The sequence below is a fragment of the Lachnospiraceae bacterium genome, from assembly GCA_025758065.1.
Lineage (GTDB): Bacteria > Bacillota > Clostridia > Lachnospirales > Lachnospiraceae > Enterocloster.
Genome location: CP107199.1, coordinates 1,006,029 through 1,063,699, shown reverse-complemented (window position 1 = coordinate 1,063,699; position 57,671 = coordinate 1,006,029). Strand labels below are relative to the sequence as shown.

Below are 57,671 nucleotides of genomic sequence, written 5' to 3'. Positions count from 1 at the left end.
TTGTATTTGGCTTGTTGGAGCTGATCCTGGATTATTAAAAAAATGTCCGATGATATTAGAACGAGTGAATAAAGTACGTGAATTTAGACTTAGTAGTACAAGAGCGAACACAAAAAAAGCGGCTGAGAATCCAACTTTATTTGCATCAATACTTGAACATAAAAATCAATATATTGCGATTCCCAAAGTTTCTTCTCAGAATCGTAGATATATTCCAATGGATTATTTAGATGGTGAAATTATTCCGGGAGACAAATTATTCACTATGCCCAATGCATCATTTTATGAATTTGGTGTATTGATGTCGAATGTTCACATGGCATGGATGCGAGCAGTGTGTGGAAGATTAAAAAGTGATTATAGTTATTCAAACACAATAGTGTATAACAATTTTCCGTGGCCTGTAGTAACGGAGAAGAATCGGGAACAAATTGAAAAATCGGCACAGGAAATTTTGAAAGCAAGAACATTATATCCTAGTAGTAATCTTGCGGCTTTATATGATCCTTTAACAATGCCAGCCGAGTTACGACGAGCACATACTGCAAATGATAAAGCTGTTATGGCTGCGTATGGCTTTAGTACAAAAATGACGGAAGCAGATTGTGTGGGAGAGTTGATGAAATTATACCAGAAAATGCAATGATAAAAGTTTATAGAGCTGTTTTTTGCTCAAAGTAAAATATTTGAAAACATAGAATATTCCAAATCCATAAAAGATGAATGAAAACCAATATGGGAATTTTACATGTGTTACAAAATTTGTAAAATTTTCATATTGGTTTTTTTGTAATCTGTAAAAATTATAAATTTGGATATCGAGTAAGGTTTCGGATTTTTGATTTTTATGTATTTTTCAATTTTGGATATGGCTCCGAAATTGGCAATTTTGCGGAAGTGTATCCACACTTCCTGTCCTTGCTATTTTATAATCACATGGTGATTTCACAGGGATATAGGGCTGTTTAGCCTATTTTTTCTCCCTGTGCTGTGACCGAAGAAATTCGAGGAACCAATTATATATTTATGCTGAATGTGAGGAACTAGGGAGCACAATCCTTAGCAAGATTCCAACATCCGGAAAATGCCATAATGCTAAAATAGCGATATGGTATTACCGGGGTGGATCTTGCTCTAATGTGTACAGTAATCTCGGCATAAATAGAAAGAATGGGTTTGGGGAATCCCCAGCAAGATATAAACCTGATGAAAGAATATTTGTCGGAAAGACAATATTGTTAAACACAGGTGGATCTTGCTCTGTATGTGTACCCCTCTATATAACGAAACGCTCAGAGGCTGTTTTACAGTGGGGGAAAAGAAAAAATATCAAAAAAATGATGATTAATGGTGAGCTTGTGATAGAATGAAAAAAAGAGAAAAGCATAAAGGATGTAGTTGTGGAGAAAATTTGTTATGATTAGAAAGTTGCTGAACGGAGATATCGATAGAGTTGCTGACATATGGTTAAAGACAAATCTGAAAGCACATTATTTTATTTCCAATCAATACTGGAAAAGTAATTATGAATTAGTAAAAGAAATGATGTCACAATACGAAGTTTATGTGTTTGAAGCAGATAAAATGATACAAGGATTTGTAGGACTAAATGATAAATATATAGAAGGTATTTTTGTCTCCGATGAAATGCAGTCATGTGGCATAGGTAAGCTTTTATTGGATTATATTAAGGATAAAAAAGTCAGCTTACGATTAAATGTATACCAGAAGAATGCCAGAGCAATTTCTTTTTATCAAAGAGAAGGGTTCATTATTCAATGTGAAGATTTGGATGAAGATACTGGTGAAAAAGAGTACACTATGCTATGGAAACGAAAATAAAAATCGGAAGTTGTAGTAAAGGAGGTTTACAATGGGGTTTTGGATTTTTATGTTGATTATGGATTTGCTTCTTCCATTTACGATGATTGGTTTTGGAAGATATTTTATGAAAAAGGCTCCAAAGGAAATAAATTCAGTATTTGGATATCGGACTTCGATGTCTATGAAGAACAAAGACACATGGGAATTTGCTCATAAATATTGTGGTAAAGTCTGGTATGTCTGTGGAATGGTTATGTTGCCGATAACAGTAATATTCATGCTTTTAGTGATTGGAAAAAATGAAGATTGTGTTGGGAGTATAGGAGGAATTATCTGTGGTGTTCAACTTATTCCTTTAATTGGGTCTATTCTCCCAACAGAAATAGCATTAAAAAAGAATTTTGATAAGAATGGAACAAGACGATAAATGCCAATTTTTGAAACTGAGAAATCGGGATTGACCGAGTTCTTTGAGTGAGATACACTTCTTGGACGAAGGGAAGGAAGAAGAAAAAAGTACTTTAGAGGTATTATGGAATGAGTAATAAATTGGTTGAGCACAAAGAATCAAAAGAAATATTAACTGGAAATCAAAAGAAAATTTTGTTTTGGATTTGTTTCATTATTTTAAGTATAGCTTTCATTACAGTCTGGATAAATATACTTTTGACATCTAAAGCATTTAATACACAAATGGAAGAGATGGTACTGGGAGAAGATGATGGTGTATAAATAAAGTTGACAGCCTATTCTCAAGGATTTCATAGTATAATCAAGAGAATAAGGAGGTGCCCAACTATGGCACGAAGTCAACGTAAGTACGATCATGAATACAAAGTGCAGGCAGTTAAGCTTGCAAAAGAAATCGGTGGTGCGAAAGCCGCTAAAGAATTAGGAATTCCTGAAGGGACTATCCATACCTGGCTTAAAGCCGTAAGAACCGGACAACTGGATATTGGAGAAGGTGCCCATACTCCAGAATCTGCCATGAGCCTTGCGGAGGAATTAACCATGCTTCGAAAACGCGTGAAAGATCAGGATAAAGAAATTCGTCGTCTGAAAGAAGAAAACGAGTTTCTGGAAGAAGCCAGCGCTTTTTTCGCAGCGAGCCGTCGGAAGTCTCTAAGACCGAAAGAATGAAATTCATTGCGATTAAGACTGACGATGGCACCATCAAGGGAAAACTGGCTTTTTACTGTCGTATGTTACATGTGAGCCGCCAGGGATTTTATAAATATCTGTCCGTAAAAGACCGTCCGTGGAAATACCAGACGCTTGCAGATACCATGCTTGAAATCCATGCTGAGGATGTCTGCAACGACACCTATGGACGTGTACGTATGTTCCAGGCATTAACTCTTAAACGACCTGATGGCATTCCTATCCCCAGTGAGCGTACCGTTTATAGAGTCATGGAAAAAATCGGTCTCAGTCATCGTCCTAAGCGTAATCCGAAAGGAATTACGAAAGCAGACCGTGAGGCTCGTAAATCGGATGATCTTCTTAAGAGAAATTTCACATCAGAAAAGCCTCTTGAAAAATGCGTGACAGATATCACCGAAATCAAAGCAAAAGATGGAAAACTCTATGTTTCGGCAATCTTCGATTGTTTTGATTCAGCAGTACTGGGGCTGGCAATGGAAACCACGATGAAGGCAACGCTTTGCCAGCATACGGTAGAAAACGCTTTTATCGCATATCCTGAAATTCAAGGAGCAGTGCTTCACTCCGATCGAGGTAGCCAATATACCAGTGAGCTTTACCGCAGCACCCTGAGAAAATATGAAATCATCCAAAGTATGAACAGTGCCGGTGGTCGATGCCATGACAATGCCCGTTGTGAAAGCATGTGGGCGCGTCTAAAGACAGAATTATTGTATGACCGATACAACAGTGAAAACCTGACTGTGTCCGAACTGAAGTCTCTAATCTGGAGATACTTTATCAGTTATTGGAACAATCGGAGGATTTGCACCACCAATGGTGGTCTTCCTCCCATGCTCAAGCGACAGAGATACTATGATTCTCTGCGTATAGCAGCATAGTCCATGATGTCCTTGAGAAAAATGTGTCAACCAATCTTGACAACATCAAGATTACTATATGGAGGATATTGTGATTACAGGTAAAAGGGCTGAAGATGCCTCGGCTGATACGATATCTCAGAATTATTTCTTCTACTACAACAATGGAAAAGTGAATGATTATCACAAGCGAATGCAAGTACCGGGATTTGTATATTCGGAATATAATGTAGGAGATTCCATAGCTGCATATACCACAGACCATGTTAGTTATTCTTATTACAAGTATGGGATTCTTCCGGATACAGAGTATACAAACAATGAATTAATGAAAGTGGCTGGCGTATTGCTTGGAATAGGAATATTTTTATTGGCTTTGTTTGGGGTATTAAGTAAGAAAATGAATTACAAGAAGTAACCAACTTCCCGTTTATTGGGAAGGCGCAGAGAACGAAAAATCGGTATTTAAAGAGGTGTTGAGTATGAAAAGGTGGTTATCTATTTTAGCAGTATTGGGCTGTATAGTAGCGTTGTCTGGATGTAAAAATGAAAATGGAGCAGAACAAGCATATTTTAATGCAAAAGTTTTGGAAGTAAATAAAGAATATGTTGATGTTAGGTGTATAGAAGCATTTAATAGTGGGATTTCTGTTGATGAGGAATTTTCTGTTACAAAAGATGTAGTATCAGCAGGAGGAGCACCAGAATTGAATGTAGATGATAATATCCGTGTTGTATTTAATGGTGATGTAATGGAAAGTGATCCATTGCAGATAGGAACGGTTTATGCAATCTATCTTTTAGATGAAAATGGAGAAGTGATTCCAAACAACTAACAACTTCCAGTTTTTGAAACTGAGAAATCGAAATTTGATGAATTAAACTAGATGGCAATTGATGGAGTAACAAGTTGTATGAGAATTCGAGAAGTTAACAAAAATAAAAAGCAGTTTATATCATTATTGTTATTAGCTGATGAACAGGAGAGCATGGTTGATCGCTATCTTGAAAAAGGAACTATGTATGTGCTTGAAGACAATGATGTAAAAGCTGAATGTGTTGTCACCGATGAAGGTAATGGAATACTTGAAATCAAGAATATCGCAGTCAATCCGGAACATCAGGGAAAGGGCTATGGCAAAGCATTAATTGATTTTCTTGCCAATAAATATGCGGATGAATATTCTGTTTTGCAAGTTGGAACAGGTGACAGTCCATTGACGATACCATTTTATGAAAAATGTGGATTTGTTCGTTCTCACAAGATTCCCAATTTCTTTACCGATAATTATGACCACCCAATTTATGAGGACGGTGTGCAGCTAATAGATATGGTATATTTGCAAAGACATATATAATTTCAAGTTTGTCGGTGCAAATATAATGAATAGAAGTGCCCATTACATTTTTTGGTGATGGGTATTTTTGTGGAAGCCACTTTTATTTATTTTTGAATAAAAGAATTTTTAATCCGCAGCCGATAGAAGCAGATGGCTATAAAAAGCTTTTGGTAACTATGAGTGAAAAAACAGAAAGCTGCGAAAATTTATTATGAGCTAATAGGAAAATTTGATATTTTGTGATATTGAGGGTATGGGGAATCGTAATCTCCATTAAGTACGTCAGAGAATCATAATCCAGAAATGGAATTTTGAGTTACTCTAGGCGATACTTGCTTTAGAAAATGATTAGCCATAATGAGTTGGAACGTGGGAGGAGGAAGTGTAAAAAAAAGAGAGAGCCGTAAGTAACTCTCTCTGTGATAAAATCAAAAAGTTATAGTATCAGTGGTTCGGTAAGATTACAAAAATCCTTAACAGGAATATTTTCTTTAAGTGGTAAAGCTGTCTCTAAAAAGGTTTCGTCTGCAAATCTTTCGAGTTCAGAATCAAAATGTATAATTGAAGCATTTGTATTTAATTGATATGGCGGAATTGTAACAAAATAATCATAATCTTCGTAAGAAGGAGTGGCGCAAGAAACTTTGATTTTTCCGTCCAATTTCAATTTTGCAAATTCGCCATAAATGGCAGTTAAGGCTTTTTTCCTTTCTTCATCAGAAGTAATTCTATCTACATATCTAATATACCAATAATCTATATTTCCCTCTTTTAATTCAATTAAATAATCGTATGATTTGGGCGTTCCAGATTTTATTGTCCATTCAACTTTATGCAGACTTGTCATCATGGAAAGTCCACGCATTAAGGTAGAAAAAAACTTTTCATGCACCTGAACAGTAGAGAAATCCAGAGAAAATCCATTGTCTGCAATTATCTTTTTTCGTTCCCGTATTTTCTTAGAAGAATATCCCGTTGCATCATATAATTCTTGGATAAGTTCTGGATCATCAATGGCTTTTGCAATTTTATCAATAGTGCTTTTATATGGTCTTCCAGATCGGGCACCGTTGAGCATTCGTGAAATGGTTGCATTATTTAAGCCTGTTTGTTCAGATAATTCTTTTTGTGTTTTTTTCTGTAAAATGATTTGAAGTATATTGATGAATCTTTCCTGATCGTAAACGCTGTCAGGATTTATTAGTGTGCCTGAATTTGATATAAATTCGTTCATGCAAATCTCCTCTTGACTTCTTTGACTTTATATAAATTGACTTCTTGTATTTTATCTTATCAATTATATCCCTAAAAATCAATTTAAAACATAAAGAAATCAAAAAATGCTTTATTGATATTCTTGCAAAAGTCAAAGAAATCAAAAACGTAATTGACATTTTGACTTCTTTGTGTATAATGTAGAATTAAGAAGTCAAAGAAGTCAAATAAATCAAAACGAAAGGAAGGAGGGCTGTGGATTGAAATATAGGGTTGTTTCGATTTTGAAAGATAATAGACCACGTTTTTTGATTATTTCTGATATTGAAGAAATTGAAATTCTTCCATCAAAGTATTTGAAGCATCTGGATCAGATTAATGCTTCTCCGAATACTGTAAAATCCGCAGCCTTCGCACTTTCATATTATTACAATTATCTGCAGGAGCAAACGATAGGATTGGATGAGATTACATTGCTATCCTATTCAGAGCAGAATAAACATTTTATTGATTTCTTGTATTGGGTTAAGAGTGGAAAGCATACTGAGCATAATACACAAACGAGCAATAAGACCTGCAATATGTATCTTGGTGCAGTTTTCAGATACTACCAGTTTTTGGCACTGGAAGATGTTTTGCCAATGCTTAAAGTCTTACGAGTAAAAAAAGTATCGTATTTTGACAGTATGGGAGTAAATCATCAAAATGCAGTGAATTCGTTTAAAGGTTTCTTCAAAGAAGAAGAAGAACCTAATCTGGAAGAAATAACATCCGAAGAAATACAGGAGCTGATAAATGCCTGTACGAATGATAGAGATCGATTGCTGATAGCAATGATGGCAGAAACCGGTCTTAGATTAGGGGAAATTCTGGGAATCCATTATACCGAAGATATTGATTTTGAAAGAAGGACGGTTCGGGTAAGGTATCGTGAATCCAATACCAACTTGGCAAGAGCAAAAAATGCAGAATATAGAATGGCTTTGTTAAGTAATACAACTTTTGAGTTCTTGGTTAAGTACATTTCTGATAATCGAAAAAGTCTGATGAACTCGGAGTATCTATTTACAAAATTGACTGGAAAAAACAAAGGAGAGCCATTAGATGCGGATTCTGTGTATAGCATGTTGAAAAGACTATCCAAAAAAACGGATATCAATTCCCATCCGCATCAGCTCCGACACTATTTTGCGGAGGAAAGAAGAAAAGAAGGATGGGATTTGAATGACATTCGTTTTGCCCTGGGGCATAAGAAAGTTGAAACTACCATTAAATACTTGGGTGAAAATAATGAACGATTGATAGAAGCAACAGATCAATACTACTCAAATAATGAAGATTTATACCAAATTGCAGATTTTCTGTAAAAGGAAGGAGGGATTACCTTGGCAGTATTAAAAATTGTTCCGAAGTTATATCAGGAAAAAATATCTGAGAAATTAAAGGAAGAAATATCTTTAGTTACGAATGGAGAAGCAAAATACTATAACCGGTTATATAAATTTTTTCAGTATACAGATATACAGTGTACTGCAGATATTAACTATGAAACGAGAAAAATGTATATGGAGTCTCTTGAAAAAGAGGATATTTCAGAAAAATATAAAGTGGAATTAATGAGCTTATTTGATCGTTTAAAAATAGAAAATATGCCGGATGTCTATTCACAAGGAAATCCTTTCTCTGTAGAACAGGAGTTTTTTAAGCAAGACAAATTGTTTTTGCTGTATGTCCCCAATAAGAAGAAAGCACAATCTTTCCGTCAGGTGGTCGATAAGAATGATTTGTTATGGGACTTAACGAGGATACATTCATCACAGTTGGTGCGACAGACAAAAATATTGCTGTGTGAAATTCTGAATATGGATAAGGTACAAAGACATCGAAGATATTTTTTAGAACCATTAAAAGCACTTGTACGGTTTTGCGATAAGTACGGAATAGATGATATTGAAGAAATGGAACAGGCAGATGAAAACAGATTTTATCTGTATTTAAACAAGGAGTCAGAAATTATAAAAAAACAGGCTTCTAAGATTGTTGAGTTTGCGAGAAGAACGTTATTTCTAACAGATTCAGAGATAAATTGGCAAGCATGTATCTGGTATATGGATAGGTTTCAGTTTGATAAATCAAGAATCAATGCCAGTTCACCTGTTAAAAGTCTTTCATTTATTAATATTTACGAAAAAGAAAATCGTTGGTATTTACAATTATACGCAAAATATTTAGTTGGGATATCTGATCTGTCTTTATCAAATATCCGAAATACAATAAGTTTTATTTCACAATTTTTAAAATATCTGGATGGACAGAGTAAGAAAGTAACTGAACTGGAGATACAAGATATAGCGGATTATGTATCTATTTTGGATGTGTCCGATATTAAATATTCCACGTTTAACCGATATATAACTCATATACATACATTTCTACAGTTTTTGAAAATGAAAAATATTGAAGTGTTGAAGTTTTATCCGGAACGATTTTTAAAAAAAGGTTTTCCAGAACACAACGAAAGAAGTGTTCCAGAAAAAACAATTGCTCATCTGATTAAGGAGTTGCCGGCATTCCCAGAGCATTTACAGTTGATGTATTTGATTTTGTTTTGCACAGGAATTAGGAAAAGCGAGGTTTGTACAATAAAATCGGGAGCCTTTTATTCACAAGGCAATGAGAATTGGATGCGCATATATCAAAGCAAAATGCGGAGGGAAAAAGTCATTCCTGTTCCGAGTTTATTGGTTGGACTGGTGAACGATTATGAAAAAAAGTACGGAATAAAAAATGGGGAGTATTTATTCAAAAATAAAAAAGGTGGTGCATTTAATGGACAGACATTTTCAAATCAGATGATTCGGGAGTGTAAGGCTCGTGGGATTGCCTGTGGAGATTATATCTTTAGAGCACACGATTACAGACATAACCTTGCAACTTCAATGTACGGAAATGGAGTTTCTATACAAGGGGTACGAGATTATCTGGGACATTCAAGTGAGAATATGACAAAACAGTACATTGATTTCATGCCGGAACGTATTGTATCGGCTGAAGATAAATATTTTTCAAGAAATCAGTCATTTAAATTGAAAGGAGTAGAAGATGATGAAAGGTAATATTAATTTGATTTCTTATGACTGTTATCAACAAGCTACAGAAAAACAGTTGGCTGGGCTGAAATGGAAGGAAAACAGGGTGTACTACATATCAGAGATTCGTAATGAAAAGATACAGGATGAGATTTATGGGTATATCGATGATAGATGTAGACGTTTATCATTATCAACAGCCGTAAATGATATTTACAGATTTGATCTGTTGAAAGAATTTCTGAATGAGAAGTGTACAAGCTGTAGCAGCATTACTGATAAAAAATGGGAAGAACTGGAGAGAAGCTATAAAGCATTTTTATATAAAAAAGGATTGGCGCTGTACGTTAGAAGAAATAGACCGGATAGGCGGAATGTTGAGCAACAAAATAGCGCTCAGGTTTCTTTTCTGAAAATGTATTATGAGTATGTTGTGAAGTGTAAAACAGCAGATATTCCAGAAAATGAAAAAGATGTATGGGATATGAGAAAGCTGGATATTGTGCCAAGGAGTAATCCGATTCGTGGAAGATATAGATTAGATTTTCGTGAGATTAGGCAGAGAGAATTTAAAGAGATAATAAAGAGAATATTGTATAGCCACTGCCAGACAAAAGCAATGGGTAGTATAAAAGGCGAATTGTGTGGATTCCGTCGGTTTGCTAGATTTATGTATGATCGGTTTCCAGAAGTAAAGCATTTTACAGAAATTAGCAGGGATATGATAGAAGATTATCTGGTTTATATAAAAACGGATACCGGTCTTACATCAGTCAGTTACACAACAGAACTGTCGGTTTTGGATAATCTGCTGGATGAAATTGGGCGGGAACTGGAAATAGAAAATTTATGCAATCTTTTTCTGTCCAGTGATTGCAGAGCATATGACAACGCTTTGCCAGAAGCGTATTCAGATGCAGAAATCAGGAGATTTAATAGTGCATTAACAAAATTAAAGCCCCAGTTAGGAAGATGTCTAATAATACATCAGATGCTCGGTACAAGAATAGAGGATACGTTGACTTTGCGAAGGGATTGCTTATCTGAGAAATCTGGGCATTATTTTATAACTATTCTCCAGCATAAAACAAGGAAATACAAAAGACCAGTCAGCGATCAGCTGGCAGAAGTGATTAGAAAAGCAATAGAAGTTTCAGAAAAGGACCATCCAGATTCAGAATATATTTTTCTGCAAGATAATGGGAAATTATATACAGATTCAATGCTGAAATATCATGTAAATATCATGATTTATGAAAATGATATCAGGGATGATAATGGAAATTATTTTGAGTTTCGTACACATCGTTTTAGACACACTTTTGGAGTAAAACTTACAGAAATGAAATTAGATGATGATAGCATTGCAAGGCTGTTGGGGCATAAGGATACACGAACCATACCACATTATCGGCGGTTAAGAAACGAAGCATTAGCGGAGGATACAAAGGCTGTACGAGATGAAATGAATGAATTATTAGCACAATACAGGAGGGAAAAGGAAAATGCAGAAACACGATAAAATGGTAGCACTGGCAAAAGAAAAAAGTGCGGAAATGACGGAAACAGCAATAACAGCTATTGAAACAATGTATAGAAAAAATATAAAAATTTCAGTTGCTGAACTTACAAAATTAACAGGACTTTCCAGAGGTTTTTTCTATAATAATCCGAATGTGAAACAGGTCATGATGGAATTGAAGGAAAAACAACAGGGAATGATATTGCGAAATCCTAAAAGCGATGCTATTGCAAAAGCACAGGAAGCACGGATTAAGAGTTTAGAACAGAAATTATCCGATAGTGTTCCGAAAAACGAATATGAGAATCTACAGAAAAAATATGAAGAATTACAAGTGAAATATAGTCAAATGAAAAAGGGAACACTGTTGAAGATGTACGACCAATTATAGGAAGAAAAGGAGAATATTTTATGCAGAACGAAATTTATGATGAGAAAAATGGACTTACTTATATGTTATGTGGTGATTATTATTTGCCAGAATTGGCACTTACAGATATCGAACCAACTTATGGGAAATATGGGATGCTTCGTAAAAGCTATTTACAGGAACATAGAAAGGCAAAATATCAAATATTGTTGTTACAAGGAAAACTTGTCGAGCATTTGAATCAGATTGATGCAGAAGCAAGGGATAGAGAAGAACAATTAGTAAAACAGATGATGGAGAAAGAAGGAATTACAGAGAAATTAAAAAGGCAGGACAACATGGAATGGACAAGGAGGATGAATACCCTTTGTCATGATGCAGAAGAGATGATTTTGACGGAAATGATATACACGAAAGGATAATGAACTGTATTGGATAGCAAGAATTTTGCAGCCCGGATAGCAAAAAAGTGGAAGTCCGGATGGCAAGATTCTTGCTGTCCGGAAAGATAAAAAAGGGAGGGATTAAAAATGTTGGTTAAGTGCATAATAAAAGTGTTTTTATATTTAATTCTTGCAGTAATGACATTGATTCACTGGTTATTAAAAATTCCGATGATATTGGGAAATATTTTGCTTTACTTTTTATCAATTATATTTATTCTGACAGGTGTTTTGAGTTATGGATTTGCATTGGAATCTGTAAGAGAATGTGGTCGAATGATAATAATTGGGATGGCATTTGGTGCAATACCAGACTTTGTCCCAGTTTTGGGAAAAAGTTTAGAGACATTGGTTGCAAAACTGTTGAGTATGACAAATGAATGAGAAAGTCGATATGAAAGAGGGCTGTGAAAGGTTCTCTTTTCTTTTTGCAACTGTGAAATGGCAAGATAATAACGTTATATACATTGTGTATTAAGTACAGATATTGTATTTCTGCATGATGGGAACATAGGGAGTCCATATAAAGAGCCTGAATACAGGACATCCGGGTTCCTTGTCTACAGGCCATGGGAACAGTCCGCAGGACATGCTTTCAAGGTTAGAGACTATGGTACTTATGGGAGCAGACCTGCCATTGGATGCCATCCGCAGCCAGATCGCATCGGCACTGGATATTATGGTCCATCTGGGGAGGTTAAAGGACGGGAGCAGAAAAGTGCTGTCTATTGTGGAGATAGGGGGATATGAAAATGGAAAGGTGGGACAGGAAGTTCTTTTTTTCTATGACAGAAAAGAAAAAAGGCTTAAAAAATGCGGGGAACTTAAAGCAAGGGATAAACTGGCAGACGTATGCGGATAAGAAATATCTGCCGGGAATTAAAAAACAAAATGGGACAAACAGGGCCAGACCGCCTGATTACAGGAAATACCGGCTTTCCTCTAAAGAATGGCTGCGGTTTACAATATTTGGTGTTATAGCAGATAGTCTTTGCGCCTATACCTTTTACCGAAGTATAGCAGCATTTTTTCTGTTCCTTCCTGCAGCGTTTTATTATCCTTTTTATAAAAAGAAGGATCTGCAAAAAGAGAAGATCCGCCAGCTGACTCTTCAGTTTAAAGAAGGGATACTGGTATTATCCTCATTTTTAAGTGCCGGATATTCCCTGGAAAATAGCTTTTTCATGAGTGTAAAGGAACTGGAAGTGCTGTACGGTCCAAAGGGGATGATAACAGAAGAATTTGCAGATATTGCAGCAGGGATCCGGATGAACCGGCCGGTGGAACTCCTTTTGGCAGATATGGGAAGGCGCAGCGGGATACAGGATATAGACCAGTTTGCCCAGGTTTTTGCAGCTGCAAAAAGAAGCGGCGGGGAACTGACAGATATTATCAGTCAGACAGCTGGTATTATCCGGGATAAAATACAGGTCCAGGAAGAGATACATACTATGACAGCAGCCAGAGTATTTGAGCAGAAGATCATGAATGGCATTCCCTTTGGCATCATCCTCTATATAGACCTTACATCTCCGGGCTTTTTCCAGACCATGTATCATACATGGCTTGGCCGGATCTGTATGACGGTCTGCCTGGGGGTGTATGTGGGTGCTGTGTATCTTGCAAAAAGGATCCTGGATATTCCCATATAGAAAGATTCTGAAGGTATATAAAATGGGACAGAGGGAAAATGTGGAAAAAGATAAAAGTTTGGAGAAAACAACTGCTCTGTGTTGGCACCGGCATGTTTCTTGGTGCTGCTGCCTGGATCCTTCAGGAAAGGGATCCTGTGATAAAGGAAGGAAATGTACTTGAACGTCCGGCAGCAGATGAAAGCTATCAGGAACAGGAGCTGTATGTAAGGGGACTGGTGGAAAAAGGCGGGGATATTCCTTTTGACCTGCGGATCTATCCAAAACATTATACAAAAGAAGAAGCTTATAACTTATATAAAGAAATACTGGATCAGATCCCTGAAATGATACGTGGAGAGAATATTTCTATTAACGAGGTACAGCATGATCTGGAGCTTATGACCCAGTGGCCCAGGTACGGTATTTCCTTAAGCTGGCAGTCATCAGAGCCGGAAATATTAGAAAATGACGGGACACTGCATACAGAAAAACTGGAAAAAAATGGTTATTCGCAGCAGATCTGCCTGACAGTAAGGATGAGTGATGGAAGCTGGCCAGAGGAATATGACCTATTTGTGACTGTAACCCCACCATTGTATACAGAGAAGGAGCAATTGATCAAAGACTTTGCTGACCGGCTTCTTCAGGAAGAAGAGTTACAGCAGGAGCAGCAGGTATTTACACTTCCTTCTGAATATGAAGGGAGAAGCATTTCTTATCATGTGCCCAGGCGGCCTGTTTTTATACAGATGAGTTTTTTAGGTGCTGCGGCAGCAGTTTTACTTTGCCTAAAAGAAAAGAATGAAATTAAAAAGACAGAGGAAGACAGGAAAAACCAGCTTTTAATGGATCATTCAGAAATGCTTTCAAGGCTGATCATCTTTTTAGGAGCAGGAATGAGCATACGTACTGCCTGGGATAAGATCGCAGAGGATTATAAAAGGGCAGTAAATGAAGGGCGCAGTGAAATGCATTATGTATATGAAGAAATGTATATTACAGGCAGTCAGCTAAAAAGCGGGATCTCAGAGGCAAAAGCCTTTGCAGAGTTTGGCACCAGATGCGGTCTGCAGCAGTACATGAAGCTTTCTGGGCTTTTAGAACAGAACCGGAAAAATGGTTCGAAAAATTTACGGGAAACATTAAGGCTGGAAATGGCAGAGGCATTTGAACAGCGCAAGCATCAGGCCCGGCGTATGGGCGAAAAAGCAGGGACAAAACTGCTGGTACCATTGTTTTTGCTTCTGGGAGTGGTCATGGTAATGATCATGCTCCCGGCATGGACTGCATTTGGATGATACTCTCCCGGAATATTGCTGTGCTTGATCCAGCCACAAAGGCAAGTGTACTGTATCATTCACTTTCAGCAAAATGACGCAGAATGAATTTTCAATCTGCAAGGCGGAGGAATGAGGCGATGCGGTGGCATCGTCGATTGACGACAACACAGCAGATGGAAATTCAGGCAAGTCATTATGCGAAATGTGAATGATACAGTACACTAGTGCATGGAAGACTGTGAGAGGACATGGAAGATAAAATGGAGGATATAGGAATGAGAAAAGAAAATAATAGCTGTATTTTAAAGGAATTTGCGGCAGATGAGATGGGTGTGGGGGTTATAGAATTAGTATTGATCCTGGTTGTTTTGATAGGATTGACAATTGTGTTCAAAAAACAGATCAATACTTTGCTTGAAAATATCTTTAAGCAGATCAATACAAAAACTAAGGAAGTTTATTAATACAGAAATGTTTTCACATGGAAATCATTTACATAAGGACAAAAAAGGAGAAGTGACGGTATTCCTTGCAATGATCCTGGTAATGTTGATGACACTCCTTCTGGTCATGGCAGAATCAGCCCGGACAGCGGGAGAACGGCTGTATCTGCGCATGGCGGTGGATTCTTCCATGGACTCCCTTATGGCCCAGTACCACAGAAAATTGTGGCAGAAGTACCGGATCCTGGGGCTGGAAGCGGACAGCAAAGAGCTTTTGGAGGAAGAATTAAAAGCTTTTTTAGATCCATATATGCAGGCAGAAAACTGGTATCCTCTGAAAACAGAAGAGGCAGTTGTAAAAGATATGGCAGCTCTTACAGAAGGGAAGGGAAGCTGTATGGAGCGGGAGATACTGGAATATATGAAATATGGCCTGGTGGGCGTATTATGGGATGCCATGACGGAAGGAGAAGCAAAAGAAGCTTTAGAAGGGATAAAAAATGCATCTGGTGTCAATCACGTATCCGGTCTTTATGAAGAACATTGCAAAGAAGCAGTTGCCTTAGAAAAAGCCCTTGAAAAGCTGAATGGAAAGCTGGAGCAGCAGAAAATGGACTGGGAGGCGGGAATCAGCTGCCTGAAATCTCTGGATGGAAGGGGCATGGTAAAAAAATGCCGGTCTGTGATCAAAAGCCTGCAGGCAGTACCTGCTCTGGTGGAAGCTTACGAAAAGCAGGCTGACCGTCTGGAACGGGCATTAAGTGAAAGCAGGGAAAACTTTGAGACAGAAGAAGATCTTGAAGGTAATTCCAGGCAGCTGTTAAACGAACAGATCCGGTCTTATGAAACCTATATTTCCCAGGATGGAGAGCGAAGAGGGCAGATCCGAAGTCTTACAGAAAGAAGCCGGGAAAATATTTCCTTTATGGAAGGTCTTATAAAAGAAGCTGAAGATGTGATCCGCTATATTGATGACTGGGAGCCTTCTGATGAAGAGGATGAACTGGACGAAGAAGAACTGTGGGAGCCGGTGATCCGTCATATGACGGGATATCCGGTACTGGCTTTAGATGTCTCTTTTGGAGTAAAGGACAAAGAAAAAGAAGGCTGGCTGGAGCGGATCAGATCCCTGACCGGAAAGGGTATTTTAAAGCTGGTGTTGCCAGAAGACAGTAAGATTTCTGGCGGAAAGCCAGATCTGTCCCAGGCACCTTCTACGCTTTCAGGACGGGGAACAGAGCATTTTACCGGTGTCTCAGGTCTTGTGGACCGTTTGATGGTGGCTGAATACGGAGTCCGCTATTTTCCTCATTTTCAAAAGAAAATGGAGAATGGGGCTATTTATGAGATGGAATACGTCTTATATGGAAAAAAGACAGATAAGGAAAATCTGGAAGCATCGGTTTTAAGGCTGGTTACTGTAAGACAGGGGTTAAATCTGATCCATATCTTATCAGATGGGCAAAAACGACAGGAAGCAGAGGCTCTTGCAGCATCTATTACAGGAGGTATGGGACTTCTTCCGCTTACAGCAGTGGTAACGTTCTTTGTGATGGGGATGTGGGCACTGGCAGAAGCATTTGTAGATGTGCGCTGCCTGCTTAATGGAGGAAAAGTACCTCTTGTGAAGGCGGTCTCAGACTGGCAGTTAAGTCTGGAAGGCGTTTTGAAAATAGGAGCAGAAGGAAAACTGCCTGATCTTGGGGAGAATATCACTGTTTGGGGTAATGAAACTGCAGATGAAAGCAGATCCGGCAGTAAAAAAGGACTGGATCTGACAGGCTACCTCAGGATGTTTTTATTTGTCAGTTATGGAAGTGAGCCTCTTTTCCGGATGATGGATATGATGCAGATGAACATAAGAAAAGAACAGCCGGATTTCCTGCTGGAAAAGTGTGTCTGTATGGTGGATGCAGAAGCCGGATTTTGTGGAAAACCAGTATTTTTTTCATCTGGACCGTGGAAAACTTTAAGAAAAACCCGATTTTCAGTTAGTGGAAATTATTTTACTAAGCCTTGAAAGGAGGCCTGTGATGATGCTCTTTTTTCGGAATTGTATTCAATCCAAATCTCTAACACGACACTCCAATCCCAGATATTTAAAAAAAATTTGTGCACCTCTCCAAGTACAAATCTGCAAAATTCAAATTTATCTTAAGAAAAAAGAATCCGGAAAAAGAGCATTATCATGGGTCTCCTTCAAAGGAAGCCTTACCCTGGAGGCAGCTCTTTGCTTTCCGCTAATGGTATTTTTCTGTGTAACGCTGCTTATGCCTATGGTGTTAATGGACCGGCAGAGGCAGATCCAGGCGGTGGCAGAGGCTGTGGGAGAAGAAATCAGCCGGTATGCTTATGCAGCCTATTTATATGAAAACGAAAAAAAGGAAGAAATAGATGCCGGCCGGTCAGAGGAAGGGGCAGACAGCGTACTCATTGAAAAGGCTACAGCCATCTATGCGGCAGCTGCGGTAAAAGGAAAGATACCGGAAAAATGGGTACGGGATCTGGATTTTTACGGAACACGGATAACAGAAGATGAAAAGATACAGATTGTAATGCATTATAAGATGCCATTGCCATTTTCAGTGTTTGGGATAAACAGCGTATCTGTAGAAAACATATGTAGCCGAAGATTGTGGACAGGAGCAGATGGGAACAGAAACAGGAAAAATACATTGAATGGGGAAAAAGAAGAGATCATGGTGTATATAGGAAGATCCTCTACCAGATATCACAGACAGAGAAACTGTCATTATCTGTTTCATGATTTAAAAAAGGTATCAGCAGAGGATGTAACCGGGCTTCGCAGTCAGGAAGGAAAGAAATATAAGCCTTGTGCATCCTGTAAAAACAGAGGAACAGACGCATATGTTTATGTGCTTCCTTATGGGGAAAGCTATCATGCCAGAGAGGACTGCACCTCTCTCAGCGCTTATGTACAGGAAGTGCCCTTAAGCCAGGTGAAATATATGGGTGGATGTTCGTATTGCAGCCAATAGAGGTAATTTTGGCATGTTCCCACAAAATAAGTCGTAAAGGCAGATACAGGAAAGCTTCTGAAAGGATATTGACGGAAAAAGGAGAAGAAAAAGTGGATGTTACTTTGTATATAAAAGCAGGTTTTCGCATAGGATTTTTATTATTTTTACTATCTGCTGCCTGGCAGGATCTGAGAAAGAAAAGCATCCGGGCATCTACTTTTTACATCTGGGGAATGATGGGACTGATGTTTCGGGGTATACAGATCCTTTACAGACTGCAGCAGATGGTTTGCGAAGAAACAGGAAAAAGCGGGGAAGAGATATTCTGGTCTATGGCAGTCCTGGTTTTGGAACTGTTCCTTGATCTGTTTCCGGGACTGCTTCTTTTAGGAATATCTGTAGTCACCGAAGAAGCCATGGGAAAAGGAGATGGCTGGTTTTTTCTGGTTTCAGGCCTGTTTTTAGGATTTTGGAAAAATGTATTTTTACTTACAGGAGGCCTGTTCTTGTGTTTTCCGGTAGCAGTATGGCTGATGATAGGCAGGTGGGGAAAAAATACCGGAATAAAGCTGCCGTTGCTGCCATTTATGTTTCCGGTGGGACTGGGGGTGCTGTTTTTGTGAGAAAACAGGGAAGTATTACAGTAGAAGCAGCCTGTGTTATGGCGGTTGTTTTATTTTCCCTGGCAGCGCTTATAGAAAATGCCGGACGGATCCATGATGAGACAATATCAGCTATGGTACTTCATGAGGCAGTGGAAAAATGCCGCCACGAAAGGGAAATAAGTGTCCGGGATGTGGAGCTGTTTTTCAAAGAACATAAGGGGCTGCGGCTGCGATTTACAGATTTTGGTATTTCCATAAAGGAAAAGGGGGAAAAGAGAACAGGAATAGCTATGGGTGGAAATTGGAGTAAACAGATAGAAATGACTGCATTCCGGCCGGAAGCCTTCCTGAGAAAAGTGACTCTTATAGCCGGGGGAGACAAATGAAAATTGAATATATGCGTGAAATGAAGCGCAGCTATATGACGGTAAAAATGGAAGACTGGGAAATAGCAGAAAGCTATGAAAGGGGAATGCTGTCCAGAAACCAGATTCCCGGTCTTTTAAAAATGAAGATCAAATATACAGATGGAATTCCCTGGTATTGTTATGATATCACTTCCCGTCAGCCTGTCAGCCGGTTATTTGAAAGTCAGCCAGCAGATGAAAAACAGGTAAGAAGCTTTTTTTGCCAGTTGTATGAAACACTGGACCGGATGGAGGCCTATCTTTTAGGGGATGGAGGGATCCTTTTAGACCCGGATCTGGTCTATGTGGATCCGGAGGGATTTAAAACCGGTTTTTGTGTGATACCAGGGAGAAAAGAGGACTTTAACAGTCAGCTTTCTTTATTTATCCAGTATCTTATGAAGCATATTGATCACAAAGACAGGGAATGTGTAGTCCTTACTTATGGGCTTTACCAGACCTGTATGAAGGAAAATTACAGTCTGGAGGATATGATGAGGATACTGGCAGAAAAAATGCCGGAGAAACGATCAGATCTGGTACAGGAAGAAGAAACAGTAAGAAATTTCAGAATAACAAAAGGAGAGGAAACTGACCGGAATTTCAGGGATTTCAGGGAAAACAGTAAAGATATCCGGGAATGGAAGGGGAAAGAGGAAACAGAGGAACAGGAAAAGCTGGAAATATCAGGATCGTATCAGAAAAGCAGTGTCCGGAGATTGGTTAAAAAGCTGTTTTTCCTGCTGGTATTCCTGGTTACAGTCATAGGAGGAACCTGGTTTTTATATGGAGCAGAAATTCTGGCACAGTTTTGGATCTACGAGGTTTCTGTAGGAGGTATACTGGCAATTATCCTTATCCTGAGCCATTTTATTCTTGAAAAAGTGGGAAAAAATGGAAAACTTAAGGCTGAAGAAGTGGAAACAGAAGATCCATGGAGAGTTTTTTACGAAGACCCGGAAGAGCAGACTGCGGCTTATGATATTTGCGATAATAAAGACCCGGAAGAGCGGATATGCCCAGCACAAGTATCTGGACTAAAGGCACAGGTCAGAGCAGAAAATATAAAAGAAGCAGAAGAATTTCAGACCATGCTCCTTACGCCGAAAGAGAAGCCGGACCATATACTTGTGTCTGCGAAGCCTGAAAACGGAGATATCCCTGTTGGATATGTGCCTTTTGTAATAGGAAAACATACAGGATTGGCAGATCATATACTGGATAAGCCTACAGTGAGCCGTTTTCATGTGCGGATCATGGAAAAAGGAGGGGATTATTTTCTTACAGATCTGAATTCTACAAATGGGACAAAAGTCAATGGAAAACTGCTGGCGGCCAATGAGGAGATCATGTTAAAAGAAGGAGATGAAGTGCAGATTGCAGAAGAAAAGTATTTCTGGAAATAGAAACCGGCATAATGCGGCAGGAGGTGACAAAAACAGACACGGCGAGGGGACGGTTTCTTGGAGATATTGCAGAAATACGCTTAACAATGGAAAAAAATTATGCTAGTATTATAAACAAGAAAAGCGCTTATCGGCACAGAAGAGGAGGAATTAGAAATGGCAGAAGACAATTGTATTTTTTGTAAGATTGCAAGGGGGTTGATTCCTTCAACGACCGTATATGAAGACGAGGACTTCCGTGTGATCCTGGATCTGGGACCGGCATCAAAGGGACATTCATTGATCCTGCCTAAAAAGCACTTTGCTAATGTATGCGAGCTGGATAAAGAAACAGCGGCAAAGGTGCTTCCACTGGGAGCGAAGATAGGAGCTGCTATGAAAAAAGGATTAGGCTGCGCTGGATTTAATCTGGTTCAGAATAATGGGGAAGCAGCAGGACAGACTGTAATGCATTTTCATATGCATGTGATCCCCCGTTATGAAGGCGGTCCAAAGGAAATCGCCAATTGGACACCAGGTTCAGCAACGGCAGAAGAATTGACGGAAGCAGCAGAGAAGATCAAAGGTTGTCTGTAGTCATTTATGATCAAACGGATGGATGAAGAGGCAAAAGCTCGTTTTGAGGAAATGTATCTGACCTATCAGGATACGTTAAGACGTCTGGCTTATGCTTATGATATACCAGTGGATGATATTGACGATATCATTCAGGATACATTTGTTTCCTATGCAAGATATGATTATTCCCTGGACCAGCCGGAAATGGGAAAGAAGCTCTTGCTTGGCAAAATCCTGAAAAACCGCTGTATGGATTATCACAGACAGAAAAAGAGACGGATCTGTGAAAATCTGGAAGGAGAAGAATTTGCTGCAGAAGAATACAGAATGCAGGCAGGCCAGCCCGGGCTGGTAGATATTTTCTCTGGAAAAGAGCGGTGTAAAGCGATTTTGGATGAGGTAGACCGGATGCCGGAAAAATGGCAGAAGGTTGCCGAGTTGAAATTAATAGAAGGACGGCCGACCAGTGAAGTATGTGATCAGCTTTCTATTTCAGAAAAAGCCTGTTATTCACGGGTCAGCCGTATCAGAAAGTACATAGAATCTCTTTTGAAACGGGAAGACTGGCCATAAGATTGGACAAGTCCTCATATTAAAAAAGAAATTTTGTTACTGGTCATGGAGTACATGACCAGTGATGAAGCTGGTTTAAGAATGGGAAACGCAGGATTCGATCAGACCGGTAATGGTTTCTACCGCATTGCTGAGACTGCTTTTTTCCATAGTGTTTATATAAGCTTCCCTGTTTTTATAAAGATCAAAAACAGCAGTGCTTAAAGTTTCATCGGAAAGGTCTTCTTCCTTTAAGACTTTGCTGAAGCCCTGACGTGCAAAAGAATCTGCATTTAAGATCTGGTCTCCGCGGCTGGCAGCAGCAGAAAGCGGGATCAGAAGATTCGGTTTGCGAAGAGCCAGGAGTTCGCAGATGGAGTTAGCTCCGGCACGGGAAATGACCACATCAGCAGCTGCAAACAGATGCTTTAAAGGTGCATCTACGTATTCATACTGTACATATCCTTCGGTACTGATCAGGCTTTCATCCAGATTGCCTTTTCCGCAGATATGTATTACCTGGAATGTGTTTAAAAGCTGTGGAAGGATCTTTCGCACTGCAGTATTTACAGCCACAGATCCAAGGCTTCCGCCGATGATCAGAAGGACAGGCCTGTTTTCGTCTAAATGAGCGTAGGACAGACCAGCACTGCGGTCTCCTTCTAAAAGCTCTGCACGGATCGGAGAACCTGTGAGGACAGCCTTGTCTTTAGGGAGATATTTAAGAGTCTCCGGGAAGTTGCAGCATACCTTAGCGGCAGATGGAATGCAGATCTTGTTTGCAAGACCAGGAGTCATATCTGATTCATGGATGATAACAGGGATCTTATAATGTTTTGCAGCCAGTACAACTGGTACAGCAACGAAACCGCCCTTGGAGAATACAACATCTGGTTTATAATGCTTCATAAGGTGAAGTGCCTCAAAATAGCCCTTTGCAACACGGAACGGATCAGAAAAATTCTTCAGATCAAAGTATCGGCGCAGTTTACCGGAAGAGATGCCGTCATAAGGAATACCGGCTCCTTCGATCAGCTTGCGTTCAATACCCTGATAAGAACCGATATAACGGATTTCATAACCTGCCTTCTTTAAAGAAGGGAGAAGTGCAAGATTGGGAGTAACATGACCGGCAGTACCGCCGCCGGTTAAAATGATTTTTTTCATAAAAACCTCCTGAAGGAAAAACGTCTACTAATATAGTAAGCATTAACTGTGAAAAGTCAACCCTAAACCGAGAGGGAACTTTAGGGTATCTGGCAATTGAGGTGTAAAGTGGGAAAAGCAGGAAAACTGGACTTAGAAATGAAGGAAATTTTAAGAAGTTTTGAACAGGCAGAGAAAGACACCAGCAGTCTGCCCTTAAATCCGCCTCCAGCTGATGAATTTGACCGCATCTGGACTAGGATCCAGGCAGAACGGGAACTGATCCCAGATCCTAGTCCAACCGTAAAACCCCGCAGACGCTGCATAAATAAGATATTTGCAGTTGGTGTAGCAGCAGCGGTGCTGACAGTTGGCGGATGTTTTGTAGCAATGGGAACGAAATCTTATTTTTATCGGGATGGGAGAATGGTGAAGCAGGGAATCGTTTATAATAATGATTCGAAGGTTATCACTGTGCGTGATGAGGAAGAGGCATATGAGAAAATATCTGAAGAATTGGGAGTGAAGACGCTGAGATTAGGGTATATACCGGAAAAAATGTATTTACAAGATGTAATGTTGGGAAATGGGTATGGGAAACTGCAGTATGAATATGCTGGAAATAAAATATTTTTTGTTCAGGCAAAAAACAAGGTTGAGGCATCAACTGTGCATTCTTCAGACGCGAAAGAAATTTATAATATATGGAATCCAGGATTACGTATAGATATAGAAGTTTGTCAGGAAAAAGGAAAAACAGAACTACAAATGAAAGAAGCTCAATTTGCGTATAATGGTGTATATTATCATCTCTTAGGTAAAATGAGTCAGGAAGAGTTTGATGAAATGGTGAGAAAAATTCATTTTTAAATAGTATGGAGGTTATATGAGAAAAATAGCACGCTTAGTGATTGGAGTTCTGGCAGCAGTTAATGTATGTATGACAACAGCTTTTGCAGCAGTACCTGCAGCAAGTTATTATACATCGGTAGATCAAGAATCGGTTTTGTGCGCAAAAGGGGTGAAATTTAGTACAGGAACAGAAAAAAATGTTGCAAGAAGAGGGGATTTCTTTCTGTCAGCAGATGTCACTATAAGAAACGAAGGAAATGGAAATATTGGTGCGGCAGCGCATGCATATTTGAACAAACCAGCAACGGAATTGTATGTTAGCCTTTATCTGGATCGGTATGATGAAAGCTTAAAGAAATGGAAACAGGTGGATTATGTAGACTTTGTGTATACATTAGAGGAATATCCAGATGGAATTGAAGATCCTGCAATTGATGTTACTTTTACTAATCAAAAGCGTGGTTATTACTATCGTATCCGTGGTGCTTTTACAGCAGGTGATGAAGAGAAAGTGGAGGGATTTGGTCCAACCACTGATGGCATCTGGATTGATTAAGAATCCCGAATTAGTTTAAATGGAGACTTAAAATCCTAAACCGATTATAAATCGAATTTAAAAGCAATCTTTCCCACAGCAGCTTCCGAACAGAAGCTGCTGTTTTGTCTATTTTCATCTATTTTTCTCACCATACCATAACAATCGTTGAAACATTTCAATTGTGCATTTCTCAAAAAGTGTCAGTGGAAGTCTGGCGGGATATCATGTATAATAAATGGATATGAGCATATGCTCACTGCCATAAAGGTGGATAATGCATTTAAAAACATTGAGAAATATTGAGGAGAAGACAAATGCGTGACTACTTAAACAGACTGAGAATGCAGTTTCAGCGCTTTATGATAGGAAGATACGGAATGGACCAGTTTGGACGTTTCCTTTCAAGTCTTCTTTTAGCACTGATCATTTTTAATTTCCTGATCCCGGCGGCTTTGCCTTCCAGGATCCTGTGGGCACTGGAATGGATCGTACTCGTTATCCTGTATGCAAGAATGTTTTCTAAAAACATTAATAAGCGTTACCAGGAAAATGAAGCCTTTTTAAGACGGCAGTTTTATGTATCTGAATGGTGGAAAAAATGGAAATTCCGCTTTCAGGAGAGCAGAAAGTACCATATTTACCGCTGTCCAAACTGTAAACAGAAGGTGCGTGTCCCCAGGGGAAGAGGACGGATCAGCATCCACTGCCCGAAATGCGGAACCGATTTTATCAAAAAAAGCTGACAAAACAGGGAATAAATTCTTTTACACAGGCCGGCTGCGTTGCAGCCGGTCTTTTTCTGCCCTTTTTCCGCGTCTTTTTCAGTGTACAATGATTCTGATTTACTTAAATTTTACAAAAGCTATACCATACCTTGCTTTCAGCTATTGTAAAACTTTTGTATACTCCACAATGTAAGAACAAGAAAACAACATATTAAAAAATATAAGTACCGCAAAATAAATGCAAACATAAAAATAAAAACGGTACAAAAAAGTGGAGGAAAAGATAATTATGAAAAAAAATGGCATGAAAGTAATGGCAGTGATCGGTTCAGCAGTAATGGCAGCAGGAATGCTTGCGGGATGTGGAAATTCCGGTGCAGCAGCTACCACAGCAGCGACCGCAACCACAGAAAAGCAGACAACTGAAGCAAAGGCAGAAGAAACAACCAAAGAAGCAGCTACAGAAGCAAAGAGTGCAGATGCAGATTTAAGCGGTTCTATCAGCATGGTAGGTTCCACTTCTATGGAGAAGTTCGCAAATGCATTAAGCGAAGCATTTATGGAGAAATATCCAAAGGTAACTGTAACCGCTGAGTTCGTAGGTTCCGGTGCTGGTATCGAGGCAGTAAGCAATGGTACAGCAGATATCGGTAACTCTTCCAGAAACTTAAAGGATGAAGAAAAGGCAAAAGGTGTTGCAGAAAATATCGTAGCGATCGATGGTATCGCAGTTGTAGTTGACCCGGCTAACACAGTAGAAGATCTGACCAAGGATCAGCTGACCAGCATTTATGACGGTTCTGTAACCAACTGGAAAGATGTAGGCGGAAATGATGCTCCTATCGTAGTAGTAGGACGTGAGGCAGGTTCCGGTACAAGAGGAGCTTTCGAGGAGCTGTTAAAGCTGGAAGATGCATGCAAGTACAGCAATGAATTAGACAGCACTGGCGCTGTAATGGCAAAGGTAGCATCTACCCCGGGTTCCATTGGATATGTTTCTCTGGACGTATTAGATGATACTGTAAAGGCTGTAAAATTAGACGGCGCTGAGTCAACAGAAGAGAATATCAAGGCAGGAAAATACTTCTTAAGCCGTCCATTCGTAATGGCTACCAAGGGCGAGATCAGCGAGCAGAGCGACCTTGTAAAAGCACTGTTTGACTTCATCTACTCTGATGAAGGTTCTGAGCTTGTAAAATCTGTAGGTCTGATCACAGCTGATAAATAATGAAGAGTTGTATGAAATGAAAGGAGACTGTCTGCAATGACTCAGGAAACATTTTCCGTCCGTTCCCATCATGGCAGCAAGTCCACAGTTGAAAAAGCTGCAGAAGTGATCTTCACCGCATGCGGCTTTTTCGCTGTCCTGGCTGTTGCTTCCATTACATTATATATGATATTCAGTGGTACACCGGCGCTGTTTAAAGTAGGTATTCTGGATATCCTTTTTGGTACCTTATGGCAGCCGGCTGCTGCTGCACCAAGTTTCGGTATCCTGTATGTTATCCTTACTTCTATAGTGGGAACTTTTCTGGCGATCCTCATTGGTGTGCCGGTTGGTGTGATGACAGCTGTTTTTCTGGCAGAAGTAGCGCCGAAAAAGCTGGCAAATGTGGTCCGTCCGGCAGTAGAGCTGTTAGCAGGTATCCCGTCCGTTATCTACGGTCTGCTAGGTATCCTGATTTTAAATCCACTGATGTATAAAATAGAATTGGCTGTATTTAAAGGTTCTTCCACTCATCAGTATACCGGTGGTGCAAACCTGATCTCTGCAGTTTTAGTGCTGGCGCTTATGATCCTTCCAACAGTCATCAATATCAGCGAATCTGCTTTAAGAGCGGTTCCGTTACATTTAAAAAGTGCTTCTCTGGCATTAGGTGCTACGAAGATCCAGACTATTTTCCAGGTGATCCTTCCGGCAGCAAAATCCGGTATTATCACAGCTGTTGTCCTGGGAACAGGAAGAGCCATCGGTGAGGCAATGGCTATTACGCTGGTATCAGGAAGCTCTGTAAACTTCCCGCTTCCATTTAACTCTGTCCGTTTCCTGACCACTGCAATTGTAGCAGAAATGGGATATGCATCCGGACTGCACAGAGAAGTATTATTTACCATCGGTCTTGTATTATTTGCATTTATCATGATTATCAATGTTAGTTTAAACGGCATTCTGAAGAAGGGAGAGAAAACAAAATGACAGGTGAAGCTGCGATCCGCATTCATGAAGATTCCATTATCAAGGAAAGCATCTATGGAAAACGTGTCCGGAGCACCGATGTGATCTTAACAGGTATTATCTACGGATGTGCCAGTATCTCCATGCTCCTTCTCATCGGAATTTTAGGTTACACCTTTGTAAGAGGTGTCCCACATGTGACCTGGGCTTTTTTAAGCACTGTTTCCAGCACCACAAAAGGAACCTTCGGTATTCTTGGAAATATAATCAATACCCTTTATATCGTAGTGATCACGCTGCTGATCGCCACCCCTATTGGTGTAGGTTCTGCGGTTTACTTAAATGAGTACGCAAAACCAGGCAAGATCGTCCGCCTGATCGTATTTACCACAGAAACACTTTCCGGTATCCCCTCTATTATATTTGGTCTTTTCGGAATGGTATTTTTCGGAAACACACTGGGACTGGGCTATTCTATTCTCACCGGTTCCCTGACACTGACCTTAATGATCCTTCCGCTGATCACAAGAACTACCCAGGAAGCTTTAAAGACAGTTCCTGACAGCTATCGACACGGTGCACTGGGAATCGGCGCTACAAAATGGTACATGATCCGCACCATCCTTCTTCCAAGCGCTATGCCTGGTATCCTTACAGGTGTTATCCTTGCCATCGGACGTATTGTAGGTGAGTCTGCAGCACTGCTGTTTACTGCAGGAAGCGGCTATTACCTGCCAAAGAACTTCCTGGGAAAAGTGCTTGAATCCGGCGGTACACTGACTATCCAGCTGTATCTGTTTATGCAGAAGGCAAAATATAATGAAGCTTTCGGCGTAGCAGTTGTGCTTCTGGTGATCGTACTGGTTATTAATGCCCTGGCAAAATATCTTTCACACCGTTTTAATGTAGAAACACGTTAGGAGAAAATAGAATGGAAAATAAAGTAAAGATCTCCACACAGGACCTGAATCTGTATTATGGAGAAAATCATGCATTGAAGAATATCAATCTGGATCTTTATGAAAATAAGATCACCGCATTTATAGGACCATCCGGATGTGGAAAATCTACCTATTTGAAGACATTAAACCGTATGAATGACCTGGTTTCTAATGTAAAGATCGACGGAACCGTGCTTCTTGACGGAGAGGACATTTATGATCCCCAGGTAGATACTACTCTTCTTAGGAAAAAGGTGGGAATGGTATTCCAGCAGCCCAACCCATTTCCAATGAGCATTTATGACAATGTAGCTTACGGGCCAAGGATCCACGGCATCAAGAATAAAGCACAGTTAGATGAGATTGTAGAGCGCAGCTTAAAGGGCGCAGCTTTATGGGATGAGGTTTCTGACCGTTTAAAGAAGTCTGCACTGGGACTTTCCGGTGGACAGCAGCAGCGTCTGTGCATTGCAAGAGCACTGGCAGTAGAGCCGGAAGTTCTGTTAATGGATGAACCTACATCTGCGTTGGATCCTATTTCTACCTTAAAGATCGAGGATCTGATGGATGATCTGAAGAGCAAATATACAGTTGCCATTGTTACCCACAACATGCAGCAGGCAACCCGTATTGCAGATTATACAGCATTTTTCCTGGTAGGCGAGGTAGTAGAGTATGCTACAACAGACGAACTGTTTACCATGCCAAAGGATAAGAGAACGGAAGATTATATCACAGGACGTTTTGGTTGATATAGTATATGATCCGGTGTGGATCGTGAAAATGTAAAGTTGTAAAAATGTTGGAAAAACAACAGGAAGGGGAATGCCGGGATGCGCATTACTTATGAACATGAATTAGAGGAATTGAATAAATGCCTGCGGGATATGGCCATGATGGTGGAAAAAGCCATTGAACAGACTTTCGTGGCATTTGAAGACCAGAATTATACCATGGCAGAGGACGTTATTAAAGGAGACCGGAATGTAAATGACATGGAACGTGCCATTGAGTCCCGCTGTCTGTCCCTGATCCTTCGCCAGCAGCCGGTAGCAAAGGACCTGCGCCAGATATCTACAGCCCTTAAGGTTGTAACGGATCTGGAGCGTATTGGAGATCATGCGTCAGATATTGCAGAGCTGATCTTAAGGATAAAAAGTGACCATGCCTATCACATTGTACAGCATCTTCCAGCTATGGCAGCTTCAGCCCAGAAAATGGTCCATGACGCGGTAGAAGCATTTATTAAGCAGGATGTGGAAGAGGCAGAGGAGATCATCCGCAGAGATGATGAGGTAGATGCATTGTTCAATCAGGTAAAAACTGATGTGGTGGAATTATTAAAGTCTTCTCCTTCTCATGCAGATCAGGGGATCGACCTGCTGATGATCGCCAAGTATTTAGAGCGTATTGGGGATCATGCAGTAAATGTATGCGAATGGACCCAGTTTTGCAAGACCGGTGCACTGAAAAATGTGCGTATTATGTAAAATAACTTATAAGTATAGGTGTAAAAAGTATAAATGTAAATGCAGCTGTCTGGAAAGAACAGGCAAATATGAAAAATCGAAGATATAAATCCGAAAGAGTCCGCATGTCGGGCTCTTTGTTTTGCATGTTTTTGCGTGACATATAAAACTTAAATGCGTTATTATGCGTGTGTAGCGGGAAAATATGGCAAACTGATGCGGATATTTGCTTGACATGTGTAGGCCATGCGCTATAATACAAGTATAAAAATTCAGTGGGAAGCAGAATGAGAAGCTGTTTCCAGGGGAAATTTAAGAGGAGGATTATTTCATGAAGTTTTTTATCGACACAGCAAATGTAGATGATATCCGCAAGGCAAATGATATGGGAATTATCTGTGGTGTTACCACAAATCCATCTCTGATCGCAAAAGAAGGCCGTGACTTTAACGAAGTGATCAAAGAGATCGCATCCATTGTTGACGGACCTATCAGTGGTGAAGTTAAGGCAACTACTGTAACTGCAGAAGGAATGATCGCAGAAGGACGTGAGATCGCTAAGATCCATCCAAACATGGTTGTTAAGATCCCTATGACTGTTGAAGGCTTAAAGGCAGTAAAGGTTCTTCACGCAGAAGGCGTTAAGACTAATGTAACGCTGATCTTCTCCGCAGCTCAGGCTCTGTTAGCTGCAAGAGCAGGTGCTACATATGTATCCCCGTTCTTAGGACGTCTGGATGATATTTCCATGCCAGGTATTGATCTGATCTATGACATCACTGAAATCTTCCAGATGCACAACATCGAAACTGAGATCATCGCAGCAAGCGTTCGTAATCCAATCCATGTGATCGACTGCGCAAAGGCTGGTGCTGATATTGCAACTGTTCCATATAAGGTATTAGAGCAGATGACCAAGCATCCTTTAACTGACCAGGGAATTGCCAAGTTCCAGGCTGATTATAAGGCTGTATTTGGGGAATAAGTATAGAGGAAAAAGCTGTGCCGGTATGTGTACGATCAACATTTGCAGATTGAATGACCATCTAGATGCAGTTTTTTACTTGGAAAGAGTGAGTAAGAAAAGAGCCGCCCAACACGGGCGGCTTAAACTATTTTTATAGAAGATCCGGTCTACAGAAAATCCAGTCCCCTGTTTTTATACCGGGATGCCATCTCCTGCGGCACATGTCCATCTGTGATCAGTGTTGTAAAATCCTCGATCCCGCACACCTGATACCGGGAAACGGTGTTCAGCTTAGCCGGGTTTACCAGTGCAATAACACGGCTGGAGGAGCGGATCAGCTGGCGTTTGATGCTGACCTCTTCTGGATAGGGAATGGTCATGCCGTATTCCGGATGAATAGCATAGACTCCCATAAAGCACAGGTCCGGGTGGTATCCGGCAGCCTGGGCGGCGGCAACCTCCCCTACTGTGGTCATGGAATCTTTTAATAGATTGCCGCCTAAGATAATGACCCGTATCTGCTCCTTCAGGGAACATACATGGGCGATGCTGTAGCTGTTGGTAAGGACTGTAAGCTTTAAATTGTCAGGTATATTTTTGGCAAACTGGAGATTGGTGCTGCTGCCATCAATGGCAACTAACTGGTCAGACTCCAGAAATTCCAGCGCCCTTATGGAAAGCTGCTGCTTTAAGGCAACATCTGCCGTTTCCCGGTCAAAGAAGTTAATGACCGGCTTTTCTAAAGGAATGGCACCACCGAATACACGTTTTAACTGTCCTTTCTGATCCAGGTCTAAAAGGTCACGGCGTATAGTATCTTCAGAAACCTTTAATTCTCCTGCCAGATGGCTTACTACTACCTTTCCGGAGGTATGAAGCTTATTTAAGATCCAGTTCTGTCGTTCTTCTTTTAACATGATAACGTCCTTTCATAACCTACTTTAAAAACCCAACAGGCATACGATAACCGGCAGGAATACAGCAGGAAGCAGATTTGTGATCTTGATCTTTGTTCCAATGGTCAGATTTAAACCAAGGGCAAAAATAAGGATAGAACCGATACAGGAAAGGCGTCCGATCATCAGGTCGGTAAGATATGGCTTTACCAGGCCCGCAAGAAGAGTGATGCCTCCCTGGTAAATACCAATGGGAAACATGGAAAATGCCACTCCAATACCCATGGATGCGGCAAAAACAACGGAAAGCACACCGTCCATAACGGCTTTTGTAAAGAGTATGGTGTAATCATGGTTTAAACTGTCTTCAATAGAACCAACGATCGCCATGGCACCGATGCAGAAAACAAGGGAGGTGCTTACAAAGGCTTCTGTAAAGTTGGAAGTGGAAGCGCCCCTTGGAAGTTTGGATTTGACCCAGTCTCCCAGATTTTCCATTTTCTGTTCCAGATCCAGCCACTCTCCGATGGCTGCGCCTACGGCCATGCAGATGACTACGACTAATGTGTCCTTGGTCTCAAAGGTAGTTCCCGATACATTCATCAGACCCTTGATAGCCCCTGTAATGCCTACAAAGATCAAACAAAGGCCAACTGCGCTGGAAATAGTAGTCTGCAGCCGCTTTGGAATACCATTTTTTAATAAAAGTCCCAGGCCGCTTCCTATAAGTATGGCAGCCATATTTACAAGTGTACCTAAGCCAGTCATATGTAAAACCTCACAATATCTCAATGTGTTTTGAAAATAACAAGGACATATTACCATATTTTCGGGGAGATGGGAATAAAGATTTAAGGGAAAAGAGGAGTCTATACAGCGGTCGGACTGGCAGAAAATACAGGAAAAATGGCGGTTTGGGAAGATGCCTGGGGTTTACAGTGTCCGTCAGAGCAAGTATAATAATAGTGATTGCGCACCATAGATGAAAGTCAGTTGTTACGTGCCGCTGGCACTCCCACAACTGCCGCCAGTATTCGTAATCCGGGCTGTCGCCCTGCTTACTCATACCGGCTTGGTTGCCAAATGTCTATGGTTCCTTGCGTGCAAGCACGCAGTCCCCATAGCCGCTTGGCAACACTTTCATAGTAAATAATTTAAAGAAGCGAGGATATAAACATGAAAAAGCTGGAAGAATATGTAAGAAGCATCCCGGATTTCCCGGAACCTGGCATTATTTTCAGGGATGTAACCACCATCCTTCAGGATGCAGACGGCCTGCACCTGGCAGTGGACAGCATCCGCAACATGTTAAAGGATGTAGATTATGATGTAGTAGTAGGCCCTGAATCCAGAGGATTTATTTTTGGTGTGCCGGTTGCCTATGCAGAGCACAAGGGTTTTGTACCGGTCCGTAAAAAGGGCAAACTGCCATGTGAGACTGTTTCAGTAAAATATGCCCTGGAATACGGCACCGCAGAGATCGAGATGCACAAGGATTCTATTACTCCGGGACAGAAGGTGGTTATTATCGATGACCTGATCGCTACCGGCGGTACTACAGAAGCGATCATTAAGCTGATCGAAGGCCTTGGCGGCAAAGTAGTAAAGATCTGCTTTGTAATGGAATTAGCAGGCCTTAAGGGAAGAGCGCTTTTAAAAGGGTATGATGTAGATTCTGCCATTATTTATGACGGAAAGTAATTGGTGCGCTGCACCTTGCTTTTTTATTTAAAAAAAATTATAATGATAACTAATTATTCGTAAAAAGGTGGCCACATATATGGGAAAAGAGGGAACAAAAGAAAAACTGGATATAGAGCTTGAGGCTCCGGCGGACTTTACCAGTCCGGAAGTATTGTACCAGGATCTGGTAAAGACAATCCATAAATATCATCCTTCCGATGATATTTCCATGATCGAAAAGGCATATAAGATCGCAGCACAAGCCCATAAGGATCAGAAGAGAAAGTCCGGAGAGCCTTATATCATCCATCCTTTATGTGTGGCTATTATTCTGGCTGATCTGGAGATGGACAAGGAGACCATTGCAGCAGGACTTTTACATGACGTAGTAGAAGATACGGTCATGACACTGGATGAGCTGACTAAAGAGTTTGGACCAGAGGTTTCTTTTCTGGTAGACGGCGTTACAAAGCTGACCCAGTTAAACTGGGATAAGGATAAAGTGGAGATCCAGGCAGAGAACCTGCGAAAGATGTTCCTTGCTATGGCAAAGGATATCCGGGTCATCATCGTTAAGCTGGCAGACCGTCTTCACAATATGCGTACCGGTCAGTACTGGAAGCCGGAAAAGCAGAAGGAAAAAGCAAGAGAGACCATGGAGATTTATGCTCCTATTGCAGACCGTCTGGGTATTTCCAAGATCAAGATCGAATTAGATGACTTATCACTTAAATTTTTAAAGCCGGAAGTCTACTATGACCTGGTAGAAAAGGTAGATCTGCGTAAAGATGCCAGGGAAGCTTTTGTCCAGTCTATTGTAGATGAAGTAAAGGCACATTTAGACGAAGCAGGTATTGAAGCTACTGTAGGCGGCAGAGTAAAGCATTTTTTCAGTATTTATAAGAAAATGTTAAAGCAGAACAAGACTCTGGACCAGATCTATGATCTTTTTGCTGTTCGTATTATGGTAGATACGGTAAAGGACTGTTATGCGGCACTTGGCGTGATCCATGAAATGTACAAGCCGATCCCAGGTCGTTTTAAAGACTATATCGCTATGCCGAAGCAGAACATGTACCAGTCCCTGCATACAACTCTGATCGGCAGCACCGGACAGCCATTTGAGATCCAGATCCGTACTTATGAGATGCACCGCACCGCTGAGTATGGTATTGCTGCTCACTGGAAATACAAAGAGAGCGGAAGCGGACAGGTTGCCGCAGGAAAAGAAGAAGAAAAATTAAGCTGGCTGCGCCAGATCCTGGAATGGCAGCGTGATACAGATGATTCCAAAGAGTTTTTAAGCATGGTAAAGGGCGATCTTGATCTGTTCTCTGACAGCGTTTACTGCTTCACCCCATCTGGTGATGTAAAAACTCTTCCAAGCGGCTCCACACCTATTGATTTTGCTTATTCCATACACAGTGCAGTGGGAAATAAGATGGTTGGAGCAAGAGTCAACGGAAAACTGGTTCCTATTGAATATCAGATCCAGAATGGCGACCGTATTGAGATCATCACCTCCCAGAATTCCAAGGGGCCAAGCCGAGACTGGCTGAAAGTGGTACACAGCACACAGGCTAAAAATAAGATCAATCAGTGGTTCAAGACCCAGATGAAAGAGGACAATATCATCCGCGGCCGTGACGCCATTGACCGTTATTGTAAAGCAAAAGGCATTAATCTGTCGGAACTTTCCAAACCGGAATTTATGGAAAAGGTAATGAAACGTTATGCCTTTAAGGATTGGGATTCTGTTTTGGCATCTATTGGACATGGCGGCCTGAAAGAAGGCCAGGTCATCAACAAGATGTTAGAAGAACGGGAGAAGAAGCTAAAACGGGAGATCACGGATACAGAGGTTTTAGACGGCATTGCTGATACTGACGGAAGAAGCGGTGAAGCTACAGTCCGTAAAAATAAGAGTGGGATCGTGGTCAAAGGACTTCATGATCTGGCAGTGCGTTTCTCCAGATGCTGTAATCCGGTACCTGGTGATGAAATCGTTGGTTTTGTTACCAGAGGAAGAGGTGTTTCCATTCATCGTACAGATTGTATCAATGTGATCAACTTGCCGGAAGATGAAAGAGGAAGACTGATCGATGCAGAATGGCAGGTAGAGGAAAATTCTTCCAGCACAGAGCAGTATTCCACAGAGATCCAGATTTTTGCAAACAACCGGATCGGTCTTTTTGCAGATATTTCCAAGGTATTTACAGAAAAGCAGATCGATATCACTTCCATGAACGTGCGCACCAGCAAGCAGGGCCGTGCGACGATCATTATGACTTTTGATATCCATGGAACAGAGGAACTGAACCGTATTACAGATAAGATCCGCCAGATCGACGGTGTTCTGGATATCCAGAGAACCACCGGTTGATAAATTTGTGCCTGTAACTGTTTGCGACAGCAGACGGTTTGTATAATAAAAGGAGAATTATGAGCAATAACTTCAGGATAAAGACTATGGTGCTTGGAATGGTAAGCACAAACTGTTATCTGGTCTACAATAACGATACAAAAGAAGGCGTAGTGGTAGATCCGGCAGATAACGGAGCCTATATTTTAAATAAATGCAGCGAACTGGGGGTAACACCGGTGGCAGTGCTTTTGACACATGGGCATTTTGACCATATTATCGGAGTGCCTGAGGTAAAACGGGCGTTCCACCTTCCTGTCTATGCTTCTGAAACAGAAGATGCCATGCTGGCAGATACGTCTTTGAACCTGTCCTGTCATCTGCCGGGAAAACAGACCAGTTTCCATGCAGATGTACTGGTCCGTGATGGGGACGAATTAGAACTTTTAGGATATAAATGGAAGGTGATTGCTACTCCCGGACACACATCTGGTTCTGTCAGCTATTATATTCCCCAGGAGGGAGTCCTTCTTTCCGGCGATACGCTGTTTTATGAGTCTTACGGCCGTACAGACCTGGCAACAGGAAGCAGCAGTGATATAACAGATTCACTTTTAAACAAATTATTTGTGCTTCCGGAAGATACCATGGTTTATCCGGGACATGGTGATCCAACTACCATTGGTTATGAAAAAGAACACAATCCTATTCCGTATTACAGATAGAAAGCAGGAAAAAAATGATCGGATTATTAATACAGGATAATGCGTATGAACAGGACATCAGAGAACTTCTGATGTCTTTTTATCCGGGTGAGACTTATGCCCATGAAGTAAAAGAGAACATTGATTTTTATGTGCAGACCAGATTAAAAGATGGGGAAGCTGTCATTGGGATCTGGGAAAAACTGGAAAAGGGGGAAGAAAGCGCTGGCGCAGCTGTTAATGCAGCTGGTGTTGAAGCAAAAGATAGCGCAGTAGCTGTTGAAAAGCAGGCGGATTCAAACATGTTCGCCCCAGAAGGACTGGAAGGCTGGACACTGACCGCCCATTTTGCAGGAAAAGCAGACTTATCAGACCACTCCGCTACCAAAAATGTGATAAAAAAATTATTCTACCAGATGCTTGTAGGACGCACCGGCCATGAACTTCCATGGGGATCTCTTACGGGGATCCGTCCTACCAAGATCGCGTTGAGCCGTCTGGAAGATGGCTGGAAAGAAGACGATATCCGCAGGTTCATGAAGGAAACTTATATGACCAGCGATGAAAAGATCAATCTGAGTGTTGAGATCGCAGCAAGAGAAAAGCACCTGATGGAACCGATTAATTATGATAGTGGCTACAGTCTGTATGTAGGTATCCCGTTCTGCCCTACTACCTGCCTGTATTGTTCCTTTACCTCTTATCCTATCAGCAAGTGGAAAGGCCGTACGGGACTGTATCTGGAAGCTTTATTTAAAGAACTGGAATATACAGCGGAAAAGATGAAGGAAAGACCTCTTGACACCATTTATTTTGGCGGCGGTACACCTACTTCACTGCCGGCAGAGGACATTGATGCTATTTTATGCAAATTAGAGCAGCTGTTTGATACAAAAAATGTTCTGGAATTTACTGTAGAAGCAGGCCGTCCGGACAGCATTACAGAAGAAAAGTTAAAGGTTTTAGCTTCCCATGGCATCAGCCGTATCTCCATTAATCCCCAGACCATGAACCAGAAGACCTTAGACCTGATCGGACGCCGTCATACAGTGGAAAATGTAAAAGAAAAATTCCATATGGCAAGAGCGCTGGGATTTGACAACATCAACATGGACCTGATCATGGGACTTCCAGGAGAAGATCTGGATGATGTAAAACATACTTTAGAAGAGATCGAAGCCTTAAAGCCGGATTCACTTACCGTTCATTCTCTTGCGATCAAACGTGCTGCAAGACTTAATATGTTTAAAGAAGAATATGCAGACTTAAAGATCAGCAACACACCGGAAATGATCGCCTTAAGTGAAGCCTGTGCCCGCAGAATGGGCATGGAACCGTACTATCTCTACCGCCAGAAAAACATGGCAGGCAACTTTGAAAACGTAGGTTATTCCCTTCCGGGAAAGGCATGTCTGTACAATATTTTGATCATGGAGGAGTTAGCAACAATCGTCGCCTGCGGCGCCGGAACTACCACAAAAGTGGTGTTCCCGTCTGAAAACCGCAGAGAGCGCTGCGAGAATGTAAAGGAAGTAGAACAGTATATCAGCCGGATCGATGAGATGATCGGGCGGAAAGAGAAGATTCTTTACTAAAATGCTTGCAAAATCAGGAAAGTTCATTACAATAAAAAAGGAATAGTATAGTATATAGAAAGTACTAGTATATCGTTTTCAAAATAACTATACCACTCACTTGTCTGGGAATCTGATCGCACAGTTCTAAAAGCTTCAGCGTAGCCTGCTACGCCTGCATTTTTAGACCTGCATACTCAAATCCGCATCCTATGTGATTAGTACAGTTATTTACGAAATGATGTACTAGTAGAATTAAAATGTACTTAAAAGATTAGGGAGAAAAATATGGCATTAACAAAGAAGCCGGTTACCGGCATGAAAGATATCACTCCTGCAGAGATGCAGATCCGCGAATATGTTATGAACCAGATCCGCGAGACCTACAAGGGCTTCGGCTTTTCTCAGATCGAGACTCCTTGTGTAGAGCATATTGAAAACCTGACCAGCAAGCAGGGCGGTGACAATGAGAAGCTGATCTTTAAGATCTTAAAGAGAGGTGACAAGCTGAATTTAGAGACTGCAAAGGAAGAAAATGATCTGGCAGACAGCGGTCTGCGTTATGACCTGACATTGCCGTTGTCCCGTTATTACGCAAATAACGCAGCAAACCTTCCAAGTCCTTTTAAGGCATTACAGATGGGAAGCGTATGGAGAGCAGACCGTCCTCAGAAGGGCCGTTTCCGCCAGTTTACCCAGTGCGATATTGATATTTTAGGCGATCCTACCAGTCTGGCAGAGATCGAACTGATCTTAGCTACCACCACTGCATTAAGCAAGATCTGCCCGGACAATGCATTTACTGTAAGAATCAACGACAGAGGTATCCTCTTTGGCATGGCACGTTACTGCGGTTTTGCAGAAGAGGCTATGGACAGTGTTCTGATCACACTGGATAAAATGGACAAGATCGGTTTTGAGGGTGTTGAGAAAGAACTTCTGGAAAATGGAAATGCTCCTGAAAGTGTAAGCCGCTATATGGAGATCCTTCGTACCGTTACCAGAGATGCAGATGGTGTTAAGAAATTAGGTGAGACCTTAAAGGATGTTATAGATCCGGCTGTATGCCAGGGACTGGTACACATTATGGAGACTGTAAAAGATGTAGCAGAGGCTGATTTTGGTCTGGAATTTGACCCGACTCTGGTACGTGGAATGTCCTACTACACAGGAACCATTTTCGAGGTTTCCATGGAGGGATTCGGCGGTTCTGTAGCAGGCGGCGGAAGATATGACAAGATGATCGGCAAGTTTACCGGTATGGAGACACCTGCATGTGGATTCTCCATTGGTTTTGAACGTATCGTTACCATCCTCTTAGACAATGGCTTTACTGTTCCAGGGGCTGGACAGAAGAAGGCATTCCTCTTTGAAAAGGGAATTGACTCTGCTTCTTTAGCTGCAGTGATCCGTGAAGCAATGGAAGAGAGAAAGAATGGCGTTCAGGTTCTGGTAGCCCAGATGAACAAAAACAAGAAGTTCCAGAAGGAACAGCTTGGAAAAGAAGGCTATCAGGAGTTTAAGGAATTTTATAAAGAAAGCCTGAAACATTAATCATACTTATTAAACAGAAAGCTTATGAAGTAATAGTTATAGAAGGAGAAAAATCATGGCAGAATCAATGGTAGGACTGAAGCGGTCCCACAGATGTACAGAATTAACGTCTGCCCAGATCGGCGAGAAAGTAACCGTCATGGGCTGGGTCCAGAAGAGCAGAAACAAAGGCGGAATTATTTTCGTTGACTTAAGAGACCGTTCTGGTATCCTTCAGATCATTTTCGAGGAAAATGACTGTGGAACTGAAAACTTTGAGAAAGCTGAGAAATTAAGAAGTGAATTTGTTATTGCAGTAGAAGGCCGTATAGAAGCACGTTCCGGCGCTGTAAATGAAAATCTGGCTACAGGTGCCATCGAAGTAAGAGCAGAGTCTTTACGTATCCTGGCAGAGTCTGAGACACCTCCTTTCCCAATTGAAGAAAAGAGCAAGACAAAAGAAGATTTACGTCTGGAATACCGTTTCCTGGATCTTCGCCGTCCTGATATCCAGAGAAATCTGATCCTGCGCAGCCGTGTTGCTACTCTGACCCGTGCATTTTTAGCAGAAGAAGGATTTTTAGAGATTGAAACCCCAACTCTCATCAAGAGTACACCAGAGGGTGCAAGAGACTACCTGGTACCAAGCCGTGTACATCCAGGCTCTTTCTACGCACTTCCACAGTCTCCACAGCTGTTTAAGCAGTTACTGATGGTTTCCGGTTATGACCGTTACTTCCAGTTAGCACGCTGCTACCGTGATGAGGATCTTCGCGCAGACCGTCAGCCTGAGTTTACCCAGATCGATATGGAGCTTTCTTTCGTAGATGTTGATGACGTTTTAGACGTAAATGAGCGTCTGTTAAAGAAGCTGTTTAAGGAGATCTGCAACTATGATCTTCAGCTGCCCATCCAGCGTATGACCTGGAGAGAAGCTATGGACCGTTTTGGTTCTGACAAACCAGATCTTCGTTTCGGAATGGAATTAAAGAACGTTTCTGAGGTTGTTAAGGACTGTGAATTTGTTGTATTTAAGGGCGCTTTAGAGAATGGTGGTTCTGTCCGTGGTATTAATGCAGAAGGACAGGGACATATGCCAAGAAAGAAGATCGATGCCTTAGTAGAATACGCAAAGGGCTTTGGTGCAAAGGGTCTTGCTTATATTGCAATTAATGAAGACGGCACCTACAAGTCTTCCTTCGCTAAATTCATGAAGGATGAAGAAATGGCAGCACTGGTTGCAGCTATGGACGGTAAGCCAGGTGACTTATTACTCTTTGCAGCTGACAAGGACAAAGTAGTATTTGACGTACTTGGCAACCTGCGTCTGGAGCTGGCAAGACAGTTAGACCTGTTAAAGAAAGATGACTTTAAGTTCCTCTGGGTAACAGAGTTCCCGTTATTAGAGTATTCCGAAGAAGAAGGACGTTTCGTAGCAATGCATCATCCATTTACTATGCCTATGGATGAAGACCTTCAGTACATTGATTCCGATCCAGGCAGAGTACGTGCAAAGGCTTACGATATCGTATTAAACGGCGTAGAAATGGGTGGCGGTTCTGTGCGTATCCATCAGGCAGATATCCAGTCCAAGATGTTTGAGGTCCTTGGCTTTACACCAGAAAGAGCAAATGACCAGTTTGGTTTCCTGTTAAAGGCATTTAAGTACGGAGTACCGCCTCACGCAGGTCTGGCATATGGCTTTGACCGTATGATCATGCTCATGGTTGGCGCAGACAGTATCCGTGACGTAATCGCATTCCCGAAGGTAAAGGATGCTTCCTGTCTTATGACAAAGGCACCGGCACCTGTAGATCCAAAGCAGTTAGGGGATCTGGGAATTGAAGTGATTCCAGAAGAAAAGGAAGAATAGGAAATGACAAAGAAGCCTCTGAAGAGTTAATTCTTCGGGGGCTTTTTCTGTTCTATGTATTGTTGACTAAGGTCCGAAAGCCACCGGTACACATGACAGATGCGCATTTGGGAGAAAATCCTTTGTTTGTGGGCTTGCGCCGCCTATTGTCAGAACTGCGAACCAAACTCGCACGCTTTGCATGCTCAAACAGTGGTTCTCCGTTCTGACGCTATGCGCGCCCACTCACGGATTTTCAAACAAATGCTTATTCTGTCATGTGTACCGGCGGCTTTCTACGTTATTGGCAATAAAAAATGTAGGATCAAACCAATAAGCAGTTTTCATGTGGGTGGGGGATTGTATTTAAGTACGGCATTTTTTATGTGACATATCCAATACAGTAGAAAGGGCTCACCCATGTATAATAAGCATTCGGTAGGCAATTTTGTCCATTTTGTGAGCATAGCTGGTAGGTTGGAGGCACTGTTTGAGCGAACGCAGTGAGCGAGTTTGCCGGAGACCTACCTAATCGGCGGCGGAGCAAAATGGACAAAATTGCCGTGAATGCGTTTATACATGGGTGAGCCCTTTCGGACCCTATTGAACTAAATTCAAAGTTTGACTCATAAAAATGGATCAGACTTGGAAATATATTGCTTTAGAAATTAATTTGTCAGTACACTAGACAGAAATACTTTTGATCGTTATGCTGTTTAAAGCAATAAATCTTGCCATTCTTTCGGATAATTAAGTATAATACATGACAGAAGATAAAAAAATTTCAGCACACAGGAGACATGATCATGAATCTGAAGGAACAGGAATACGTCTGTGCACTGGCAGAAAACGGAACGATTACAGCAGCGGCAAAGGAGCTTTTTATTTCCCAGCCTGCATTAAGCATATACATTAACAATCTGGAAAAATCCCTGGGAGTCCGTTTATTTGAACGGGTGGGAAAGCAGTTTATCCTTACCTATGCGGGGGAGCAGTATGTGGAAAAGGCGAAGCTTATTTTGCAGCTGAGCCATGAACTGGATGAAAAATTAAAGGATATTACAGGAAATTACAGCGGACGCATCCGCATCGGGGTCCAGCTGCGCCGGGCGACCGGATTTTTGCCCCCTGTTATTGCCTCTTACGAAAAGGAATTTCCGGGAGTGGAAGTGATCCTTTGTGAAGGAACCATGAAAGAATTAAAAGAAAGTATCCAGAATTTTAAAGCAGATCTGCTTTTATGCAATAGCGTAGACCTGCCTCCCTATATGAATAGTTTTGTGGTATTTAAAGAACATCTTCTTATTGCTGTCCCAAAAGACCATCCCATTAATGAAAAGGCAGTCTGGGAAGAAGGAAAAGACCTTCCAAGTCTGGACCTTTTCTGGCTGAACGGGGAAAAGCTTATACTGGCAAAACAGAATCAGAGCATCCGCAGGGATTCAGAATGTATATTAAATAAAAATGGAGTAAGGCCGGGAAAAATACGGGAGATACGCAGCATAGAAACTGCCATGCAGATGGTAGGAGAAGGACTGGGGATCGGATTTAACCGGGAAAGCTATGTGATGTATATGAAAAAGCAGGAAAATGTGCGGTATTATTATATGCGTAATATTGACAGTGCCACTGATTTTGTGCTGGCATACAGGAAAGAAATGCCAGTGACCGGCTATATGCAGCGTATGATCGATATGCTTATGGCGCATGGAAGAGAATGTGAGAAAATTTTTCCACAGGTAATCCGGCAGCATGGATGTCAAAATGCCTTTTAATCCCAATATCGTCATTATTTATTAAATTTATATAAAGAATAAATAAAATCAAATATACTTCCATGCTTTAGCGTGATAAAATAATAAAAAAATACGGAAGGAGTATTAAAAATGGCAGAAAAAAACAAAAAGACATTTAAAATGCCTCACACATTTGTGATCATGATGGTCATCATCTTGTTCGCAACCTTACTAACCTGGATCATTCCGGCAGGACAGTATGTGCGTGTGGAAAACGCAGACGGAGTAAAGGTAGTAGACCCGAACCAGTTCTCCTTTATTGACCGCTGTCCAGTTAACCCACTTCTGATTCCTCTTTACATTGTAAATTCCATGTGTAAGAGAGTGGATCTGATGTTAGTCATCATCTTCTCAGGCGGTGCGTTTGACCTGATCAGCAAATCCGGCGCTCTTCATTCTGCAGTAGCCCGTGTTGCAAAGGTATTCCAGAACCGTCTGTATATCTTTATCCCGATCATGACTACCATCTTTGCGTTGATCTGTACCACTCAGGGTGTAAACCAGTTCATCGCATTTGCTCCTGTAGTTGTAATGATTACACTGGCAATGGGACTTGACTCCATTGTTGGTGCGGCGATCATCCTGTTAGGCGGCGCAGTTGGTTTTGCAACCGGTACTGTAAACCCAAGTACCACTGTTGTTGCCCAGAAGATCGCAGAACTGCCGCTGTTTTCAGGAATCCAGTACCGTGCAGTCTGCTTCGTGGTATTCCTTATTATTACAAACATTTATCTGGTAAGATATGCTTTAAAGATCCGCAAGCATCCAGAGCTAAGCCCAATGTATGACCTGGACAGCCAGAATGAGCAGAAAGACCTGGATATTGACTCTTTCGGAACCATGGATGTAAGAAAAACCCTGATCATCATCGCTCTGGTTGCAGCTTTAGCCGGTATGGTAGTTGGTTCTGTTAAGTTTGGCTGGGATATGCCGGAGCTGGCAGCTGTATTCGTAGGACTTGGTATTGTAGTTGGATTTATTGCAGGAGAAACACCTTCTAATATGTCAAAGTTATTTGTTGAAGGCTGTAAGAAGATGCTGACAGCTGCTATGATCATCGGTCTTGCAAGTGCCATCGCAAGTATCATGAGCGCAGGAAAGATCGTAGATACTGTTGTATACGCACTGGCTTCCTGCCTGCGTCATACACCAAGCTTCTTTATGGCTCCTGCAATGTATATTGCAAATACACTGATCAACTTTGTAATTGTATCTGGCAGTGGACAGGCGGCAGCTATCATGCCGATCATGATCCCGGTATCTGACCTGTTAGGTGTTACCCGTCAGACCAGTGTTCTGGCATATAATTTCGGTGATGGTTTCTGTAACTATATTCTGCCTCATTCTACTGCTCTTATGGGTATCATCAGTGCTGTTAACATCCCATATGACCGTTGGCTGAAGTTTATGTGGAAACTGTTCCTGATCTGGGCAGTTACAGCATGTATTATGACAGCAATTGCCCAGGGTATCCATTTAGGACCGATGTAATGTCCGGAGGGGAATTTTATGACAACGAAAAATGAATTATTTGAAAAAATTGAAGCACAGAAAGAAAAACTGTGGGAAATGGCTGATTTTATCTTTGATCATCCAGAATACAGAGGCAAAGAATATCAGGCATGTGATCTTTTAACAAAATATCTTACAGATAATGGTTTTTCTGTAGAAAGAAGTGTAGGTGGATATGAAACTTCTTTCCGTGCAGAGTGGAAACATGGGGAAGGCGGTCCTGTGATCGGTATCCTTTGCGAGTATGACGCTTTAGAGGGCTTAGGACATGGATGCGGCCATCATATGCAGGGACCGTCCTGTTTAGGCGCAGCAGTTGCTTTAAAGGAATGTGCAGGAGAAGAGCCATTTACACTGGTAGTTTATGGCACACCGGCAGAGGAAACCCTTGGTTCTAAGTGTGATATGATCAAGAACGGCTGTTTCCACGAGCTGGATGCAGCGTTTATGATGCATGGAAGCCCGACTACCTGTACAGATGTAAAGTGCCTGGCAGACCAGTCCTTTAGGGTTACTTTCCATGGAAAACGTGCCCATGCAGCACTGGCTCCGGAACAGGGACGCAGCGCTTTTGATGCTCTTTTAGTAGCATTTAACGGTATTGAATTTTTAAGAGAGCATGTGCCGGATGATGTGCGTATGCATTATACCGTAGCAGAGCTTCCGGGACCGGCTAATGTAGTGCCTGTAAAGTCTGTAGGTAAGTTTTCCCTGCGCTCTTTCTCAAAGGAAGAGTTAAAGGGCGTTGTAAGCCGTTTTAAGGACATTGTTAAGGGCGCAGCACTGATCGCAGGTGTTGATTATGAATTAGAGCAGACCAGTGATTTCTACAATAAGATCCCGGTTCTTAAGTTAAATGAGCTTCTTATGGAAAATGCCAAATTGGCAGGTGCTCCAAGACTGGCACCACCGAGAGAAAAGACCGGTTCCACTGATTTTGGAAACGTTATGTATGAGATCCCAGGTTCCTGTATCCGTGTAGCTTTCGTACCGGAAGGTACATCTTCCCATTCTCAGGAATTTGTAGATGCAGGAAAGACACAGGCTGCAAGAGACTGCATCCTCTATGGCGCCAAGTCCATTGCGGGAGCTTCTATGGATCTGATCACAAAGCCGGAGCTGATGGATGAAGTAAAGGCTGAGTTTGCAGAAAACAAGAAAAAGTTCAAATAAAAAGAATAAGTAAGAACATCATAGTGATCCCGGTAAGACGGGCTGCTAAGAAAAGCAGAATGTCTTACCGGGATTTTATGATACCAGGGTCAAAATTTCAGAAAACATATTGACATTTATATGGGTTGTATTATAATGTAAATATAAACATATGAACAATTATTCATATGAAACATTTATGTGAATACAAAGGAAAGGAGTACCGCCTATGGCATTAAACGATGTAGAACACTGCGAAGCATGTCAGATTCACGAAGATGTGGTAAAAGCAGTGACAGACCATATGCCGGATGAAGACCAGCTGTATGATCTGGCAGAGGTTTTTAAAGTATTTGGGGATTCTACCAGGATAAAGATCCTTTATGTGCTGTTTGAGGCAGAACTGTGTGTCTGTGATATTGCCCAGTTGCTTAATATGACCCAGTCTGCTATTTCCCACCAGCTGCGGATCTTAAAGCAGAACCGCCTTGTAAAAAACCGCAGGGACGGAAAATCCGTTTTTTATTCCCTTGCAGATGGCCATGTAAAGACGATCATCAGTCAGGGAATGGAGCATATCCAGGAGTAGTGAAAAAGCTGTTTTATTACAAAGAATATTTTATATCAGGAGGAACAAGACTATGAAGAAGAAATTTAAACTGATGGATCTGGACTGCGCTAACTGTGCTGCAAAGATGGAGGATGCTATTAAAAAAATTGACGGCGTAAATGATGCAACAGTCAGCTTTATGATGCAGAAACTGACTTTGGATGCAGATGATGACCGTTTTGATGAGATCTTGAAAGAAGCAGCAGAGATCTGTAAGAAAGTAGAGCCGGATTGCAAGATTGTTATGTGATCTGAGGTATAAGGAGATAGCCATGACAAAGAAACAGAAAAACATGCTCACACGTATTCTGGTGACTGCAGTGCTGTATGCAGCGCTGGTGGCAGCAGATCATATGAAAATGATCCCTGCTGTGTTTGAAGGCTGGAAGCTGCTGTTTTTGTATCTCATCCCTTATTTTGTGATCGGCTGGGATATTCTTTATAAGGCAGTGCGGAATATTAAAAATGGTCAGATTTTTGATGAGAATTTTCTCATGGCAGTAGCGACCATTGGTGCTTTTGGAGTGAATGAATATTCTGAGGCAGTGGCTGTTATGCTGTTTTATCAGGTGGGCGAGCTGTTCCAGAGTTATGCAGTAAACCGTTCCCGCCAGTCTATTACGGATCTGATGGATATTTGTCCGGAATATGCCAATATTGAGGAAGACGGGCAGTTAAAGCAGGTGGATCCGGACGACGTGGAGGTTGGCGATATCATCGTGATCAAGCCAGGCGAGAAGATCCCACTGGATGGAAAAGTTGTTTTTGGTGAGTCTATGGTAGATACTTCTGCACTGACCGGTGAGTCTGTTCCAAGAACAGTGAAGGAAGGGGACGATCTGGTAAGCGGCTGTGTCAATGGAAATGGGCTTTTGAGGGCGGAAGTTACCAAGGAGTTTGATGATTCTACTGTAGCCAAGATCCTGGAGTTGGTGGAGAATGCCAGCAGCAAGAAAGCCCATGTGGAGAATTTTATTACCCGGTTTGCAAGGTATTATACACCGGCTGTAGTAATAGGTGCAGTTGTATTGGCAGTGATCCCGCCGTTATTTGCAGGTCAGTCATGGGCTGAATGGGTACGAAGAGCGTGTACATTCCTGGTTATCTCCTGTCCTTGTGCCCTGGTTATCTCTGTTCCAATGAGTTTCTTCTCTGGTATCGGTGCTGCTTCTAAAAAGGGTGTTCTGGTGAAGGGAAGCAATTATCTGGAGATCATGTCAAAGCTTCATACAGTGGTATTTGATAAGACAGGTACGCTGACGAAGGGTGAATTTAAGGTGGCTCGGATCTACAGTGTGGATGAGGAAGCAGATACAGCCGGGAATGGAGAAAATGAAAGTGGCGAAAGTGCTGAAAATGGCACAGATCCCAGAAGTGAAAAGCAGAGAAAGGTACTGGAACTGGCTGCACTGGCTGAAAGCTATTCGGATCATCCGATCTCACGGTCTATCAGGGATGCATGGGGAAAGAAACTGGATCAGAGCAGAGTAAGTGATGCCCAGGAAATCTCCGGTCATGGCGTGAAGGTTAAGATCGATGGGAAAATGGTACTAGCAGGCAATGGCAAGCTGATGGATGAGAAAGGAATTTCTTATACGGAGTGCGATTCTATAGGTACAGTTGTATATGTGGCAGAAGATGGCAGATTCCTGGGCTCGATCGTCATTGCAGATGGCATCAAGGATGGTGTGAAAGATGCGATCCAAAGACTGAAGCGGGCTGGTGTTTCTAAGACTGTGATGCTGACTGGCGACAGACGTAATGTAGCGGAGGCAGTAGCGAAGGAAATCGGTCTGGATGAGGTTCATGCCCAGCTGCTTCCTGGTGATAAGGTAGATGCAGTGGAATCGCTGATGAAATTTCTTCCGGAAAGTAAAAAACTGGCTTTTGTTGGTGATGGCATTAATGATGCACCGGTGCTTTCCAGGGCGGATGTGGGAATCGCTATGGGAAGTATGGGATCGGATGCGGCAATCGAGGCTGCGGATGTGGTGCTCATGGATGATGATCCGGGAAAGATCGCGGATATTGTAAGAATCTCCAGAAAGACTATGGGGATCGTTATGCAGAATATTGTGTTTGCACTGGGGGTTAAGTTTGTGGTCCTGGCTATGGGAGCTTTTGGTGTGGCGAATATGTGGGAAGCGGTTTTTGCGGATGTTGGTGTTTCGGTGATCGCGATTTTGAATGCTATGAGGGCGTTGAAAGCGTGATGTGCCATGAGAATCTGGGAGATTGGTGATCGTGGGATTTTCTGAGTTGTGACAGGCTGGAAACTGGCAGCTGTGAGGTTGTGAAGCGTGAAAGAAACGGCCTTACATTTCACTTATCATTGTCCACTGGCTTTCGATTTGCACCTGTTCGCCTGCATCGGACTTTGTCCGCTGCATTCGGACAGCTGCACTCAAGATGTGGACAATTGATAAGTGAAATGACGGCCTGCGTAATCCATGATAAAGCAGTGGGGAGAATAATGGCGTTACAATATTACAGCTGTTCTGAAATCCAGCGTATCGCTAACCCCATCCAGCTTTCACAATAAGGCGCCAGATATTTCTGATCGATTCCCTGGGTTTCTTCTGTTCCAAGGGCGATCCCGTGGGGGCCCATCGGATACAAATGTGCTTCCACGTTTACTCCGGCCTTTCTTAAAGCCTGTAAAAGCAACAGGCTGTTCTCTACTGGCACTGACTGATCCGTCCAGGTATGCCATAAAAAAGTTTTTGGAACCTGAGGACCCACTTGATACTCCAAGGACAGAAGCCTGCGAAGTTCCATATCTTTCTTAGAAGCCTCAGTCCCCATAAGACATTCAAATGACCCTTTATGACAATATTCTTCGGAAGTGATAACCGGATAACAAAGGATCATCCCATTGGGCTGTATCATCTCCGGCTTCACTTCCAAAGCCTTATACAGCCATTCCTTATTCCAGAAAGTTCCAAGGCAGCACGCCAGATGTCCGCCTGCAGAAAATCCGGAAACAGCGATCCGCTTTACATCTACATTCCACTCATTTCCATGTTCACGTATCAGCTTCATGGAAAGCGCCAGCTCCATAAGTGCCCGTGGAAATACATCCGGCACCAGGCTGTAGTGAAGCACAAAGACATGAAAACCAGCTGCCAGATACTTCATAGCGATCGGTTGATCTTCACGTCCCGAAAGTTTATGATAGCCGCCGCCCGGACAAAGCAGGACAGCCGGTCTTTTTTTATCCGTGATCCCTTCTACTGGTTCCAGGATATAAGCAGTAAGATCTGCCGGAGCACCAAAAACAGGATTTCCGGTCTGTTCAGGATCCACTGCAATAGAAATATGTTTTACTTTCATATGTACACGTCCTTTCTTTGGAAAGATTATTTCTTCGGAAAAACTCTCATTCTGCAAAAAAAGACGGCCACCACCAGTGACCGCCCCGTCCTTCTTTTTCAAACTATTTTTGTTTATTCATCTTCTTTCATATCAGCAGGAAGCTCATTTCCCTGTGTGATATGCTTCTTGATCGCCTGGAAGCTTTGGGCACTGAGTACATGCTCGATCTTGCAGGCATCTTCCACAGCTGTCTTTTCATCCACGCCCAGATAGATCAGCCAGTTAGACAGCATAATGTGACGTTCATACATTTTATTAGCAATATCCTGACCGGTCTGTGTCAAAGTAATATGGCCCTGGTCAGTCATGTGGATATAGCCATTTTCGCGCAGGTTCTTCATGGCAACGCTGACACTTGGTTTGGAAAAGCTTAATTCATTTGCAATATCAATGGAACGCACGTAAGGCTTATGCCTGCTGAGCATAAATATAGTTTCCAGATAATTTTCCGCAGATTCCTGTATTTTCACAACAACACGTCCTTTCATCAGATCTCAAAGTAGCCGTAGAGCGCATCTGAAAATCGCGGCAAAAATTTTCAGACACGCTCCCACTAAGTACAATAATTTTAACATAGAAAAACCATATTTACAAGTAATGGAAATGGTAATAAATCCTTATTGATAAAATTCCCTGAAAAACAAAATCTGGCATGGAAATAAGAGGCCTGGCGGAACTTTAACTGGGAATTACTGGGCTTTAACTTCTTTCCACATTTCATTGTAAATATTATCTGTATCATCTCCAAGATAACGGAGAATCTCACTGTTTTTCATTGCCGGGGAATCCATATCCGGGAACAGGGCTTTGTTATCCTGAAGCTCCTTATCAGAAAGCTCATAAGCGCCTGTATTCGGGGTAGAATACGTAATGTAGTCAAAGTTTTTCTTTGCAATATCCGGACGGCACATGAAATTGATCCATTGTTCTGCAGCTTCTTTGTTTTCTGCATTTTTTGGAATTACCCAGGAGTCGATCCAGAGAGTAGTTCCTTCATCTGGAACCACATATTCCAGGTCATAATTCAGGCCAAGCTCTTCAATCTGTTCCTGGATGTAAAGCATTTCGCCGGAGTAGATCACACCTTCCGCAGCTTCTCCATTGATCATTTTATCTCTTACCTGGTCGATAACATAAGCCTGGACAAGGGGTTTCTGTTCGATCAGCATATCTCTTGCCTGCGCCAGTTCCTCCGGGTCAGAAGTATTTAAAGAATATCCTTTCTGTTTCAATGCGATCATAAATGCATCACGGATACTGTTCTGCATCAAGATCTCATCTGCCAGCTTGGGATCCCACAGGTCAGCCCAGCTGGTTGGCTTTGGTACGCCTAACTGTTCTAACATCTGCTTATTATAAAGGATACCTACAGTACCCCAGCAGTAAGGAACGGAATACTTATTGTCCGGGTCAAATCCCTGGGACATTTTCCAGTAAGGATCCCCGATCTGATCTGCATTGGGGATATTATCATAATCCAGCTCTGCCAGTATATTATTATCGATCATTCTCTGGATCATATAGTCTGAAGGGCAGACTACATCGTATTTAACTCCCCCAGCCTCTACAACCGGATACATTTCCTCATTGGTCTCAAAAACGTCATAGATAACGGAAATGCCCGTTTCATCTTCAAACTGGGTAATAACATCCTCGTCAATATATTCGCCCCAGTTATATACTTTTAAAGTACCGCCGCCGTTTTCTGCTCCTGGAACTCCTAAAATAGCAATGGATATCACACAGGAGCCTACAGCAACAGCTGCGGCAGCCCAGAATGTACGCATTTTCATGATAGCTTAGATCCTCCAGTCTCCGATATTAGTCTTTTTCCGGCTGTTTCCGAAAATTTGCAATAAGCAGTACCACCAGCACCACCACAAAGATAACGGTGCTTAAGGCATACATGGAAGGACGGATACCGCGGCGCACTTCACTGTAGATCAAGGTAGACAGAGTATTGATGCCGGCGCCCTTTGTAAAATGGGTGATAATGAAATCATCCAGTGACATGGTAAATGCCAGCAGAAAACCGGAGAGGACACCTGGCATGATATCCGGGAAAACTACCTGGAAAAAGGCATAAGCCGGAGAAGCGCCAAGGTCTAAAGCCGCCTCATAGGTGGAGCGATCCGTCTGCTTTAATTTCGGCATAACACTTAAGATAACATAAGGAATGTTAAAGGTGATATGGGAAATGAGCACGGTCTTAAAGCCAAGGGAGATCCCAAAGGCAATAAATGCAAGCATCAGTGAGATACCGGTGACGATATCCGCGTTTAACATGGGAATGTTAGAGATTCCCATAAAAATATTTTTGGACACAGGCTTCATGTGGTTGATGGCGAGGGCTGTCACAGTTCCAATGATAGTTGCCACCAGTGCGGAGATCATTGCCACAAGCAGTGTGGTGTATAAGGCGTACATGATCGCCCGGCTTTGGAACATCTGTGTATACCAGCTAAGTGTAAAGCCGCCCCAGTGGGTCCTTGATTTTGACTGGTTAAAAGAAAGGACCATCATGGTGAAGATTGGGGCATAAAGGAAGATAAGGATAATCACTAAATAAAAGTCGGAAATAAACTTCCGAAACCGTTCTTTGCCTTTTGTCATTAGAATGCCGTCCCTTCTCCGTTTTTATCATATTTTGCGATCATGGCCATACTGATAAGTATAAATACCATTAAGACCAGAGACAGACCGCTTCCCAGGTGCCAGTTATTTCCCTTTGTAAACTCCTGTTCAATTACATTACCGATCAGAAGGATCTTGCTTCCGCCTAACAGGTCGGAGATAACGAAAGTAGTGAGGGAGGGCACGAATACCATGGTAATACCGCTGATGATACCAGGAAGGCTTAAAGGCAGCCAGATGTAAAATAAAGTCTGTAAGGTGTTGGCACCTAAGTCTTTTGCGGCGTTGATGGTGTTGTCGTCAATTTTTGCAAGTACGTTGTAGATGGGCAGTACCATAAATGGAAGGAAGTTATATACCATTCCAAGAACGATAGCTGCAGGAGTGTTGATCAGGTTCTGCTTCGGCAGATGGAGCCAGGTTAAGATTCCATTGATCACACCGTTTCGCTCAAGTAATGTCTGCCATGCCATAGTACGCAGTAAAAAGTTCATCCACATAGGAAGGATGAAGATAAATACAATAAAGCCGCTGGCAGAACTGCCTCTTCCACGAAGGATCATGGCAAGAGGATAAGCAAGGATCAGGCAGAGGATCGTACTGACCAGTGACAGTCCAAGAGACAGCCACAAAGCCTTCCAGTGATCCGGATTCATAATGGCAGTAATATTTGCCAGTGTCAGGCTGCCATTCTTATTAGTAATGCCGAACCAGAAAATAAGGGCGAGGGGGATAATGGTAAAACCGATCATCCAGATCAGATAAGGGCCGGAAAGAAGTGCTCTTCCTAAGGTCGCGGATTTCTTTTCATCATTCATTGACTCCGATCGCCTCCTCATCTTCAGAAGCAGGTTTGTTCATGATCTGAATGTCAAAAGGATCCACATGGATACCTACCTGCTGGCCAACAGGGAACATATCAGTAGAGTGTACCAGCCACTCAAAGCCATCCGGGGTGGTTACTTCCATTTCATAATGGACACCCTTAAAGATCAGGTGGGTGACAATACCCTGGAGAGTGCCTTCCTCCGGCTTTAACAGGTCGATATCCTCAGGACGGATCACAACGTCAACCGGTTTATTATTTCCGAATCCTTTATCAACACAGGCAAATCTGGCGCCGAAGATCTCAACCAGTTCATCATGGATCATCAGGCCTGGCACAATATTGCTTTCTCCGATAAAGTCTGCAACAAAGGCATTTTCCGGTTCATTGTAGATCTGTTCCGGGGAACCCATCTGCTGGATATAGCCCTGGTTCATGACCACAATGGTATCAGACATGGTAAGTGCCTCTTCCTGGTCATGGGTAACATAGATAAAGGTGATCCCCAGCTCATTTTTCAGGCGGATCAGCTCATACTGCATGTCCTGGCGCAGCTTCAGATCCAAAGCGCCTAAAGGCTCATCAAGGAGCAGTACCCGCGGCTCATTTACAATAGCTCTTGCAATAGCGATACGCTGCTGCTGGCCACCGGAAAGAGAGGTAACATCTCTTTTTTCAAAACCGGACAGGTTTACCAGTTTTAATGCATATTTGATCTTATCGTCAATATAGCTTTTAGGTTTGTTTTTGATCTTCAGGCCGAAAGCAATGTTTTCGGCAATGGTCATATGGGGGAATAAGGCGTATTTCTGGAATACGGTGTTTAACTGGCGTTTATTTGGCGGCAATTTGGTGATATCCTGACCGTCGAAGATAACAGTTCCCTTATCCGGCGGGGTGAAACCACCGATAATACGCAAAGTGGTGGATTTTCCGCATCCGCTGGGGCCGAGTAAAGTTACGAAACTATTTTCTTTTATAGAAAGACTCAGGTCATCTAAGACCATTTCTCCGTCAAAGCTTTTTGAAATATGCTGTAAATCGATCAATGGCTGGCTCATGTACACAGTTCTCCTTTTCGTATGTGATGTCCTCTCGGAGTCTTTCCTGCACCTGCCTTTGTGGCTGATTTTCCGCCAGTCGCACCCGAATTTCATCAACGTACGCACCGCGTACGCCTCAGAAATTTGGGCACAACTGACAAAAAATCTTCTCACAAAATCAGGCACAGAAAGATTCCGAGAGAACATATGTGATATACTAGTACATCGTTTCGTAAACGGTGTGCTAGATTAAAAACTTGGTGGTGAGCTGACCCAGATCAGAACTGCCCCGCTTTTACTGGACAGAAAATGGGTCTTGTCAGCTGTATAATAAAAGGATTCCCCTTTTTTGGCTTTATAAGTCTTATTTCCAAGATGAATGGATACGGTTCCCTGAAGGATATAGCCGAATTCTTCTCCTTCATGAGGTGTATCCGGACAGGTGGAACCTCCGGCCTCAAGGGTAAGATAAATAGGTTCCATGGTATTTTTCTGGGCATTGGGAATGATCCATTTGATCTCGTTTTTATATTCGGTGTCAACCTTGACAAAATAGTCCTGTTTTCCGAATACGATCTGTTCATCAGGAGCCTCATTGAAAAACTCCCCGATGCTGGTTCCAAGGCACTGCAGGATGTCCATAAGGGTGGTGATAGAGGGGGATGTTAAGTTGCGCTCCAGCTGGGAGATAAATCCCTTGGAAAGCTCTGAACGGTCTGCCAGCTCTTCCTGTGTCAGACCCTTTAAAACGCGCAGTTCTTTCAGCTTGTTGCCGATATCCATGATAGCCTCCTGTTTTTGAATTGTTCCTGATACTGGATTGCTCCCTGTATCATACACAAAGTTTACAAATACTAACTGAATGTAAAAATAAGCAAAAAGTTTAGTGTTATTAAACAAAGACGAGTTCCATTATACATTAAATGAGAAGAGTGTCAATACTTTTTCTGAAACTTAAAGGTTAACAAATGAACAAAGTTATGATATGATGAACGCAAGGAAAAATAAGCGCCGCTTGCGGCATTTATTTTTCAGGCGTTCATCAACGAGCAGGCCGTCTGCGATAGCAGACAGTTGAGCACGTCAGTGCGTGCCTGCGAGTGGGCAAGGAAAAATAAGCGCCGCTTGCGGCATTTATTTTTCAGGCGTTCATCAACGAGCAGGTCGTCTGCGATAGCAGACAGTTGAGCACGTCAGTGCGTGCCTGCAAGCGGATCGCAAAAGTATGCGAGAGCAGAAAACACAGATAAATGTTCTCTCGGAGTCTTTTCTGTACCTGCTTTTGTGGCTGATTTCCCGCCAGTCGCACCCGAATTTCATCAATGTACGCACCGCGTACACCTCAGAAATTTGGGCACAACTGACAAAAAATCTTCTCACAAAATCAGGCACAGAAAGATTCCGAGAGAACATATAAAATCCAGGGAGGTAAGCTGTATGAGCGGTAAGTATATGGCGTATGTGGGTTCCTATTCCTATACAGGAAAGGCAAAGGGAATCACTGTATTTGATGTAGATGTAGAAAATGGAATGTTTAAAGAGCGCTGTGAGATCGAAGTGGATAATTCTTCCTATGTAATTGCATCCAGTGATGGCAAGACTCTGTACTCCATCGCAGATGAAGGAGTTGTATCTTTCCGCATCCTTCCAAACGGAAGCCTGGCACGTTTAAACAGCTCATCCATCAGAGGAATGAGAGGCTGCCATCTGTGTACAGATGAGGAGGATAAGTACGTTTTCGTATCTGGTTATCATGATGGAAAGACAACTGTATTAAACTTAAATCCAGACGGTTCTGTAGGAAAGATCGTAGATGGCGTATTTGACAGAGGCTACGGCAGTGTGGCAGAGCGAAACTTCCGCCCACATGTGACCTGCACCAGAAGAATGCCAGACAATCGCTTTGTCCTTAGTGTGGATAATGGTATTGACCAGGTTAAGATCTACCGTTTTAATGACAAAGAGCAGAAATTAGTCCAGGTAGATGCTATCCGCTGTGATCTGGAGTCTGCACCGAGACATTTCCGTTACAGTAAGGATGGAAAGTTTATTTATTTAATGTATGAATTAAAGAAGGCGATCGAGGTATATACCTACAAGACCGGGGACAGGGCGCCTGTGATCGAAAAGATCCAGACCATCTCTACTACCTCTACCAAGAATCCGGACAACCTAACTGCAGCCTGTGCCATGAGAATGTCTATTGACCAGAAATATATATATTGCACCAATGCAGGAGAAAATACCATTAGTGTTTACAAAAGAGATGAGGAAACAGGACTTTTATCTATGATATGCTGCCTGCCTATCAGCGGTTCATATCCAAAGGATGTAGCTGTATTCCCGGACGGAAAACATATTGCTTCTGTAAACCATGACAGCGGAACGATCAGCTTCTTTAAGGTTGATTATGAAAAAGGACTTTTAGTAATGAGCGGAAGAAGTGTTCCGGTAAATGAACCGAACTGCTGCGCTATTGTTAAAATAGGAGAAAAATAACATGTCAGGTTCAGTATACGGAACGATTTTTAAGATAAGCACCTGGGGAGAATCCCATGGATCAGGTGTTGGTGTTGTAGTAGATGGCTGTCCTGCAGGACTTCTGTTAAATGAAGAAGATATCCAGAAATATTTAGACAGGAGAAAACCGGGGCAGAGCAGATTTACCACAGCCAGAAGCGAAGGGGATAAGGCAGAGATCTTGTCCGGCGTTTTTGAGGGAAAAACAACAGGAACACCCATTTCCATTGTGATCCGCAATACCGACCAGCGTTCCCATGATTACAGCAATATCATGGATGTGTACCGTCCGGGCCATGCTGATTATACCTTTGATGAAAAATATGGTTTCCGGGATTACCGGGGCGGTGGACGTTCTTCCGGAAGAGAGACCATTGGAAGGGTAGCAGCGGGAGCAATAGCAGCCAAACTGTTAGAAAGTCTTGGGATCACGGTTCAGGCATATACCAGTGCCGTGGGACCTGTAAAGATCGATCACAGCCATATGGATATGGAAGAAATTTCCAAAAACCGCTTATATATGCCGGACAAGGCTGCAGCAGCAGAGGCAGAAAGCTACATGGAAGATATGATGCAGCGCAGAGATTCCTGCGGTGGTGTGGTAGAGTGCGTGATCAGGGGACTTCCTGCAGGTGTAGGAGAACCTGTTTTTGATAAGCTGGACGCTGCACTGGGAAAAGCTGTTATGTCAATTGGCGCTGTGAAAGGTTTTGAGATCGGAGATGGCTTTGAAGCAGCAGCTTCTTTAGGATCCCGGAATAATGACAGCTTTGTAATAGGAAAAGACAAAAAAACGCAAAAAGTGACCAACCATTCCGGCGGTACCTTAGGAGGTATGAGTGATGGAAGCACGATAGTGATGCGGGCGGCATTTAAACCGACTCCTTCTATTTCCCAGGTACAAAAGACAGTAGACCGCTATGGAAAAGAACAGGAGATCCAGATTAAGGGCCGTCATGACCCGGTGATCGTGCCAAGAGCCGTTGTAGTAGTGGAGGCAATGGCTGCACTTACAGCAGCAGACCTGCTTTTAATGTCCATGACATCCAGATTGGATCGTATTAAAAAATTTTTTAATAAAGAGGAGATTTA

At 42.0% G+C, this 57,671-nt stretch carries 59 protein-coding genes and 1 pseudogene (2 of these 60 cut by a window edge); 49 read left to right on the top strand and 11 right to left on the bottom strand.

What is annotated here, in order from left to right:
- The 9 genes from OGM16_04960 to OGM16_04920 all read left to right on the top strand — a co-directional run.
- On the top strand, window positions 1-646 hold the 3' end of the coding sequence (locus tag OGM16_04960; GenBank protein ID UYJ47624.1) for a methylase. It extends 2,153 nt beyond the left edge of the window; the window shows 646 of its 2,799 coding nt (coding positions 2,154-2,799); the start codon falls outside the window, past its left edge; the stop codon is at window positions 644-646.
- Window positions 647-1,416: 770 nt separating this feature from the next.
- A complete protein-coding gene (locus tag OGM16_04955) occupies window positions 1,417-1,842 on the top strand; it encodes a GNAT family N-acetyltransferase (GenBank protein UYJ47623.1) in 426 nt (141 codons plus the stop codon).
- A 31-nt stretch (window positions 1,843-1,873) separates the two neighbouring features.
- Window positions 1,874-2,251, top strand: a complete 378-nt coding sequence (locus OGM16_04950; protein UYJ47622.1) for an SdpI family protein — start codon at window positions 1,874-1,876, stop codon at window positions 2,249-2,251.
- Between the two features lie 110 nt (window positions 2,252-2,361).
- On the top strand, window positions 2,362-2,556 hold the full coding sequence (locus OGM16_04945; GenBank protein ID UYJ47621.1) for a hypothetical protein: 195 nt from the start codon (window positions 2,362-2,364) through the stop codon (window positions 2,554-2,556).
- Between the two features lie 66 nt (window positions 2,557-2,622).
- Window positions 2,623-2,964: a transposase gene (locus tag OGM16_04940; GenBank protein UYJ47620.1), complete on the top strand. Its 342-nt coding sequence runs from the start codon at window positions 2,623-2,625 to the stop codon at window positions 2,962-2,964.
- Window positions 2,961-3,869, top strand: a complete 909-nt coding sequence (locus OGM16_04935; protein UYJ47619.1) for an IS3 family transposase — start codon at window positions 2,961-2,963, stop codon at window positions 3,867-3,869. The genes OGM16_04940 and OGM16_04935 overlap by 4 nt, the downstream gene beginning before the upstream one ends.
- Window positions 3,870-3,939: 70 nt before the next feature.
- Window positions 3,940-4,266 (top strand): hypothetical protein, encoded by a 327-nt coding sequence (locus tag OGM16_04930; GenBank protein UYJ47618.1) that lies wholly within the window; start codon window positions 3,940-3,942, stop codon window positions 4,264-4,266.
- A gap of 64 nt (window positions 4,267-4,330) precedes the next feature.
- Complete coding sequence (locus OGM16_04925; protein UYJ47617.1) at window positions 4,331-4,684, top strand: hypothetical protein; 354 nt, start codon at window positions 4,331-4,333, stop codon at window positions 4,682-4,684.
- A 78-nt stretch (window positions 4,685-4,762) separates the two neighbouring features.
- Complete coding sequence (locus tag OGM16_04920) at window positions 4,763-5,206, top strand: GNAT family N-acetyltransferase (GenBank protein UYJ48395.1); 444 nt, start codon at window positions 4,763-4,765, stop codon at window positions 5,204-5,206.
- 418 nt (window positions 5,207-5,624) lie between these two features.
- On the opposite strand, the gene OGM16_04915 is transcribed toward OGM16_04920, so the two are convergent.
- A complete protein-coding gene (locus OGM16_04915; protein UYJ47616.1) occupies window positions 5,625-6,422 on the bottom strand; it encodes a helix-turn-helix transcriptional regulator in 798 nt (265 codons plus the stop codon).
- 241 nt (window positions 6,423-6,663) lie between these two features.
- Here OGM16_04915 and OGM16_04910 point away from each other — a divergent pair, with 241 nt between their 5' ends.
- The 17 genes and pseudogenes from OGM16_04910 to OGM16_04830 all read left to right on the top strand — a co-directional run bounded on the left by OGM16_04910 (window position 6,664) and on the right by OGM16_04830 (window position 21,714).
- The gene (locus tag OGM16_04910; protein ID UYJ47615.1) at window positions 6,664-7,770 is read left to right on the top strand and encodes a tyrosine-type recombinase/integrase; all 1,107 of its coding nucleotides are present in this window, start codon (window positions 6,664-6,666) and stop codon (window positions 7,768-7,770) included.
- Between the two features lie 18 nt (window positions 7,771-7,788).
- On the top strand, window positions 7,789-9,519 hold the full coding sequence (locus tag OGM16_04905) for a tyrosine-type recombinase/integrase (GenBank protein UYJ47614.1): 1,731 nt from the start codon (window positions 7,789-7,791) through the stop codon (window positions 9,517-9,519).
- Complete coding sequence (locus OGM16_04900) at window positions 9,506-11,014, top strand: site-specific integrase (GenBank protein UYJ47613.1); 1,509 nt, start codon at window positions 9,506-9,508, stop codon at window positions 11,012-11,014. The genes OGM16_04905 and OGM16_04900 overlap by 14 nt, the downstream gene beginning before the upstream one ends.
- Window positions 10,998-11,405, top strand: a complete 408-nt coding sequence (locus OGM16_04895; GenBank protein ID UYJ47612.1) for a DUF6262 family protein — start codon at window positions 10,998-11,000, stop codon at window positions 11,403-11,405. Before OGM16_04900 ends, OGM16_04895 begins: the two co-directional genes overlap by 17 nt.
- Window positions 11,406-11,425: 20 nt before the next feature.
- Window positions 11,426-11,806 (top strand): TnpV protein, encoded by a 381-nt coding sequence (locus tag OGM16_04890; protein UYJ47611.1) that lies wholly within the window; start codon window positions 11,426-11,428, stop codon window positions 11,804-11,806.
- 108 nt (window positions 11,807-11,914) lie between these two features.
- Window positions 11,915-12,211: a hypothetical protein gene (locus OGM16_04885; GenBank protein UYJ47610.1), complete on the top strand. Its 297-nt coding sequence runs from the start codon at window positions 11,915-11,917 to the stop codon at window positions 12,209-12,211.
- A 139-nt stretch (window positions 12,212-12,350) separates the two neighbouring features.
- Window positions 12,351-12,689: pseudogene (locus OGM16_04880) on the top strand (CpaF/VirB11 family protein).
- A gap of 91 nt (window positions 12,690-12,780) precedes the next feature.
- Complete coding sequence (locus tag OGM16_04875; GenBank protein ID UYJ48394.1) at window positions 12,781-13,479, top strand: type II secretion system F family protein; 699 nt, start codon at window positions 12,781-12,783, stop codon at window positions 13,477-13,479.
- A 38-nt stretch (window positions 13,480-13,517) separates the two neighbouring features.
- Window positions 13,518-14,759, top strand: coding sequence for a type II secretion system F family protein (locus tag OGM16_04870; GenBank protein ID UYJ47609.1), 1,242 nt, complete (start codon window positions 13,518-13,520; stop codon window positions 14,757-14,759).
- A gap of 257 nt (window positions 14,760-15,016) precedes the next feature.
- Complete coding sequence (locus OGM16_04865; GenBank protein ID UYJ48393.1) at window positions 15,017-15,205, top strand: Flp1 family type IVb pilin; 189 nt, start codon at window positions 15,017-15,019, stop codon at window positions 15,203-15,205.
- Window positions 15,206-15,257: 52 nt separating this feature from the next.
- Window positions 15,258-17,204, top strand: coding sequence for a DUF5702 domain-containing protein (locus OGM16_04860; protein ID UYJ47608.1), 1,947 nt, complete (start codon window positions 15,258-15,260; stop codon window positions 17,202-17,204).
- Between the two features lie 250 nt (window positions 17,205-17,454).
- Window positions 17,455-18,183, top strand: a complete 729-nt coding sequence (locus tag OGM16_04855) for a hypothetical protein (GenBank protein UYJ47607.1) — start codon at window positions 17,455-17,457, stop codon at window positions 18,181-18,183.
- A 92-nt stretch (window positions 18,184-18,275) separates the two neighbouring features.
- A complete protein-coding gene (locus tag OGM16_04850; GenBank protein ID UYJ47606.1) occupies window positions 18,276-18,788 on the top strand; it encodes a prepilin peptidase in 513 nt (170 codons plus the stop codon).
- Window positions 18,785-19,156, top strand: coding sequence for a hypothetical protein (locus OGM16_04845; protein UYJ47605.1), 372 nt, complete (start codon window positions 18,785-18,787; stop codon window positions 19,154-19,156). The genes OGM16_04850 and OGM16_04845 overlap by 4 nt, the downstream gene beginning before the upstream one ends.
- Window positions 19,153-20,583, top strand: a complete 1,431-nt coding sequence (locus OGM16_04840; protein ID UYJ47604.1) for an FHA domain-containing protein — start codon at window positions 19,153-19,155, stop codon at window positions 20,581-20,583. Before OGM16_04845 ends, OGM16_04840 begins: the two co-directional genes overlap by 4 nt.
- Window positions 20,584-20,739: 156 nt before the next feature.
- Complete coding sequence (locus tag OGM16_04835; GenBank protein ID UYJ47603.1) at window positions 20,740-21,159, top strand: HIT family protein; 420 nt, start codon at window positions 20,740-20,742, stop codon at window positions 21,157-21,159.
- 6 nt (window positions 21,160-21,165) lie between these two features.
- On the top strand, window positions 21,166-21,714 hold the full coding sequence (locus OGM16_04830; GenBank protein ID UYJ47602.1) for a sigma-70 family RNA polymerase sigma factor: 549 nt from the start codon (window positions 21,166-21,168) through the stop codon (window positions 21,712-21,714).
- 75 nt (window positions 21,715-21,789) lie between these two features.
- Here OGM16_04830 and OGM16_04825 read toward each other — a convergent pair whose 3' ends face one another.
- Window positions 21,790-22,860 carry an undecaprenyldiphospho-muramoylpentapeptide beta-N-acetylglucosaminyltransferase gene (locus tag OGM16_04825; GenBank protein ID UYJ47601.1) on the bottom strand — a complete coding sequence of 357 codons (1,071 nt, stop codon included), beginning with the start codon at window positions 22,858-22,860 and terminating at the stop codon, window positions 21,790-21,792.
- Window positions 22,861-22,968: 108 nt separating this feature from the next.
- Between OGM16_04825 and OGM16_04820 the strand changes: the two genes are divergently transcribed.
- The 9 genes from OGM16_04820 to fsa all read left to right on the top strand — a co-directional run bounded on the left by OGM16_04820 (window position 22,969) and on the right by fsa (window position 30,525).
- Window positions 22,969-23,709 (top strand): DUF4367 domain-containing protein, encoded by a 741-nt coding sequence (locus tag OGM16_04820; protein UYJ47600.1) that lies wholly within the window; start codon window positions 22,969-22,971, stop codon window positions 23,707-23,709.
- A gap of 16 nt (window positions 23,710-23,725) precedes the next feature.
- The gene (locus tag OGM16_04815; GenBank protein UYJ47599.1) at window positions 23,726-24,247 is read left to right on the top strand and encodes a hypothetical protein; all 522 of its coding nucleotides are present in this window, start codon (window positions 23,726-23,728) and stop codon (window positions 24,245-24,247) included.
- A 296-nt stretch (window positions 24,248-24,543) separates the two neighbouring features.
- A complete protein-coding gene (locus OGM16_04810) occupies window positions 24,544-24,972 on the top strand; it encodes a transposase zinc-binding domain-containing protein (GenBank protein UYJ47598.1) in 429 nt (142 codons plus the stop codon).
- 271 nt (window positions 24,973-25,243) lie between these two features.
- A complete protein-coding gene (locus OGM16_04805) occupies window positions 25,244-26,182 on the top strand; it encodes a phosphate ABC transporter substrate-binding protein (GenBank protein UYJ47597.1) in 939 nt (312 codons plus the stop codon).
- A 36-nt stretch (window positions 26,183-26,218) separates the two neighbouring features.
- Window positions 26,219-27,151, top strand: coding sequence for a phosphate ABC transporter permease subunit PstC (pstC, locus tag OGM16_04800; protein ID UYJ47596.1), 933 nt, complete (start codon window positions 26,219-26,221; stop codon window positions 27,149-27,151).
- A complete protein-coding gene (gene pstA, locus OGM16_04795) occupies window positions 27,148-28,050 on the top strand; it encodes a phosphate ABC transporter permease PstA (GenBank protein ID UYJ47595.1) in 903 nt (300 codons plus the stop codon). Before pstC ends, pstA begins: the two co-directional genes overlap by 4 nt.
- Before the next feature lie 11 nt (window positions 28,051-28,061).
- Window positions 28,062-28,823 carry a phosphate ABC transporter ATP-binding protein PstB gene (gene pstB / locus OGM16_04790; protein ID UYJ47594.1) on the top strand — a complete coding sequence of 254 codons (762 nt, stop codon included), beginning with the start codon at window positions 28,062-28,064 and terminating at the stop codon, window positions 28,821-28,823.
- A gap of 135 nt (window positions 28,824-28,958) precedes the next feature.
- Window positions 28,959-29,561 carry a phosphate signaling complex protein PhoU gene (phoU, locus tag OGM16_04785; protein ID UYJ48392.1) on the top strand — a complete coding sequence of 201 codons (603 nt, stop codon included), beginning with the start codon at window positions 28,959-28,961 and terminating at the stop codon, window positions 29,559-29,561.
- Between the two features lie 310 nt (window positions 29,562-29,871).
- Window positions 29,872-30,525: a fructose-6-phosphate aldolase gene (gene fsa, locus OGM16_04780; protein ID UYJ47593.1), complete on the top strand. Its 654-nt coding sequence runs from the start codon at window positions 29,872-29,874 to the stop codon at window positions 30,523-30,525.
- Window positions 30,526-30,674: 149 nt separating this feature from the next.
- Here the strand turns inward: fsa and OGM16_04775 are convergent, their stop codons facing one another.
- Window positions 30,675-31,424 (bottom strand): DeoR/GlpR family DNA-binding transcription regulator, encoded by a 750-nt coding sequence (locus OGM16_04775; protein UYJ47592.1) that lies wholly within the window; start codon window positions 31,422-31,424, stop codon window positions 30,675-30,677.
- 24 nt (window positions 31,425-31,448) lie between these two features.
- Window positions 31,449-32,171 (bottom strand): DUF554 domain-containing protein, encoded by a 723-nt coding sequence (locus OGM16_04770; GenBank protein UYJ47591.1) that lies wholly within the window; start codon window positions 32,169-32,171, stop codon window positions 31,449-31,451.
- A gap of 408 nt (window positions 32,172-32,579) precedes the next feature.
- Here OGM16_04770 and OGM16_04765 point away from each other — a divergent pair, with 408 nt between their 5' ends.
- The 12 genes from OGM16_04765 (at window position 32,580) to OGM16_04710 (ending at window position 48,394) form a co-directional block, all read left to right on the top strand.
- Complete coding sequence (locus OGM16_04765; protein UYJ47590.1) at window positions 32,580-33,104, top strand: adenine phosphoribosyltransferase; 525 nt, start codon at window positions 32,580-32,582, stop codon at window positions 33,102-33,104.
- 79 nt (window positions 33,105-33,183) lie between these two features.
- Window positions 33,184-35,469, top strand: a complete 2,286-nt coding sequence (locus tag OGM16_04760) for a bifunctional (p)ppGpp synthetase/guanosine-3',5'-bis(diphosphate) 3'-pyrophosphohydrolase (protein ID UYJ47589.1) — start codon at window positions 33,184-33,186, stop codon at window positions 35,467-35,469.
- Between the two features lie 59 nt (window positions 35,470-35,528).
- Window positions 35,529-36,173, top strand: coding sequence for an MBL fold metallo-hydrolase (locus tag OGM16_04755; protein ID UYJ47588.1), 645 nt, complete (start codon window positions 35,529-35,531; stop codon window positions 36,171-36,173).
- Between the two features lie 14 nt (window positions 36,174-36,187).
- Window positions 36,188-37,747, top strand: coding sequence for a coproporphyrinogen dehydrogenase HemZ (hemZ, locus tag OGM16_04750; GenBank protein UYJ47587.1), 1,560 nt, complete (start codon window positions 36,188-36,190; stop codon window positions 37,745-37,747).
- Between the two features lie 267 nt (window positions 37,748-38,014).
- Window positions 38,015-39,280 (top strand): histidine--tRNA ligase, encoded by a 1,266-nt coding sequence (gene hisS, locus OGM16_04745; protein ID UYJ47586.1) that lies wholly within the window; start codon window positions 38,015-38,017, stop codon window positions 39,278-39,280.
- A 55-nt stretch (window positions 39,281-39,335) separates the two neighbouring features.
- Window positions 39,336-41,132: an aspartate--tRNA ligase gene (gene aspS / locus OGM16_04740; GenBank protein UYJ47585.1), complete on the top strand. Its 1,797-nt coding sequence runs from the start codon at window positions 39,336-39,338 to the stop codon at window positions 41,130-41,132.
- Between the two features lie 785 nt (window positions 41,133-41,917).
- Entirely contained in the window at window positions 41,918-42,886 is a 969-nt protein-coding gene (locus tag OGM16_04735; GenBank protein ID UYJ47584.1) for a LysR family transcriptional regulator, read from the top strand.
- Window positions 42,887-42,997: 111 nt separating this feature from the next.
- The gene (locus OGM16_04730; protein ID UYJ47583.1) at window positions 42,998-44,398 is read left to right on the top strand and encodes a TIGR00366 family protein; all 1,401 of its coding nucleotides are present in this window, start codon (window positions 42,998-43,000) and stop codon (window positions 44,396-44,398) included.
- Window positions 44,399-44,416: 18 nt separating this feature from the next.
- The gene (locus tag OGM16_04725; protein ID UYJ47582.1) at window positions 44,417-45,592 is read left to right on the top strand and encodes a M20 family metallopeptidase; all 1,176 of its coding nucleotides are present in this window, start codon (window positions 44,417-44,419) and stop codon (window positions 45,590-45,592) included.
- A gap of 208 nt (window positions 45,593-45,800) precedes the next feature.
- Window positions 45,801-46,160 carry a metalloregulator ArsR/SmtB family transcription factor gene (locus tag OGM16_04720; GenBank protein UYJ47581.1) on the top strand — a complete coding sequence of 120 codons (360 nt, stop codon included), beginning with the start codon at window positions 45,801-45,803 and terminating at the stop codon, window positions 46,158-46,160.
- A gap of 52 nt (window positions 46,161-46,212) precedes the next feature.
- Window positions 46,213-46,431: a cation transporter gene (locus OGM16_04715; protein UYJ47580.1), complete on the top strand. Its 219-nt coding sequence runs from the start codon at window positions 46,213-46,215 to the stop codon at window positions 46,429-46,431.
- A gap of 22 nt (window positions 46,432-46,453) precedes the next feature.
- Window positions 46,454-48,394, top strand: a complete 1,941-nt coding sequence (locus OGM16_04710) for a heavy metal translocating P-type ATPase (protein ID UYJ47579.1) — start codon at window positions 46,454-46,456, stop codon at window positions 48,392-48,394.
- A 274-nt stretch (window positions 48,395-48,668) separates the two neighbouring features.
- Here OGM16_04710 and OGM16_04705 read toward each other — a convergent pair whose 3' ends face one another.
- The 7 genes from OGM16_04705 to OGM16_04675 form a co-directional block, all read right to left on the bottom strand.
- Entirely contained in the window at window positions 48,669-49,514 is an 846-nt protein-coding gene (locus tag OGM16_04705) for an alpha/beta hydrolase (GenBank protein UYJ47578.1), read from the bottom strand.
- A 113-nt stretch (window positions 49,515-49,627) separates the two neighbouring features.
- Entirely contained in the window at window positions 49,628-50,026 is a 399-nt protein-coding gene (locus OGM16_04700) for a metal-dependent transcriptional regulator (GenBank protein ID UYJ47577.1), read from the bottom strand.
- Between the two features lie 219 nt (window positions 50,027-50,245).
- Complete coding sequence (locus OGM16_04695; protein UYJ47576.1) at window positions 50,246-51,349, bottom strand: ABC transporter substrate-binding protein; 1,104 nt, start codon at window positions 51,347-51,349, stop codon at window positions 50,246-50,248.
- Window positions 51,350-51,377: 28 nt separating this feature from the next.
- A complete protein-coding gene (locus tag OGM16_04690; GenBank protein ID UYJ47575.1) occupies window positions 51,378-52,169 on the bottom strand; it encodes an ABC transporter permease in 792 nt (263 codons plus the stop codon).
- Complete coding sequence (locus tag OGM16_04685) at window positions 52,169-53,008, bottom strand: ABC transporter permease (protein ID UYJ47574.1); 840 nt, start codon at window positions 53,006-53,008, stop codon at window positions 52,169-52,171. The genes OGM16_04690 and OGM16_04685 overlap by 1 nt, the downstream gene beginning before the upstream one ends.
- Entirely contained in the window at window positions 53,001-54,077 is a 1,077-nt protein-coding gene (locus OGM16_04680; GenBank protein UYJ47573.1) for an ABC transporter ATP-binding protein, read from the bottom strand. The genes OGM16_04685 and OGM16_04680 overlap by 8 nt, the downstream gene beginning before the upstream one ends.
- Window positions 54,078-54,308: 231 nt before the next feature.
- The gene (locus OGM16_04675; protein ID UYJ47572.1) at window positions 54,309-54,842 is read right to left on the bottom strand and encodes a helix-turn-helix domain-containing protein; all 534 of its coding nucleotides are present in this window, start codon (window positions 54,840-54,842) and stop codon (window positions 54,309-54,311) included.
- Window positions 54,843-55,496: 654 nt separating this feature from the next.
- On the opposite strand from OGM16_04675, the gene OGM16_04670 reads away from it, so the two are divergent.
- Window positions 55,497-56,558 carry a lactonase family protein gene (locus OGM16_04670; GenBank protein UYJ47571.1) on the top strand — a complete coding sequence of 354 codons (1,062 nt, stop codon included), beginning with the start codon at window positions 55,497-55,499 and terminating at the stop codon, window positions 56,556-56,558.
- Window position 56,559: 1 nt separating this feature from the next.
- A protein-coding gene (aroC, locus tag OGM16_04665; protein ID UYJ47570.1) for a chorismate synthase crosses the window boundary here: on the top strand, window positions 56,560-57,671 show its 5' portion. Its footprint extends 1 nt past the window's final position; 1,112 of the gene's 1,113 nt are visible here — the first part of the coding sequence; the start codon lies at window positions 56,560-56,562; only part of the stop codon is in view: it crosses the right edge, with 2 bases visible at window positions 57,670-57,671.

Excerpts from the sequence above, each read along its gene's own strand:
- OGM16_04765 (UYJ47590.1), top strand. The coding sequence starts at position 32,580 with ATGAAAAAGCTGGAAGAATATGTAAGAAGCATCCCGGATTTCCCGGAA.
- OGM16_04760 (UYJ47589.1), top strand. The coding sequence starts at position 33,184 with ATGGGAAAAGAGGGAACAAAAGAAAAACTGGATATAGAGCTTGAGGCT.
- OGM16_04955 (UYJ47623.1), top strand. The coding sequence starts at position 1,417 with ATGATTAGAAAGTTGCTGAACGGAGATATCGATAGAGTTGCTGACATA.
- OGM16_04680 (UYJ47573.1), bottom strand. The coding sequence starts at position 54,077 with ATGAGCCAGCCATTGATCGATTTACAGCATATTTCAAAAAGCTTTGAC.
- OGM16_04675 (UYJ47572.1), bottom strand. The coding sequence starts at position 54,842 with ATGGATATCGGCAACAAGCTGAAAGAACTGCGCGTTTTAAAGGGTCTG.
- OGM16_04720 (UYJ47581.1), top strand. The coding sequence starts at position 45,801 with ATGGCATTAAACGATGTAGAACACTGCGAAGCATGTCAGATTCACGAA.
- OGM16_04810 (UYJ47598.1), top strand. The coding sequence starts at position 24,544 with ATGCGTGACTACTTAAACAGACTGAGAATGCAGTTTCAGCGCTTTATG.
- pstC (UYJ47596.1), top strand. The coding sequence starts at position 26,219 with ATGACTCAGGAAACATTTTCCGTCCGTTCCCATCATGGCAGCAAGTCC.
- OGM16_04670 (UYJ47571.1), top strand. The coding sequence starts at position 55,497 with ATGAGCGGTAAGTATATGGCGTATGTGGGTTCCTATTCCTATACAGGA.
- OGM16_04815 (UYJ47599.1), top strand. The coding sequence starts at position 23,726 with ATGAGAAAAATAGCACGCTTAGTGATTGGAGTTCTGGCAGCAGTTAAT.
- OGM16_04830 (UYJ47602.1), top strand. The coding sequence starts at position 21,166 with ATGATCAAACGGATGGATGAAGAGGCAAAAGCTCGTTTTGAGGAAATG.
- OGM16_04685 (UYJ47574.1), bottom strand. The coding sequence starts at position 53,008 with ATGAATGATGAAAAGAAATCCGCGACCTTAGGAAGAGCACTTCTTTCC.
- pstA (UYJ47595.1), top strand. The coding sequence starts at position 27,148 with ATGACAGGTGAAGCTGCGATCCGCATTCATGAAGATTCCATTATCAAG.
- OGM16_04770 (UYJ47591.1), bottom strand. The coding sequence starts at position 32,171 with ATGACTGGCTTAGGTACACTTGTAAATATGGCTGCCATACTTATAGGA.
- OGM16_04925 (UYJ47617.1), top strand. The coding sequence starts at position 4,331 with ATGAAAAGGTGGTTATCTATTTTAGCAGTATTGGGCTGTATAGTAGCG.
- OGM16_04890 (UYJ47611.1), top strand. The coding sequence starts at position 11,426 with ATGCAGAACGAAATTTATGATGAGAAAAATGGACTTACTTATATGTTA.
- OGM16_04705 (UYJ47578.1), bottom strand. The coding sequence starts at position 49,514 with ATGAAAGTAAAACATATTTCTATTGCAGTGGATCCTGAACAGACCGGA.
- OGM16_04870 (UYJ47609.1), top strand. The coding sequence starts at position 13,518 with ATGTGGAAAAAGATAAAAGTTTGGAGAAAACAACTGCTCTGTGTTGGC.
- OGM16_04715 (UYJ47580.1), top strand. The coding sequence starts at position 46,213 with ATGAAGAAGAAATTTAAACTGATGGATCTGGACTGCGCTAACTGTGCT.
- OGM16_04725 (UYJ47582.1), top strand. The coding sequence starts at position 44,417 with ATGACAACGAAAAATGAATTATTTGAAAAAATTGAAGCACAGAAAGAA.
- OGM16_04775 (UYJ47592.1), bottom strand. The coding sequence starts at position 31,424 with ATGTTAAAAGAAGAACGACAGAACTGGATCTTAAATAAGCTTCATACC.
- OGM16_04695 (UYJ47576.1), bottom strand. The coding sequence starts at position 51,349 with ATGAAAATGCGTACATTCTGGGCTGCCGCAGCTGTTGCTGTAGGCTCC.
- OGM16_04885 (UYJ47610.1), top strand. The coding sequence starts at position 11,915 with ATGTTGGTTAAGTGCATAATAAAAGTGTTTTTATATTTAATTCTTGCA.
- OGM16_04945 (UYJ47621.1), top strand. The coding sequence starts at position 2,362 with ATGAGTAATAAATTGGTTGAGCACAAAGAATCAAAAGAAATATTAACT.
- OGM16_04730 (UYJ47583.1), top strand. The coding sequence starts at position 42,998 with ATGGCAGAAAAAAACAAAAAGACATTTAAAATGCCTCACACATTTGTG.
- pstB (UYJ47594.1), top strand. The coding sequence starts at position 28,062 with ATGGAAAATAAAGTAAAGATCTCCACACAGGACCTGAATCTGTATTAT.
- OGM16_04950 (UYJ47622.1), top strand. The coding sequence starts at position 1,874 with ATGGGGTTTTGGATTTTTATGTTGATTATGGATTTGCTTCTTCCATTT.
- OGM16_04710 (UYJ47579.1), top strand. The coding sequence starts at position 46,454 with ATGACAAAGAAACAGAAAAACATGCTCACACGTATTCTGGTGACTGCA.
- OGM16_04915 (UYJ47616.1), bottom strand. The coding sequence starts at position 6,422 with ATGAACGAATTTATATCAAATTCAGGCACACTAATAAATCCTGACAGC.
- OGM16_04825 (UYJ47601.1), bottom strand. The coding sequence starts at position 22,860 with ATGAAAAAAATCATTTTAACCGGCGGCGGTACTGCCGGTCATGTTACT.
- OGM16_04920 (UYJ48395.1), top strand. The coding sequence starts at position 4,763 with ATGAGAATTCGAGAAGTTAACAAAAATAAAAAGCAGTTTATATCATTA.
- OGM16_04835 (UYJ47603.1), top strand. The coding sequence starts at position 20,740 with ATGGCAGAAGACAATTGTATTTTTTGTAAGATTGCAAGGGGGTTGATT.
- OGM16_04940 (UYJ47620.1), top strand. The coding sequence starts at position 2,623 with ATGGCACGAAGTCAACGTAAGTACGATCATGAATACAAAGTGCAGGCA.
- aspS (UYJ47585.1), top strand. The coding sequence starts at position 39,336 with ATGGCAGAATCAATGGTAGGACTGAAGCGGTCCCACAGATGTACAGAA.
- OGM16_04735 (UYJ47584.1), top strand. The coding sequence starts at position 41,918 with ATGAATCTGAAGGAACAGGAATACGTCTGTGCACTGGCAGAAAACGGA.
- OGM16_04855 (UYJ47607.1), top strand. The coding sequence starts at position 17,455 with ATGCCTATGGTGTTAATGGACCGGCAGAGGCAGATCCAGGCGGTGGCA.
- OGM16_04840 (UYJ47604.1), top strand. The coding sequence starts at position 19,153 with ATGAAAATTGAATATATGCGTGAAATGAAGCGCAGCTATATGACGGTA.
- OGM16_04755 (UYJ47588.1), top strand. The coding sequence starts at position 35,529 with ATGAGCAATAACTTCAGGATAAAGACTATGGTGCTTGGAATGGTAAGC.
- OGM16_04805 (UYJ47597.1), top strand. The coding sequence starts at position 25,244 with ATGAAAAAAAATGGCATGAAAGTAATGGCAGTGATCGGTTCAGCAGTA.
- fsa (UYJ47593.1), top strand. The coding sequence starts at position 29,872 with ATGAAGTTTTTTATCGACACAGCAAATGTAGATGATATCCGCAAGGCA.
- OGM16_04895 (UYJ47612.1), top strand. The coding sequence starts at position 10,998 with ATGCAGAAACACGATAAAATGGTAGCACTGGCAAAAGAAAAAAGTGCG.
- OGM16_04865 (UYJ48393.1), top strand. The coding sequence starts at position 15,017 with ATGAGAAAAGAAAATAATAGCTGTATTTTAAAGGAATTTGCGGCAGAT.
- hemZ (UYJ47587.1), top strand. The coding sequence starts at position 36,188 with ATGATCGGATTATTAATACAGGATAATGCGTATGAACAGGACATCAGA.
- hisS (UYJ47586.1), top strand. The coding sequence starts at position 38,015 with ATGGCATTAACAAAGAAGCCGGTTACCGGCATGAAAGATATCACTCCT.
- phoU (UYJ48392.1), top strand. The coding sequence starts at position 28,959 with ATGGCCATGATGGTGGAAAAAGCCATTGAACAGACTTTCGTGGCATTT.
- OGM16_04935 (UYJ47619.1), top strand. The coding sequence starts at position 2,961 with ATGAAATTCATTGCGATTAAGACTGACGATGGCACCATCAAGGGAAAA.
- OGM16_04690 (UYJ47575.1), bottom strand. The coding sequence starts at position 52,169 with ATGACAAAAGGCAAAGAACGGTTTCGGAAGTTTATTTCCGACTTTTAT.
- OGM16_04900 (UYJ47613.1), top strand. The coding sequence starts at position 9,506 with ATGATGAAAGGTAATATTAATTTGATTTCTTATGACTGTTATCAACAA.